Raw genomic sequence first — 57,671 nt, forward strand, 5'->3', positions numbered from 1 at the left:
GCCGACTGCTTGAAAATCAGGTTGAATGGCCATTGGGTAGTGCATGTCGTCACAATGACAGCCTTCTTTCCCTTTAACAGTGGAATCGGGTAATCGCGTTCGCTGTGGTCCATCATGCCGTAAACCCAGCGGTCGAATAGCATTTTGAGTTGCCCGGTCATGTTGCCCCAGTAGCAAGGCGAACCGACTACAAGAGCGTCGCATTCTTGAACCATGCGCAGAATCCGTTTCGCGTCGTCTTCCGGCATCACGCAATCGTGAGTGCTACGGCATTTCATGCAACCGATACACGGGCGAAATTCCAACTTGCAGACATCAATGACTGTTACCTCGGTGCCTTTTTCAAACAGGGTATCACCTATGACATTTAACATCTGGCTGATGTTTCCGTCTTTGCGCGGGCTTGCATTCAAAATGACCACTTTTCTCATTGTGTCTCCATCCAAAAGAAACGTTCTTCTATAAAACTTTCCCCTGTTAAACACCCCAGAATCTAGAAAATGTCACTTAAAAGAACGAAACATCCTTTTTTTATCCCAAATTCGCACCTTTTGTAAATTTTTGGTGCGCTTGGCTTGAATTTAAATTATATTTAAATTGGAAATATAGAGAGTTTTTGCTCTTGTTCTCTAGATGAAATCGGGAAAATTTCAACTTACACGAGGACAAGGCGAACGCTCACGTAGATACGTTTATCGAGCCGCCTATAGCGGTTCTTTTGGGCGTATTTCGACAAGCCGCTTTTGCGGTTCTGTCGCCCTTTTGGGGCGTGGGTCGTTTGCATTTATCGTGTAAGGGCCCTTCCCGAGCCTCGTCTGGGTAAATGCAACGAACCCGCACCCCTTTTTCGTACCCATACAAAATCGGTGTTGCGTTTTCCAAGCCGAACAAGGCGAAACTCCACAGGTTTTAACCGATGGAGGCCGTCATGGCTATGAAGCAATCATTTGCGGTATTTACCCGCCTGTCACCCTGGAGCATAGCGATAGGGTCCGTGTTCACTCTATTCTTTGCCGCTTGTGGAGACAGCGGGAGCAGCAGTGACACCCCCGAAAAGGTCGTGTTAGTTTCGTCTATCGATGACCTCGATGACTGTTCGGACGACCTAGAAGGCGATACGGTCTTTGTCAGGAGCGAAAAGGCCGACTTTGTCTGTGTAGGCGGTAAATGGACAAACTACGATTCATTAGATTCCAGCAATCGCGACACCCCCATCATCGAGTCTGACTTGGTTGTAGCAACCTTCGACGATCTTCCTGTTTGCACAGTCAAGCGCGAAGGTGTAACCACCTATATAAAAGACGAAAAAAAGGCATATGTCTGTACCGACGGCAACTGGAAAGAAGATGTCAAAAAAACAGACGATTCTTCGTTGAGTCTTTCTTGTTCTTCAATTACGCAATCAAGCAGTTCTCTTGACACCCCCAGTAGCAGTTCTGCGAAATCCAGTAGCAGTCAGAAGCCTAGATCTTCGTCGAGCCATATCCCAGAAACAGCCAATGCAACTACGGGAACCATGACAGACTCCCGCGATGGACAAGTATACAAGATTGTGACAATTGGCGAGCAAGTATGGATGGCGCAGAACCTCAATTACGAAACGGACGCTAGCTATTGTTACAAAAATCAGAGTGACAACTGCAACAAGTACGGGCGGCTTTACACATGGGCAGATGCGATGGATAGCGCAGGCACATGGAGTTCGAATGGAGCAGAATGTGGTTATGCAAAAACATGTTCGCCAATATACCCCGTACGTGGAGTTTGCCCCAAAGACTGGCATTTACCGACATATTACGAATGGGAATCGTTGTTTTCTGCTGTCGGAGGAAGTTCTGGTGCAGGCTTGATGCTAAAATCTGTTTCTGGCTGGGTAAATGGAGGCAATGGCACAGATGAATTTTCTTTTACGGTATTGCCTGCGGGCATTGGACAAACATACGGGAGTGGCATCCTTGAGGGCAATAAAGCGCCTTTTTGGATTCCTACAGAGAAAAAAGGGGATGAAAGGCTCAATGCGGATTATGTCTATTTCTCCTCTGGCTCCGACAATGCAATCAGAGCTTCACATCCTAAGAGTAATGCTTTTTCAATCCGCTGTGTCAAAGACTAATACCAAAGCCTAATAGTCAGCCCACAAAGTGCATCTTTAAAAAGCGAATTTAAATAGGAAATCTGTCATGAAAGCCTACAAAAGAACCCCCAAAAGCGTCATTGCTACCCTGAAGTCGTTTCAGGGGCTGGTAACCCTCTTCGCTATTCTCCTTGCCGCCTGCGGGGGAGACAGCGGTTCGGGAGCCAAGGCCCCTGAGCCAGCCGAAGGGGCCAATGATGGCCGCGAAGTGGCGACACTTGTCGACATGGGCCGTTGCACCAGCGAGCGCGAGGGCGATACTGTCTATGTCGCCGAAAAGTTGACGGACTACCTTTGCCAAAACAAAACGTGGGTGGATCTAAGCGAAGTCTCATCGGATATGTCCTCTGGCAACACGGATTCCGACACTAAGTCCAGCAGCAGTAAGGGGACGGGATCCTCCGATGAAACAGACCCGAGTTCCTCCGACAGCGATACGAATGTACCCGAAGGCTTTGTCCGGGAGAACATTTCCGTAACGGGTGTAGCGCAGAAAGGGCCTTTCAAGTTCGGCTCACCGCTGAACCTGTATGAATTAAAGAAGAACCTGACCCCTTCTGGAACCGTTTACAAGGACGAAATCTCCAGCAACAAGGGCGACTTCGTGATTCCAAAGGTGAGCCTCGCTTACCCCTACGCAAAGCTAGAAGTCCGCGGCCTTTACAGGAACGAGGTAACGGGCGAATGGTCCACCGATTCCATGACGCTCCGTGCCTTGACCGACTTTTCTGAAGAACGGACAGACGTAAACATCAACCTGTTGACCCACCTGGAATACGACCGTGCTCTTTATCTGGTGCAGGAGAAGGGCTACAGCGTTTATGCCGCGAAAAAGCAGGCAGCGCAAGAAATCATGACGGCTTTTGAATTTGCGACCGCCGTGACCTATTCCGAGGACTTTGCCATTTTCCAGAACGAGGGCGTGAGCGTGACCACTAGCGCGGGCAATGCAACCCTCCTTGCGATTTCGGCGCTGGTCATGGGCAACCGTAGCGATGCCGAAATTCAAAATACCATAGACAAGTTCATTGCTGACATCAAGACCGACGGCGAATGGAATGACTTGCAGACAAAGGCTTCCATGGCGGACTGGGCTTATGACTTTAACTACAGCACCATTAAGGCTTCCGTGAAAAGCTGGAATATCCTGGATATCCCCGCTTACGAGACCTACCTGGACATCTATTGGAACAACGTATATGGGCTGGGTGGATGCTCTGTCAACCGTAAGGATGTTGTTGCCCCGAACAGCAACAAGTTGAGCAAGAATTACAACAAGTATTTTATCTGTAACGGCAGCCAGTGGGATTCCGCGACCACCTTCCAGAAGGACACTTACGAATGGGCTACTGGTAAAACAGGCGAGTTCAAGAAAGGCAACGTAACAGACACCATATATATTTACAACGGCACTAAGTGGGAAGTTTCTGAAAGGGAAACCGCCATCGGCCTTTGCGGAACAAGTAATGCGGGCGTGGTAAGTAAATTTAACGGCACATATTACATCTGCAAAAACAACGCCTGGGGAACGGCGACCGTACTGGAATATGACACCTACGGATTGACGGGCGTAGAAGGCGATGTGAAGGCTGGCGTTGTTAATAAGGACAAGTATTACGTTTACGAGAATGGAGTATGGAGAGTCGCCGCCAATGACCAAGAGATCGCCTTAGGCGTGTGCACCACAGCCCGTGAAGGCGTGGTTGCTGAAAATGGCGGCACATATTACATCTGCAAGTCAAAAACTTGGACAACGGCGACTCCTTTGGAATACGATACGTATGGCTGGAAGGCTGGTACAGAGGGTGAAGTTAAAGCGGGCAGCGTGAATACTGATAACTACTATGTGTATGAGAATGGAATGTGGCGCATTTCTGCCAATACGATAGAAAACAGCTTGGGCGCGTGTGTGACAAACAGAGAAGGAGAAAAGCAAATATTGAACAGCAAGTATTATATCTGTGAAAATAAAAACTGGAAACAGATTTCTGCTGAAGAATATGGACTCGGATATTGTTCTACAGCGAATGAGGGCGTTGTTGATAAAATGAATGGCGTGTATTATATCTGCAAGTCAAAAAATTGGACTAAGGCAACTGTCCTAGAATATGATACTTATGGTAAAACTTGCTTAATGGACGGCTCGATTATTGATGGTGAAGTTGTTGCTTCAAATAAATATGTTTGCGATGCCAGTGCATTTAGAATCGCCAATAGACTTGAAAAAAATCTTGATAAAGGCTGCGTTAGTTATACAGAAGGGGATGAAATAAGAAAAACGCTATCCGCAACACATGATTCTGTATATCATTGCAAGAATCTAGAATGGAAGGGAACAATAGAATTTAAAGAATACGGGTTTATGGTTGATTCAAGAGATAATAGGACATACAAAACTGTCATCATCGGAAACCAAACATGGATGGCGGAAAACTTAAATTACTATTACAAGTACGCTAGTTATTGTTATGACAATGATGCAAATAATTGCAGTATATATGGAAGACTTTATAGTGCACATATTTCGAACTTTGATTCCATTTGCCCTAATGGTTGGCACATACCCGATACCACAGAATGGAGGGTCTTGTTTGATGCTGTTGGGGGGCAATCTATCGCAGCCAAGGTTCTCAAATCACTGAATTGGAATAGCGGAAATGGTACGGATATCTATGGTTTCGCCGCGTTACCAGCGGGTTATACGAGTAATTATGGATATGATATTTACGAAGGTGAAGCAGCCTTTTTTTGGAGTGCTCCGGGCAACACGTCCTACAGAAGAGGCGTAAACATGTACAACAACAGAGATGATGCTGTTTCGGCCTCTGGAAGTGCCATTGAACACAGATCTGTACGCTGTATCAAAAATTAATCTAATCTAAGGCTTTTGTCTAAGGAGTTGAATCAAGCCATACACAATAAGAGACGCAAACATGTGTACCGATACTGAACTTGCTGCGGCTTTTTCATTGCTGAGCCATAAACACTTGCCAGTTCTTTGCAAATTGAGAGATTGGCTCAATAATGTATTCTGTGATTCTGAAATAGGATTTTTTACTTCAGAAAATAAAGACAATCGCAGGCTATATTTGGCATACTATTTTAAATGTAGCGGAACGGAATACAAATTTGTTATTTGTCTCAATCAAGAAGATTTGAAGGGGACGTTCTTTCATTTGGGATTTAGGCGAAAAGATAATCACAAAATTGATAATCCGACAGATGTTGCTAATTGTCAGCAAATTCTTAATGCGGTCAATGCTAGCCTCAAAACAAATTATGGATTAAATTGTTGTGGCAAAACACTCTATTTGAATCCGTTGTCTGAATATCAATTAAAGTTTTTTCTTAACGCAGCCCGTTCGTGCATGTCAAAAATACCGAATTTCAAAGGCGATTGTAAAAACGGATTCTTCACCCTAACAAAAGCCAAGGAAATCGTCAAAAATTTGTAATATAGCCTAGGTTAAGCCTAGAGAGAATCTCTAGCACTCCGTTCTATATTTTTTTGACAATTTTTCATCCTTAATTTAAACATGAACAAACTTGCATTTTTAGCCCTACTCCTATTCGCAACGGCTTTTTCATTCGCCGAAGAGACTTTTGCGGAAGTAACCTATGCAGAAACAACCTATGCTGAGGAAACTTTCGCAGAAATAACCTACGCAGAAATGACTTTCGCCGAAGAAGTCATTTCTTCTAGCGGCCTGAATTTGCGTGACAAGCATATCGAAAAAATGTCAGTCCAAGAATTGAGAGACCGTTACGAAGGAAAATATGACATCGATTGGGGTAAAGTCGCCGCAAAATTTGGCGTAGGCGCCGCTATCATTGTCATCACGGGAACGGTAAGCGTTGTAGCCGGTGCCACGGGTGCAGAGCCAGTCGCAGCTATTGCATTTGCATCTTGTAAAGGAGCCGCAATTGGCGCAATTTCAGGAGCTGTTGTTGGCGGTGGGCTTGGCGGCTTAATAGAGGCTTTAAAGAGCGGAAATCTTTCCGCCGCACAAAAAGGCGCAATTGAAAGCGCTGCCGACGGTTTTATGTGGGGTGCTGCAATAGGTGCCGTAACGGGTGGTGTAGGTAAGGCTAAGTCTGTAAAAAAGAATCCTTCAAAAGCTAAGGCAGAACCGGTGATGGAACCCAAAAAGATTGCACAGGATATTCAGAGTCCCAACGGTATTCCTAAAAATACAACTTATACTGTAGATGGGTTTGTTGAAAATGGAGCGAAATACACGACAGACCAATATGGTCGTATCAATGAATTTTCAGCCATCTTGAGAAAAACAAATTACAACCCAAGGGGCAGCAAAGGCGTAGAACAAAAAATAGGTCATCAAATGAAATGTGGTGTAGGCGGACATTTAATTGGCAATCAATTTGGTGGTACAGGGGGTTATGAGAACCTTGTTCCTATGAGTTCTTCTGTTAATTCCGGTACTTATAAGTCTCTTGAAAATGTATGGGCAAAAGCCCTAAAAGAAGGAAAGAAAGTTTTGGTTTCTGGGAAACTCCTCTACAGTGGAACATCCTTTGTTCCCACAGAATTTATCATCAATTACATTGTTGATGGTGTTGCTCAGCTCGAAAAGCGTATACCGAATACCTGTCCTTAAACTCAACAAAATTTCACAAACAAAAGGAAGTTGACTCTATGAAAAAAACATGTCTTTCTATAGCGATATTTGCATGCGTTGCCTTTGCTGGCAATATTTTCAATGCAGATGGTTCCATCAACAAGGAATCTGCCGAATATAAAAAAGCGAATGAGAAATGCAATAATGGATGCGATTATGAAGATTGGAGCGTTTCAGACTCGTTGTCATATTCATTAGATGGCAAGACTTTTAGTCGTGGACATATAATAACGGGAAATCAACCATCTGAAAGTCTTCCACTATACATAAAATTTAGCTCAACCATAAAAACAGACCATTGGTTTGAGACTACCCAAACCCTCATTCCTATTGCTATAAAAGTGAATGCAGAAAACGGATTTAAATATTATATGGTATCACAGGGAAATGGAGATTTTTCATGGATTAAGAATGAACGCGAAGGGGTCTATAAATTTCATGCCCTAGGTAATAAAAACGGAATAGAAAGCGAATCTGTTCTAAAACTTTCCTCTATAAAATCTGGTACAGTAAGCATACAGGTCATTTATCTAAACGAATCGCTAAATCGCAGATACGGAAACAAGTACAGCATCTACGTCCACCCCAAGAAATAAAATTTCCAAGATTGTTGAACATTCATTCCCACAATTGTGAAAAATCGGGCCCGACATGCCAATTTGGCCAGCCCAAAAGATATCGGCCTGTTTATATTGAGCAATCCTATTTAATATTTTTGCTACTTTCAACAAAAATATTAAATAAGTGACATTTTTACGCAAAAACACCCAGGTCGATGATTTTCTGCAGGGAGGCTATGGTGTCCTTGTATCTGGTGTTGTCAAAAATAAAGAATCGCGTCACCCCTTCGTAATCCTGCTTGAAAAAGTTCTTTTCGCAGATTTCTTTCAAAAGCCGATTGATATTTATCTCTGGTTTTGCCGAAGGGCAGATGTCTAATGAACGGCGAATTTCGCGAACTTTCTCAAGAAGTTCTTTGAATTGCTCGTCGAATTTAACTAGCGGAAGTATCTTGTGAATATCGTAAATGTGTCGCGATAGACGGCGGGACTTTTGGGTTAGATAATAGTCGCAGATAGCGAATATCTTGTCAATTAAAGTTCGCTCCAAAGCCTGAACGTTCATCATGAACGGTTCCAGTCCGTAATCGCGCAATGAAATATCTTTTGCGTAATCTGCGATGTAGTTCCCTATTGGCATCGCTTTGAACGGAAACACTGCCGTGACAAGGCTTGTTTCAACCTTGACAGCGGGGACGATATGTGCATTGGATTTGCAGAGCGGCTTGTATTCGAATATGTAGTTGTTTATGTCGCGGTCGCTTTGCGTTTTGTCAAAATTAGTAATGACAAGGCCCAATTTGTCGGCGATGGGGGCGATTATGTTGTATTTAAGTTTCTTTCGCCGCGCCGCCCCGATATGCTCCGAAAAGGAAATGTCGATATCTTCCGAGAAACGGTTAATGACCTTCAATGCCTTGGAAAGCGAAGTGCCGCCCTTGAAAACGGCTTTGTCCGACGAGGCCGCAATCTCTTTTAGAATAAGGGAAACGTAGTAGTCCTTTTCGACAACTGCATCCAAGATATTTAAGGAATCACTAACATCTTGAATTATTTTTTTGAAAAGGGGTTTGTCTTCATGCAAGTACATCGTAAAGCCTCAAGTCGTAGATATACTTGTATGTTTTTAGTGGGAAGTTCTCGATGTATTTATCTACGTCGGCGCGGAGAATCTTGTTGCGCAAGATATGCCTGCGGATGATGTCGGGCGCTTCTTCCTCGCAGCAGTAGTCCGTATATTCTTCAACATCTTTAAGCAAGTCTAAAAGTTGGAGTACGTTGCGGTTTTCCTTGGTGACGGCAATCTTGGCGCGACGAATGTAGTATGGAGTGTGTCCAACTTTAACCTCACGGGCGATAGCTGTTGAATTATTAGTTACGATTTCTGCCTTATACGGCACCTGCAGACACAATCCCAACTGGTTAGCGAAGGTGTAACCCGAATAATAACCGTAAATTTCATCGCCATCGGTGATGTACTTGTACTCGGCCACCATGTTCGACGATATGGGGTAGTATTCGTGGTTGGGGTCCGGCAAAAAATAGACCCCCGGTTCAAACCGCGAAAGTTCGCCCGCATCGACCAGTTTCTTGAATTGCTGTCGCAGATTACCAGCCGAAAGCCCGAGTGGTTCGGCGTCTTCGGTGAAAATCGGTTTCCCCGGCCCAAATTTTGATTTCAAGAATTCCAAAAGCATTTTGCACCCTCATTAACACTTTTTAATATATATAATAAAAAAGTGTTTGTCAATGGGTAAAAAAACACCCCCGACACTTCAATGCCGGGGGCGATATTCTCAAAGTGAGCGCAACGCGCGAACGACCTCATACCTCAGAGGCACCGTGCGCCGACCTCACACCTATTTGAACAGATTCTTCATCTTCTCGAGGAAGGATTCTTCCTGTGCGGTTTCCTTGTCGTGCCTGAGTTCCGCGAGTTTCTGGTAGAGTTCCTTCTCTTCGCGGGAGATGTCCTTCGGGATTTCCACGCCGATGTTCACGTAGAGGCTTCCACGGTCGCCGCGCTTGTTCAGCGGGTACAGGCCCTGTTCGCGCAGGCGCAAGATGCTCCCGGCCTGAGTTCCGGCCGCAATCTTGATCTGCACTTCGCCACCGTCCAGCGTCGGGATTCGCTGCGTTCCGCCAAGGACCAGCTTGTGGACCGGAACTTTGATTTCGCAGTGCAAATCGTCGCCTTCGCGGGTGTAGAAGTCGTCGGGCTTTTCGGCAATGACCGCCAGCAAGTCGCCGCAGGCACCGCCGCGAGGCCCGCAGTTGCCTTCGCCTCGCAGGTTCAGGTACTGCCCTTCGGCAACGCCCGCCGGAATCTTGATGGAAATTTCTTCGGTTTCCTGGACGCGGCCCTCGCCGTGGCAATGCGGGCACGGTTTCGCGATGACTTCGCCCATGCCGTTACAGGTGGGGCAGGCGCTCTCGGAAACCATCTGGAAGAACCCGCCAGACACGCGGCGCACGCGCCCCGTACCCTTACAGGTATCGCAAGTCTTGATGTCGGTGCCGCCCTTGCCGTTACATTCCGTACACGGCGTGTAGCGTTTCAGGCGAACCTTCTTGGTGCAGCCCTCGAAGATTTCCTTGTAGCTGAGCGCCACCTTGATCTGCAAATCGTTTCCGCGGGGAGGCCCGGCCTTGCGACCGCCACGACGGCTGCCGCCAAAACCACCGAATCCGCCACCGAAAATATCGCCAAAGTTCGCGAAGATATCCTCGAAACTGAATCCTTGGCCGCCGAATCCGCCGCCACCAAAACCGCCACCGGGGGCGTTGAAGCCGAACTGGTCATACTGCTTACGCTTCTCGGGGTTGCTGAGCACATCGTAGGCCTCGGCAGCCTCCTTGAACTTCTCTTCGGCTTCCTTGTCGCCCGGGTTCTTGTCCGGGTGGTACTTGATGGCAAGCTTCTTGTAGGCGTGCTTGATCTCGTCAGCACTCGCGTCCTTGCCGACGCCTAGAACTTCGTAATAATCTCTTTTTTCAGCCATAATATGCCTTCGGCTTCACTTCGATTAACAAACTCTATTTACGCAAAAAGGATTGCCCCTTTTTGAGAGGCGAATCCTGTTTGATTTTTTAAGGTTGAAATTAGTCAACCACTTCCGCGTCGACGACTTCCGGACCGTCGCCCTTCTTGTCGTTCTTCGGCTGTTCAGAAGCACCCGGCTGCGGACCCGGCTGAGCCTGGTTTGCACCGGCGGCCTGGGCCATGGAGCTGATCATGCCCTGGAGCTTGTCCATAGCGGCCTTGATCTCTTCCTTGGTGCCGTTGTCCTTCTTGGCCTTGATGTCGTCGATGGCAGCCTGCAGCTGGCTCTTGGTGTCGGCCGGCAGCTTGTCGCCGAATTCCTTGAGCTGACCTTCGGCCTGGTAAGCCATCTGTTCGGCCTGGTTCCTGATGTCCACCAGTTCACGCTGTTCCTTGTCCTTGGCAGCGTTGGCTTCGGCATCCTTAACCATCTTGTTGATTTCGTCTTCAGACAAGCCGCTGGAAGAAGTAATCTTGATGGACTGTTCCTTACCGGTTTCCTTGTCCTTGGCAGACACGTGCACAATGCCGTTCGCGTCGATATCGAAGGTCACTTCGATCTGCGGCACGCCACGGGGCTTCTTCGGGAGGTCAGTCAAGTCGAACTTGCCGAGCGTACGGTTGTCGCGGGCAAATTCGCGTTCGCCCTGCAGCACGTGAATCGTCACGGCCGGCTGGTTGTCTTCGGCGGTAGAGAACACCTGGCTCTTCTTGGTCGGAATCGTGGTATTACGGTCGATGAGCTTGGTCATCACGCCACCGAGAGTTTCGATACCCAAGGAAAGCGGGGTCACGTCGAGGAGCAACACGTCCTTCACGGAGGAGTCGCCGCTAAGCACGGCACCCTGGACAGCGGCACCGATAGCCACCACTTCGTCCGGGTTCACAGTCTTGTTCGGTTCCTTGCCGAAGAACTTCTTCACGGCTTCCTGCACGGCCGGGATACGGGTCGAACCACCGACCAGGATCACCTCGTCGATTTCGCTCAGGGAGAGGCCGGAGTCGGCGATAGCCTTGCGGCAGGGTTCCATGGAGCGTTCCACCAGGTGGGCGGTCAGCTGGTCAAACTTTGCACGGCTGAGCGTGAGGTCCAAATGTTTCGGGCCCGAAGCGTCGGCAGTGATGAAGGGGAGGTTGATGTTCGTGGAAGTCGTTGCAGAAAGGTCGATCTTCGCCTTTTCCGCGGCGTCCTTCAAACGCTGCAGGGCCATCTTGTCCTTCTTCAGGTCGATGCCCGGATTGTCCTTCTTGAACTCGTCGTTGATCCAGTCGATAATCACTTCGTCGAAGTTGTCACCGCCGAGCATCGTATCGCCGTTGGTGGCCTTCACGCTGAACATGCCGTCGTCGATTTCAAGGATAGAGATATCGAACGTACCGCCACCGAGGTCATACACGGCGACCTTTTCGCTCTTCTTGGAGTCAAGACCGTAGGCAAGTGCTGCAGCCGTCGGTTCGTTCACGATACGCAGCACTTCGAGGCCAGCAATCTTACCGGCATCCTTCGTAGCCTGACGCTGGGAGTCGTTAAAGTAGGCGGGGACCGTAATCACGGCCTGCGTCACCGGCTGGCCCAGGTAGTCTTCGGCAATCTTCTTCATGGTCTGGAGAACCATGGCCGAAATCTCGGGAGGAGCGAACTGCTTGTCGTCCACCTGCACGCGCACCGGGTCGGAACCCGAGCCCACCAGCTTGTAAGGCATGTTCTTTTCGGCAGCGGAGCATTCGCCCGCGGTGCGGCCCATGAAACGCTTGATGGAGTAAATCGTCTTTTCGGGGTTGGTGATGGCCTGACGCTTTGCCACGTGGCCCACCAGACGTTCGCCGTTCTTGCCGAAAGCGACAATGGACGGGGTGGTGCGGAAACCTTCCGCGTTAGCGATCACGACCGGCTTGCCGCCTTCCATCACGGACACGCAGCTGTTGGTCGTACCAAGGTCAATACCGATAATCTTGCTCATAATGAGTCTCCTATTTTAAATTCTTGCCGCCCGCGAATCAATCTGAACGGGGCGATTTTTACGCCCATACATAAGCAAAACCCGTGCCAAATGCTAATAACTGGCAAAAAACGGCCATTTTGTTTCGTTCTGAAACAAGAAAATCCCCTAATTCGGGGCAAAAAAGGCGTGTTTCATTATGAAATAGTAGTTAGGAGGGCAGCGGGATGTGTCATCCTGAGCGAAGGCGCAACGCACCGAAGTCGAAGGATCCAGACCCGTATATGAGGGGAGGGGGAGGCTTCCCCCTGGTTCGCACTCCGTTGCTCACCACCTCCTCTCCTAAGGGGCCCCGCCCCCTAAAACCCCCGGCATCTCATAATATTTTTCCTACTGAAAGATTATGTCACATGTTTGAGTATATATTTTACGAGTAATCTAATATTTTAATTATATGGCAACATCTACCCAAGATGTTGCAACCTGTAGAAAAAACTTTAATCTAGTGCTGATATATGGATAACAAAAAGCATAGAATCCTTAGTTATGATTTTTGCAAAGATGTAGCATCCAAGTGTAAAAATGCAACGGCACTAATGAATTTTGATCAACCTGTTTACAATAAAAGTCGTAAAACAGGTTGGTTATATGATTTTTACCCAAAAACAACTAACTTAAAGAAAGGTAGAACTCTTTCTTACGAATATTGCAGAAATTATGCCTCCCGGTTTAATACAGCGGCCGAACTGAAAAAAAATGACTCTGCCGTATACTGCAAATGCTGGAAAAAAGGCTGGTTGCATAAATTTTATCCAAATATGCGAAAAGAAAGAGTACTTGATTATAAAACGTGCCGCAAAAGTGCCAAGCGATTCAAAACTCGAATGGAATTTCGTGAAGGAGACAATTCGGCGTATCTGAAATCCATTGCTATGGGATGGATTGATTCTTTTGGTTTATATAGCCCCGGTACATTAGTGTATACCGATGAGGAAATATTAGCAACAGCCAAAAGATACTCTTCTCATAGAGATTTTAGGACACATCATAAAAAGATGTATAATGCGGCTGCAAAACGTGGCCTTTTAGAAAAATGCGCATGGCTTGAAAAAGCCGGAACGGGAAAAGCAGGAGTGCCCACTAATTGCGTTTACGCATATGAATTTAAAAAGACCCGAACAGTCTATGTAGGTATTACTACAACAAAAAATCTTAGGCACAAAGACCATCTTAAGAAACATGATAGTGTGTACCAATATGCCGAAAGAATTGGTGTTTCCGTTCCAAAACCGAAATACATTTATTCGGAAATTACTACTGAAGAAGCCAGCAAGCTTGAACAAGTTATCATCGAAAAGTACAAAGAGGATGGATGGAATCTGATTAATAAGAAAAAAGGTGGTAGTATAGGCAGCCTTGGTGCCGATAAATGGACAAAAGAAAAGTGCATTGCTCTTACAAAGTCGTATAAATTTGTAGTTGACTTTGACCGAGATAATCATGGTGTTTGGGAAAAAATGAGAAAGAATGGATGGGACAAGGAATGCCCTTGGCTTGAACGAAAAGCGGTTCCCAAAAACTATTGGGTAAATATGAGTAAGGAAGATGTACATATACTCGCAATGCAGTTCAAAACTCGCAGTAAGTTTGAGCACTCCTATAGACGACTTTATGTAATTGCTCAAGAAAAAGGATGGATAGACGAATGGTTCGCACCTACGAATCGAGGGAAAAACGCTAGGCCAATCGTAGCATTTGAACTTGACGGAGTGACGGTCTTTGGACGATACAAGAGCATGATTGAAGCAACCCGAGCTTTTGGTGGTAAACGTGGTAATATAAACAACGCTTGTAACGGGGTAACCAAGACCGCATACGGGAAGATCTTTAAGTATGCTGATGAAATTGATTGATGGGCATGAATTATTGGTAATTTTTAAATGTATTGCATTTGTGCGAACAAATATGTATGTTGAATAATATGAACAAGCCCGAAAACGCTGCCACATGGTCTAAAGAACGCTTCGATGCAGAACTCGAGAAAGACTACAACGACATGTTGAACGGTCGCGTCACGCCCCTGGACGATGTTTACGCCGAACTCTCCAAAGCCATCTCCGAAATCAAAAACGGAGCACCCGTAGCCGATGCCGAAAAATACATCAAAGGATTGATGAATTCCTAGCAAAAATCCATCATAGGGGAGGATTCCCCTTTACTTGCTAAAATCAAAGAAGGCAGCGGGATCCGTTCCGAAGATTTCGCCGAGTTTTATCGCCATCTTGCGGGATACCGCCCTGCGTCCATTTTCCATGGCGCAGAGGTTCTGGACCTGAATTCCGAGTTTTTCGGCAAGGGTGACCTGCGACCAGTTGCGCAAATCGCGGTTCGCGACAATCATTTCGCCGGGGGTGGAATCCAGGTTCTTGAACCAGTCGGACTCCTCGAAGGGAATGGAATCCTCGTTCTTGCAGACCGCCACATTTTCGGGCTTGTAGGTATCCTTCAAGAACCTGACAAGCGGAGCAGGGATGTGCTTCGCACGAATTTCAATACGGGGCTTTTTCACGACTGCCAACATAGATTTGAAAATAATCAATTTTTGATTATCGGTCAATAGTGTTAAACATTAACAAACAAAAAAAGCCGGCTTTTGATATATAAAACTCCCAATATTCATTGGGGATATAATCAATAAGCCGACTTAATCGTCAAACGTCTTCGTAATGTCCTTTGCACGAAAGGATATCGATGAACTCGCCGTTGATACGATAAATTAGCCGATTTGCGTCGTCGATTCTGCGGCTCCAGAATCCGCTGAGGTTGCCCTTCAATGCTTCGGGTTTTCCGATGCCTTCAAAATTGTTGCGTTCAATGTCTTTAACAAGCTGGTTAACTCTTTTTAGAGTCTTTTTGTCTTGTGTTTGCCAGTAGAGGTAGTCGTCCCAAGCTTTGTCTGACCAAATTTTCTTCATCAGTCATCTACCTCAATAAGTTCGTGTTCAACACCTTTCCCGGCGTTAAGTTGCTCGATGCCTTTCTTGAGGGCTTCGATGTCGCTTGCGTTGTAGCGGAGGGAGGGCTCGCGGACTTCAAAGGGGATGCGGCGCTCGTTGATGACATTTTTTACGAACATGTAAATGGCGGCAGAAGTGGACAGCCCCACATTGCTGCAGAACTTGTCAAAGCTTTCTTTGTCCTTGCTGTCGATGCGTGCGGATATCGTTGCCTGTGCCATATAATGCTCCTTTGTTACCTTACAAATATACATTTATTGACTGCAAAAAGCAATAATTTTAATAAAAATACTGCAATTTTATTCAATATTCTGCAAATTGCATAAAATTGCATTAAACATTGACGCTAAAAACCCCGGCCTTCTTTACGAGAGGTCGGGGATTTTTTTATGAGGGGGAGGCTGCGCGCGGTTTAAGATGCGCGAGAACTCATTCCCCGACTTGCAATTTCAGGGTCTTTCCGGCAGGGTTGCGGACGACGTAGACTCCGCTCCCGAAGCCGGCGGTCTTGAGTCCGACCTTGAGGTCCGTGAGCGTTGCGCCGGCATCCAGGCGGATGTTCCCGAGCTCGGAGCCCATCAGGTCGAATACCCTGTAGCTGCCCGCGGCCCTTGCGAAAGCGTTTGCCATGCCAGCGGCTCCGGCGCCGTTTAGGGCGATTTTCGGCACGATGCCCGTGGTCCCGTTGCGGATGTCTTCAGCGCTGCCTTCGCTTTCACCGAAGGCAATCCAGTCGAGGTTCACGTAGTCGCTTGTCACCATCACCTTGAGCACGTGCTCGCCCGTGGTGAGTTCCTTGGTGGTCGTTCCCTTGAAAGTGCCGTAGGTGTCGAAATCCCCGGTGCCCGTGAGCGCGAGCGTGTCGGTAATCGGCTCGTCGTCCATGAACAGGCGCACGCCCGTGTTGTCCATGCCGCTTGCATAGCTCAGTTCGAAGGGGAGTTTCCCGCCGGCCTGCACGTTCACGGTGTATTCGAGCCATTCGCCCTTCTGCGTGTAGCCCACGGCAAATGCGTCGCCGTTCTTCACGATGTCCACGCGGTCTTCGCGGTATTCGCCTCCCTGGTTCTTGGTATCCATGTCGTAGTAGGCCTTGCCCGCACCGCCCACGTCGTAGTTCTCGAAGTCGATGAAGTTGGCCGTGCCCTCGACCTTCGCGCCCACGACCGGCACGTCGCATTTTGCCTCGGGGTCGCCGTGTTTCGCCTTGCAGAACGGCCCCTGCGGAATGGAGGTCTTGCTGTCCTCGAATTCCCAGTAGTCCGCCTCGAAATCGCCCGCGAACACGAAGAACACGTCGTGCTTGCCGACCGCACCGGTCAGCGGCACCGTCACGAGGCCGTCGGCGCTAAATTCCGCCTTGCCGACGATTTCGCCATCCACCTTGTCCAGGCGGACGGTGATGCTCGACGCCTTCTTGACGCTCAGCACCGACGCCGAGAAGCTTTCCGCGCCCGCGTCGCCGAATTCCACGCCGCTAATCTTGGTGTATTTCCCTTCGGAAAGGTTGGTGATGACCGTATTGCCGGCGGTACCGCTCTTGCGGACCCTCACGTCTTCGCCCCAGGACATGGTTTCCGCTTCCACGCGCTTGTACGGGTCGAAATCTTCCAGCTGGGCCACGCCATTGTCCGGCCAATAATCAATTTTTTGAATAGTGCCGTCGGCGTTGTACTTCATTTCGGAAAGGCCGACAGAACGACGCTCCTTGTGTTGGTATTTCTGGCCCATCTTCTCGGACTTGTAACGCCAAAGTTCGTAATTCAGGCCGAAAACGTAGGATTTCCCCTTGAAATCGATGATACCCGGGTGGTTTCCGTTACTGCGCGAAGAATGCGGCATAATGTCGCCCTTGTAGGTCCAGGGGCCAGTAATCTTATCGCTCATGGCATACCCGATACCTTCGGCACAGCAGGTGGATGCGAAAGTCATGTAGTAATTGTTGCCGTGCTTATAGACCCAGGGGCCTTCCTGGTAATCCTTGATCTTGGGGTAGGTGACGATGGACCCCTGAGTACTGGTCATGTCCTTATTCAACTTGATCATGTACAAATCGGGGTTGCCCCAGTACATGTAGGCCTGCCCGTCGTCGTCAATCCAGACGGTAGGGTCGATATCGTTCCAGTGCTCGCGCTGCCAGACAAGCGCCTTGTTCAAAGGTTCCTTGAAAGGGCCGTAAGGGTTGTCCGCCACCAAGACGGAAATGCCGTTGCCGTGAATGGGGACGTACATGAACCACTTGCCGTCCCGCTCGATGACCTGTTCCGCCCAGGCCCCGTTGGTTTTAGAGGACCACTTGATGTCGCCCAGGCTTGCTACGGCACCGTGACTGGTCCAGTTGACCATGTCCGTGGAAGTGTGCAACAGCCAGTCGTACATCATGAACCCGTCGGCATTGTCCTCGTCGTGGGTCGTGTACAGGTAAACCGTATCCCCATGGACATAGGGCGCCGGGTCCGCCGTATAGTTCGTCGTGATTACAATTTTCTGAGCGAAACCCGTACAAGCCAAGGCCAATACGGAAGAAACGAATAAGATATTTTTCATCTTAATCTCCAAACATGTTATACACCAGAGATAAAGATATATCACGAAAAGCCCCGCGGAACGCCCCGGGATTAACTTATCATTGACAATTTTACAATAGGCGTGAATGTCTTGCGGAGTTGTTTACACACTTCCTAAACGAAAAATTTAAGCATGCAGGCGCAAAAACGTGCATTTTTTGCCATTTTTATCTAATTATGCAGGTGCGGGGTTGGCGTTCCGTGAGGTTTATGTATGGATTGTTTGGTCCGGAGGCTTGCTCCGGTTATTTTTGCGGGCGTGCTTGTTGCGTGTAGTGAAGATCCCGTTGGCGTTGATGCTGGCGTTAGTGTCGAAAGTGCCGGATCGAGTGACGCGACCGCCTTTGAACCCGTTTATTTCGCTTCTTCTACAAGCATGGGAGAAGTGCCTGCAGAAGAACCCGAGTATTCTTTTGCGGAAATGCCGGCGGTTGGCGTTTCGAGTAGCAGTTCTTCTGTGAATCCCGTGCCAAACAACGGCGTGCCATACATCCGCATTCTTGTGGACGATGCTTCGGTGCTTTCGCGGACGGACAGCCTGGAGAAACCGGCGTACATCGGGTGTACCATTGAGGTCGCGGGGAACGGGATATATGCCGACGTTCCGGTGAGCGCCGCAAAAATAAAGCAACGCGGGAATTCTACGCGACTCTGGTACGACAAGAAACCTTACCGCATCAAGTTTCAGGAAAAAACCGAAATGCTCGGGCTTGCCGCGAATAAGGACTGGGTGTTGTTGGCGAATTTTCGCGACCCGACGAACCTGATGAACGCGCTTGCTTTCGATATCGCGCGGGAGATGGGCAGTTTCAACTTTGTGAATGCAAACCGATTTGTGGAAGTGGAAATCAACGGCGACTACAAGGGACTGTACCAGTTGACGGAACAGGTTGAACAGGCGGAAAGCCGCGTGAATGTTGGTGCGGACGGTGTACTCCTGAGTCTTGACCAAGATGACGGACCGGAACTTTCTCCCGATGCGAACGACAACTTCTGGAGCGCTACATACAAATTGCCTGTTGCCGTAAAATACCCGAAGACGCTTGCGGAAGGTAGCCTGGAACAGATACGGTCCGATTTCAAGAGACTCGAAGATGCGATTGCCTCTGCCGATTACGATGCGGTGAAGGCTTTGCTTGACGTGCGCTCGTTCATGGACTTCTTGATTCTGCAAGAAATCACGCGTAATGTGGAACTCGAAGCCCCGCGTAGCATGTACCTGCACAGGGCTTCTGCGGAAGGCAAGTATGTGTTTGGACCCGTGTGGGATTTTGATGGCGGTTTCGGTTACAGCTGGAACGAAGAGACGAAGGAATACTTTGGCAGTCAATCGTGGATTCTCGGGAGTACGAACCCGAGCGGAAGCCCGTTCAACTGCACGGCCGACAAGAAGAATGACTGGGGAATGTGCGCTACGGGAACATCCGGAGGCCGAGGCGGGTTTGGCGGCTTTGGTGCCAATGCCTGGGACGGTTCGGGAGCATCTGGATTTTTCACGAACCTTTTCTCTAACGCGCAATTCCTTACGGAATACAAGGCGCGCTGGGCGGAACTTGCACCGAAAATTTCTGCGCTAGTTTCGGAGCGCCTGAACGTGTACCTTGCAGAAAATGCAGTGGCTATGGCGAACGATGCCGAACGATGGCCCTGGCCCGAAAGCAGGAACAATACGGGGAAAAATTCCGCTGCGGCAGCAAGAGATTTGGAAGCGTGGATGCAGAAGCGTATTTCGGACTACAGTGCCGTGGTGAATGGATATTGAAGGAAAAATCCTTTGTGGACAGCGTTGTCAACGCAAAAAAGTTTACATAAGAACTAAACCGCTTCTTGAAAAGTATTTTCTGGAATAGAAAATCAAAAAAGGAGTGCTTTTTATGAATCATACTCTATGGACAGGTGTGTCCGTTGGCGTTCTTATGGCGTTGTCTGCAATGTCGGCAAATGCATTTACCCTGACAGGCAAGGTGAGCGACGATGGCGGCAAGGCTATCCGTGGCGCAGATGTTTTGCTTGTTCAAAAAGGCCTCAATGCGAAAACGGAGGCCTCGGGCGCGTTCACGATTCACCAGGACGAGGAATCGCAGGCATTGGCGAGCAGGATTGCTGTCGGATATCTCTCCGTGAACAACGGCGTTTTATCGTTTTCGCAGGGGCAAAATTCTCCGGTACAGGTGCAGATTTTCGACGTGTTCGGAAACCGCCTGCTGAATGAAACTCTCTGCGGCTCGGGGACAGTTGACATGAAGTCTTCCGTGAAAGCGCAGGGCAAGTACTTCGCGCGCGTCCGCGTAGGTAGCGCTTCGCAAACGTTCCAGTTTGTCGCCGATGGAAGTTTCAATACGGCATTCGGCGCGAAGTCCGGAGCAAAGGCGCTTCTCAAGGTGGGCGATTCGGACAATCTGCGCGTTGTTGCCGATGGCTTCGACACGCTCAATGTAAAGCTCAACAATCTTGACACGAATCTTGCGCTTACGCTCAAGAAAACTGCTCCGCCGCAACCGCAGTACGAATACGGATGGGGCCTGAAGAACGACCCTGTTCCCACTCGTGGCTGCGGCAAGGACACTAAGCTTGATTACAAGTATCGTGGCGACAAGCCCTACATTGATTTCAGGTGGAGCAAGGGCGTGCGTACCGTGCGCATCGACATGCCGAAAAGTTACGACAAGAACAAACCGTACAAACTCATTTTCGGAATGCAGTGCATGGGCGGTTCGGGAAGCGCCGTGCAGGACGAAGGCTATCACGGCCTCAAGTGGATTGACAAGAACGAAACCGCGATATTCGTTGCGCCCGAAGGCAATGGAAACCAGCTGCCCTGGGGGCAGGATGATTACCTCCTGTTTGACGAACTCCTCGCATATCTCGAAGGCAACTTCTGCATCGATTCGAGCCGCGTTTTTTCCACGGGATTCAGCTACGGCGCCATGTTCAGCAATGGCCTTTCGTGGAACCACCAGGACGTGCTCCGCGCAGTGGCCGTTTACGAAACCGCGGAACGCAACATCTGGCTCCCGCAGCGCAAGAAAATGGGAATCGGCTGGATGGGCGTGCTTGGCCTCGATGACGGCATGTGCACCCCTGAAATGGGCCGGAACGCGCGTGACATCATCTTGACGCTCAACTCCGAAGGCGGCAAGGCGAAGAATGAACGCGCCGAAGAAGCCCAGCGCAATGCTCCGCACAAATGCTACGACTACACGACCGTCGAGGAACGGTTCCCCGTTCGCTGGTGCACGCAGAGCGGCGGACACATCTGGGACCACAAGGACCCCGGCCAGCAGCAATCTTGGGTGCCGCAAGCCACATGGGAGTTTTTCGAGAAGTTCTAGCGGATAAATACATCTTTCTGTTGTCAATTTATCAAAACGAATTCGAATAAAGCCCTATATTAAGCGAATTTTTCAACTTATTTTATAGTAAGTAAAGTTCGTATGGGAGGCTTTATGTCGTTTTCAATTAAGGGATTTCCCTCTTTTGCAGGTTTTGTCGCGTTTTTGGGCACCCTCGCCAGTGCGGCAACGATTAACGTAGATATCGGCAAGGAATACCAGCGCATCAGCGGCTTTGGGGCGGCCTCGGCATGGGCCGGTTCCATCACCGACAAGAATGCCGCCTTTCTTTGGGACTCCACCAGTGGCGCCGGGCTTACGCTGCACCGCATCCGTATCGCCCCGGACGGCACCACATCTGAAACGAGTATCGCAAAAAAGGCGAGTGAATACGGCGTCAAAGTCTGGGCAGCCCCGTGGACATCTAGATACACCATAAATTACGACGGTGGCAAAAAGCACCTGGATTTCAATCACGCTCAGGACTGGGCCAACACCATCTTGAAGTTTACGCAAGACATGCGGAAGGCTGGCGTTAATCTATATGCAATTTCGTCGCAAAACGAGCCCGACGGCACCGGCGACAACCACTACGAACCCGATGAATTGGCGCGTTGGGTCGGCGACTACCTTGGCCCCACCCTCGATACCACGGGCATCAAAATCATTGGCACCGAAGCTATTAACTGGTACGGATTCCCCAATTACAAAAAAGCCTTCTTCAACAATCCCGCCGCCCTGAAATACACCGATATTTTTGGGACGCACGAATACGGCGGAGACCCGGCTGCTTACCCCGAAATCCACGAAGCCGGCAAGGAATTCTGGGAAACCGAAGTCTATGATCTTGGAAGTAACAAGGAAGATGTGGGCATGGGAAGTGCTCTCCGCGTTGCAGGCGTAATCCATGACGCCTTGACTATTGCGAACATGAACGCCTGGCATTTCTGGTGGATTTATTCCTGCAGCGAAGCCAGTTGCGGCAACGGAGCCCTCTGGCCGCAAGGACAAGGCAACCCCGACAATGTGGAGCCTACCAAGCGACTCTGGGTCATGGGGAACTTCAGCCGTTTCGCGCGACCCGGCTCTTGGAGAATCGACGCTACCAAGAATCCCGAAAGAGATGTAAAGGTCACCGCCTACCGCGACTCCCTCAAGACGAAAATCGCAGTCGTCATTCTCAATTCCAAGAACGAGGAGTTCAAGGCGGACTTTGACTTCGGAAACACGAAAATTGGAAGCTTCAAGCCCTACGTCACCGATGACAATAACAACCTCAAAGAAGGAAGCGAAGTCAAAGTCGATGGTACAAAGTGCAGTTTCAGTGTTCCGGCCCGCAGTGCAACGACCATCGAATTCGTTCTGTGGCAAGAGCCAAAGGTTGAACCGCCTTCAGACTCTACCGATGCAATTGCCTTCGGGACGCATGTTGCGCCCCAAAGCCTTCAAAGTACATATAAAGTATTTAGCCCGCTCGGCGCGTTCATCGGCGAATTCCAAGCCGGACATATCGGCGATCTCCGCAATGCCATGACAAACGCAGGCTTAAGCCGCGGTGTGTACATGGTCAAATGCGGCAATGCGAAAACGCAACGTGTGGTTTTGAGATAAGTAAAAGGTCGCCCTGCAAGGGACGACTTTTTTATTTCGCTGAGGTGTATGAAAAAGTGGTGAGTCGGTGGACGCTATTTGAGTATCGTCATCGCCCATTGAGGAATGTTGTCTGTGTAGCTTTTAACCAGTTTTCCATCCGACAATCTGAACAAAAGCGAAGCGTCCTGGTCTTCTACCGAATTGTCATAGACATAAAGACGATCCACCGAAGGAATTATCTTCTTGCAGTTGAAAATGGATTTCTGGTATCTGGAAATAATCTTGGAAATCGGGACGTCATGACCGCCCTGTATCACTCGCTTTGCAATTCTAGCGGCATTGATGGACGGGTGTGAGGTCGCGACAAAAAACAAACGGATGAAATAACCTTGCTGTTTCGCACGGCAAACAAAGTCGACTTTTTCATCAGAAGAAAAAACTGACTCAAAAATAAGACTTTTATGGTTCTTCAAAGATTCTTCACGCCAGGACTTGCAATTAACGGTTGGTCGCGGCTGCTTTTTCAATTTCGTCGAAAAAACGCTTGGTGGCGTCTGCATTGGCCTTGCGGGCATCTTCGGCAGCTTCCCTCATAATTTGGGCAAGCATTTCATCGGTCGGCTCTTCCAAGTCCGTCAATCTGTAAGAATCAATGCTTTTTGTCGTTGTCATAGGGGCTCCTTGATGCCGTAATACTCCTAATATAGTTTTTTAGGGGCAAAAACGCAAGTTTTGAGCCTTTTCTGCTTAGAAAAGGCTATTATAACAGCTTCCAGGAGGGATTATATGGGCGTTCCCGCACATATATGTGCGGTCGGGCTATATTGCAAGGCGCCCCGTGCGCACCTGCGGCACGCCCGCGCCGCTCTTGCAACGGCGCCACAGCGCTGCCCCAAGGGGTCACTATCCCTAACGCAAAATTATTTGTCCGAAAAATAAGAAGCTTACAACCCTATAGCATCAGGGGGCATATACCTTTCGTCAAGATAACGAACCTCATATTCTTTTCCTAATTTTTTTAAATAGTTCTTAAGTCTAATGGATCTATCGTGTTCGGGTTCATAAGGCACCTCTTTTCCTAACAGTTCTTCGCTTTTCAGCTGATCTTCTATCCTTTTTCTGAATTGGGCCATGGTGTTATTAGATTTTTCAAGGGCCTTTTGAAAATCGTATTCGCTTTTATACTGAGATTTGAATTGTTTAATCAACAATTCTACGCGTTCTGAGGATACGGTTATTCCCTGTCTTTCGCATTCTTGCTTCACAAGTTCTTGTCCAACCAAATTGTCAACAACGGCATGACGCAGTTGCGTTTTTGTTGCCTTAGTTTGTGGATGTTGAGATTGTTGTGCTTCTAAAAGTTCTGCTAATTCTTCAATGTTGTCTGCGTAAATTTTGGTTTGACCGATTGTAATTACAGGTTCTTTTTTGTTTTCAAGATTATATCTCTTATTTTGAAATTTTCTATTATAGTGACTTTTCTTTAAGTAAAAAGCCCTATAAATATATCTGTCAGCTGTTGTCATATAAGGATGTGCTTCAAGATGACCTTCTGAGCGCATTTTTGTTTGGGTATTGTCTGTTCCGTAAAAATTTCCATTATATGAACCTACCTGATTATAACGTCCATAGATGTTGCCTGTGTACCCACCTGATATTTGAGTTGATGTGTTTATCGTATATGACTGTCCCGGCTGATAGGTATAATAAGTTCGCATGACATTTTCTGATCTTTGGTACTCAGGTCTAACAATGACAGCCGCATCAGCGCCTACTGCCTTACATGCAGAAATCATTTTGTCTACACTATATTCGTTTCCCGTAGAGGTAAAACTACTTTCCCCCATAACACTATAGCCTTCATCTGTTAACTTTTGCAATTCGTTAGATGATGAAATAGAACCTAGATACTCGCAAGATTTTTTTCGTTCGTATTTATTTCCCTGATAAAATTTGTAGTAGGGATTGCTACAAGCCGCAGATAATAAAGCGACTAGGAATAGGCATAGGCTTTTTTTCATAACAACTCCAACGTTAAAGTCTAAGTCTGTCCTTGCTTTACAAAAACACACCTGTTTGGAGAATGCAAAAAGGCGTGAGTCGAAACGTCTATCTACCTGAGGCTCAGCATGCCTGTTTCCGATAAACGCACGACCCACGCCCCATAAAGGGCACAATGCAACAATCCTAGAATTGCGTCTAGGAATGCACAAAGCGATGCAATAACTAACGCCATTGCATGCGTGAGCGTTCGCCTTGTTCTCGGAAACATGAAGTTTGCTGAATTTCAGGTAGAGAACAAGAGACAAAACTCTTTTCCATAAAAAATAACTTATAAACCTAAGGAGTATTAGTGTTTTAGAGGGAAAACATCAAGAAAACGATTGGAAATCGCTTTTTAACGGTTGTTTCTAGAATCGTATTTGGCTTTTTAGGGATAAAATGTATTTTATTTGATGAAACTCATTATGAATGATTTTTCCTAACGGGCAAAGCCAACCTCGGATCTAAGTGTGAAAATGTTATGGAGACAAAATGACTCAGGTTTGCAATAAAACATTCAATTCAAGTAATCCTACATATAATGCATGTGTAGGAGAAAATGGCGGTGCATCAATTAGGACATATGCTTCTGGTTATAAAGAATCCACAGCAATTTTATTAAAAAAAGCTCTTAGAAATAGCGCATATTTGGATATTTTGGTTTATCCGATCGTTTACAACGCCCGCCATTATATTGAGTTATCATTGAAATCGACGATTGAATATCTAGATTTTTTTAACAAAGTTTTGAATCCAAAATTTTGTGCTGAAAAAAATTTGAAAACACATTCACTCAAAGAGTTGATGAATAAAATTAAGGTACTAAGTGCTGTTGAACCACGATATAAAGAAGTTGTTGAGTGTGTTGAAGATTTTGTTTCTGATTATTATGAAATAGATGATTCTGCCGAAACTTTTAGATTCCCTTTATTTCATAATGGAATGAAGAAACATTTAGAAGACCAAGGGTGTATAAATTTGGGGGATTTTGCGGATCAATTTTCAAAAATGTCAGAACAATTAGATCTGTTAGATACGGTTAATGATTGCTTAAACGAAGAATATCGTGTTGAAACTGTTGCTTGCGGTTTGTCAAGAGATGTTCTACAACAAATTGCCCAAAAATTGCCGACACTACCTTGGAATCGTGAGTCACTTTTTGATAAAATAGCAGAAGAAATTAAAACGCAATACAGTCTATCGGCTAATCAATTTTCAAAAGTAATAGATAAAATAAAGACCCACCGGGAATTTTCCTCATATTTTGGAAAAGAGATTGCTCTTGAGGATCTATCTGTAAAAAGACTTCGCTACTTTAGAAAGGTGTATGAGAATTTTCGAAATAATAAATTCCCCTTTACTTCTGAAGAATATACTACAGAAATAAGCAAATTATCTAAGAAATTTACATTGAAAGAACTTTCTGCTATTGCTGCGTTGCGTGAAATAGGAAGTTATTGTGGCTATTTAAGCGAAGATTATGATTATGTTAGAAGTAAACGGCTGAATGAAAGTAAAGATTTGATATTAAGATTTGAACTTTTACAAAACAAAAGAACGTTAGTCTATATTAAAGAAGGCTTGAAAAAGACAGGGCAACCTACATTGATGCAGGTTTTGGTAGATTGTTAATGCAAAAGCACCTAAGAATTTTCCTTAGGTGCATTGCTAAAAAAGGTGATGCCGGAATGGGGTCCGGCATGACAATCCGTCTTACTTCTTCACGTGCCTGTGATACTCTTGCAAACTACAGACTTCGAATCTTCCGAAGTCGTGCTTGTCCATGAGGCCTTCCACGGTAGAGGTGAGGGCGGCGATGGTCGTGGTGATAGGAATGCCGGACACCACAGCCTTCGAGCGCATCTGGATTTCGTCCACCATGGCTTCGGCGCCGGTTTCGGTGGTGTTCACGATCCACTGGACTTCCTTGTCGTGGATGAGGTCCAGGAGGTTTGGGCGGCCACGGGAGATACGGAACACGGCGCGAGTCTTGATGCCTTCGTTGTAGAGGAGGGTCGAGGTTCCGCGGGTGGCGTAAATCTGGTAGCCCATGTCAACGAGGCGCTTGATGAGCGGGACAGCCTTCTGCTTGTCTTCGTCCTTGAGCGAGACGAAGATGTTGCCCTGGCTCGGGACCTTGTTGCCCGATGCAAGCTGGCTCTTGAGGTAGGCAAGGCCGCGGTCGCGATCGATGCTCATGACTTCGCCGGTGGACTTCATTTCCGGAGAAAGCGTGATATCGACACCTGGGAATTTGACAAAGGGGAACACGGCTTCCTTGACGCTCACATAGGGCACATGGACTTCTTCGGTGAAGCCGATTTGTTCGAGAGTTTCGCCCAGCATGCAACGGCTTGCGTAGCTGGCAAGCGGCACGCCGATGGACTTGGAGACGAACGGCACCGTACGGGAGGCGCGCGGGTTCACTTCGATCATGTAGAGTTCACCGTCCTTTACGGCGAGCTGCATGTTCATGAGGCCGCAAACGTGGAGTTCCTTCGCGAATTCCTTGGCGTAGGCGCGGACCTTGTCCTGGATTTCCTGCGAAAGCGTCATGGGCGGAATCACGCTTGCGGAGTCGCCGGAGTGGATGCCTGCGGGCTCCACGTGTTCCATGATGGCGCCTACCACGGTGTGCTTGCCGTCGCTAATGCAGTCCACGTCGAGTTCGGTGGCGTCTTCCAAGAAGCGATCGATGAGGATGGGCTTGCCTTCGCCAATAGCGGCGGCTTCTTCCACGAACTTGCGGAGGTACTTTTCCTTATAGACAATCACCATGCCGCGGCCGCCGAGAACGAAGCTCGGGCGCACCAAAACGGGGTAGCCGATTTTCTCGACGATGGCGAGGGCTTCTTCTACGTTGTGGGCAATGCCGCTTTCTGCCTGCTTGATGCCGACCTTGTCAACCAGCTGCTTGAAGAAGTCGCGGTCTTCGGCGAGGTCGATGTCTTCGGGGCTCGTGCCGACGACGTTTGCACCGGCTTTCTTGAGACGCATGGCGAGGTTCAGCGGAGTCTGGCCGCCGAATTGCACGATGACGCCCGCGCACTTTTCGCGTTCGTAAATGCCCATCACATCTTCGAGCGTGAGCGGTTCAAAGTATAGTTTGTCCGAAGTGTCATAGTCGGTGGAAACCGTTTCGGGGTTCGAGTTCACCATGATGACTTCGTAGCCTTCGCGACGCAGCGTAAAGGCGGCGTGGCAGCAGCAGTAGTCGAATTCGATACCCTGACCGATTCTGTTCGGGCCGCCGCCCAGCACCATGATTCTCTTCTTGTGGCCGTGACCCGGGATTTCGCGGACGGGCTCGGAATTTTCGGCGTAGCAGCTGTAGTAATACGGCGTGATGGCTTCGAATTCGCCGGCGCATGTATCTACGGAGTAGTAGCTCGGAACAAGACCGATTTGCTTGCGCACCGCCATGACTTCTTCGGGAGTCTTGTGGAACAGGTAACCAATCTGGATATCGCTGTAGCCGAGTTCCTTGGCCTGGCGGAAGAGCGGCAAGTCCTTTGCGAGGTTTTCAAGTGAGCCTGCGGAAAGGATTTCGTCTTCGTAGAGGGCTAGTTCTTCTAGGTGGCGGAGGAAATAGCGGTCAATTTTTGTGAGCTCGTACAACTTCTCAACGCCCCACTTGCGGCGCAATGCTTCGTGCAGCACGAAGATGCGCTCGGCGCTCGGACGGGCGACTTCCTTGGCGAGGGTTTCGTCGTCGTATTCCTTGAACTTTTCACACTTGGCGCAGGCGCCGAATCCGCCGAAACCCGTTTCGAGGGAACGCAACGCCTTCTGCATGGCCTGCTTGAAGTTCGTACCGATGGCCATCGCTTCGCCCACAGACTTCATCTGGGTGCCGAGCGTAGAATCAGCCTTCGGGAATTTTTCGAACGTGAAACGCGGGACCTTCACGACAACGTAGTCGAGGGCAGGTTCAAAGCAGCTCGGGGTTGTCTGCGTAATGTCGTTGCGGAGTTCGTCGAGCGTGTAGCCCACGGCGAGCAGCGCTGCAATCTTTGCGATGGGGAAGCCCGTAGCCTTGGAGGCGAGAGCAGAAGAACGGCTTACACGCGGGTTCATTTCGATGATGATGCGGCGGCCGGTCTTGGGTTCGATTGCCCACTGCACGTTGGATCCGCCAGTTTCGACACCGATGGCTTCCATGACCTTCAGGGAGTCGTCACGCATGGCTTGGTAGGCGCGGTCATCAAGGCTCTGGATCGGGGCGACCGTGATGGAGTCGCCGGTGTGTACGCCCATGGGGTCCAGGTTTTCGATGGAGCAGACGATAACGGCGTTGCCCTTCTTGTCGCGCATGACTTCCATTTCGAATTCTTTCCAGCCAAGCAGCGATTCTTCGATAAGGACTTCGTTGTTGAGCGATGCGTCAAGACCGCGGTTCACGATGGTCTCGAATTCTTCGGGATTGTGGGCGATACCGCCGCCCGTGCCGCCGAGGGTAAAGCCCGGACGAATAATCAGCGGCCAGCTTCCGATGGTGTGGGCAATAGCGGTCGCTTCGCTCATGGAGTGCGCCGAACCGGAGCGGGGGAGGTCAAGCCCGATCTTGAGCATGGCATCCTTGAACAGGTGGCGGTCTTCGGCGCGCTGGATGGACTGCGCCTTTGCGCCGATGAGTTCCACCTGGTAGCGGTCGAGAATGCCGCGTTCGTTGAGTTCCATGGCGAGGTTCAAAGCGGTCTGTCCACCGAGTGTGGGGAGCAGAGCATCCGGGCGTTCGCGACGGATGATTTCGTGCAGAATATCAACGCTTAGCGGCTCGATGTAGGTGCGGTCGGCCATTTCGGGGTCGGTCATGATGGTGGCCGGGTTGGAGTTCACGAGCACCACTTCGTAGCCTTCACGGCGCAGCACCTTGCAGGCCTGCACGCCGGAGTAGTCGAATTCGCAGCCCTGGCCAATCACAATCGGGCCAGAACCAATGAGCATAATCTTCTTGATGTCGGTACGCTTAGGCATTCTTGCCTCCATTCAAATTCTTCTTTTGTGCCGGTTTTGCCTGCGCAGACTTGGCCTGCGCGGAACCTTTTTTCTTTTGTTCGAGAGCTGCCTTCACGAGTCCGCTGAACAGCGGGTGGGGTGCCGTGGGCCTGCTCTTGAATTCCGGGTGGAACTGGCAGGCTTCAAAGTAGGGGTGGTTCTTGATTTCTACCATCTCGACGAGCTTTCCATCGGGCGATGTACCGGCAATCTTGAGACCCGCCTTTTCCAAGGCGACGCGGAATTCGCTGTTGTAGTTGAATTCGTAGCGGTGACGATGGCGTTCGCTGATTTTTTCGCTCTTGTAGAGCTTTGCCGCGTTGGAATCCTTCATGAGCTTGCACGGGTAAGCGCCGAGGCGCATGGTGCCGCCCTTTTCGGTGACGTTCTTCTGTTCGTCCATCAGGTCAATAACCGGGTGGGCCGTCTTTTCGTCGAATTCCGTGGAGTTGGCGTCTTTCCAGCCGAGAACGTTGCGTGCAAATTCAATCACGCAGCATTGCATGCCGAGACAAATTCCCAGCAGCGGAATCTTGTGCTCGCGGGCATAGCGAATGGCTACGCATTTGCCGTTCACGCCGCGGCTTCCGAAACCTCCCGGGATCAGGATACCGTCAGCATTCTTGATGAGGTTCGGATTCTTTTCGAGTTCTTCGGCCTCGATACATTCCACCTTCACCTTGGCATTGTGTTCCATGCCGGCGTGTTGCAGGGCTTCGTGTACGGACTTGTAGGCATCACGGATGGCGATATACTTGCCCACCAGCGCGATGGTGCATTCGTACTTGGGCTGGGTGGCCTTCTTGACGAGTTTGTCCCATTCGGAGTGGATGATGGGGTGCACGCTCAGGCGGAGCTGTTCCAGAACGCGGAGGTCAAGTTCCTGCTTGGAAAGTTCGCGGGGCACGGCGTAGACGGAATCCGTCACGTCCTTTTCTTCGATGACGCATTCGGGCTTCACGTTGCAGAAAAGCGCGAGCTTGTCGAGGTGATCCTGCGGGATTGTCATTTCGGTACGGCACACGAGAATGTCCGGGAAAATACCGATGTTGCGGAGTTCGGCAACCGAGTGCTGCGAGGGCTTCGTCTTGAGTTCGCCGGCAGCCTTGAGGTAGGGCACGAGAACCAGGTGGACAAAGCAGGTGTTTTCGACGCCGACTTCAAAACGGAATTGCCTTGCGGCTTCCAGGAAGGGGAGGGATTCAATGTCGCCAGCGACACCGCCGATTTCACAGAGCACGATGTCTGCGCCGCTTTCGGCAGCGGAACGGAAGGCGTCCTTGATTTCATTCGTGATGTGCGGAATCACCTGCACGGTGCCGCCCAGGTAGTGACCTGCGCGTTCCTTCGCGAGCACGGAAGAGTAGATGCGGCCCGAAGTGTAGCTTGATGCCTTGGAGCACTGCACGCCTGCAAAGCGTTCGTAGTGGCCGAGGTCCAGGTCGGTTTCGTATCCGTCGTCGGTCACGAATACTTCGCCGTGCTGGTAAGGGCTCATGGTACCCGGGTCCACGTTCAGGTACGGGTCGAGCTTTTGCATGAACACCTTGTAGCCGCGGCTCTTGAGCAGCAGCGCGAGCGATGCGGAGGTGATGCCTTTACCGAGGGAACTGACCACGCCGCCGGTAATAAAGATGTACTTGGTCTGTTTTTTGGGAGCGGCCTTCGTCATTATTTTGCTCCCTTGAAGTCAAGAATCATTTGTCTGAATTCACCGAACAGGTAGTAGGAATCGTTCGGGCCCGGAGCTGATTCCGGGTGGTACTGCACGCTGAACGCGGGGAGTTCCTTGTGACGGATGCCCTCGACGGTGTTGTCGTTTAGGTTGATGTGCGTGATTTCCACGTTCGCGGGGAGGCTGGATTCTTCGATGGCGTAGTTGTGGTTCTGGCTCGTGATTTCCACGGCGCCGGTCTTCAAGTTTTTCACCGGGTGATTGCAACCGTGATGGCCGAACTTGAGTTTGGAAACCTTCGCGCCGAGAGCGAGACCGAGCAACTGGTTACCGAGGCAGATGCCCATCAGCGGGACCTTGCCTAGGAGTTGCTTGACGACGGCTGCGACTTGCGGGAGACTGTTCGGGTCGGCAGGGCCGTTCGAGAGGAATACACCATCCGGATTCTTCGCCATAATTTGTTCGTAGGTGGCGTTGATCGGAAGGACCGTCACCTTCATGTTCTGTGCGGCGAGGTTCCTCAAAATATTCGTCTTGATACCGAAATCGAGCGCGACAACGTTCAGGTCGCCTTCGGTGCTGAACTCGTAACCGTTCGGGTCGCTCACCTTGCTTGCGTAGTCCTGACCGTCGAGGCCTTCCCATTCTTGCGCCTTCTTGATGGCGTCGGCTTCGCTCATCTCGGTGCCGTCTACGTGCAGGTAGGCCTTCTGTGCGCCATGGTCACGCAGGTGGATGGTGAGTGCACGCGTGTCCACGCCCGCAATGCCCGGCTTCTTGTGGGAGAGCATGTAGTCGTGCAGGCTCTCTTCGCCAATCTCCTTGCTCACGTCGTCCAGCGAGTTCACGACGATGCCGTTCAGGAACACGTCGCGAGATTCGGACTTCTCGAGGTTTGCGGCGTATGCGCCGACTTCTGCCGTAGTGAACACTACGAACTGGCCCGCGTAGGAGGGATCAGTCAAAATCTGCTTGTAGCCCGCCATGCCGGTGTTGAATACCGCTTCGCCGACGGTATCGGTAGCACTACCAAAGGCATACCCGTGGAACACGGCGCCATCCGCCAATGCCAAGAACGCTTTCTTCTCGCGTTTCGCTTTCCAGTTGAATTTATTGTTCATAGTTTACTCGCATAAGCAGTGTTAAACTTGTGTATTAAACCAGCCCTTTTTATTGTCATCCCCGCGTAGGCGGGCGGACAGCACTTAACAACTTGTTGTTTAGTGCGCATGGCCACCAAGGTGGGGATCTCCTTTGTATGAATAAAAATAAAGGCAAAAGCCAGAAGCTTTTGCCAAACGATAAAGACGATTAAAAACGGGGGTAAGAAAAATCCGATATTCAATATTCCTTTTCATCGGAACCAAAAATTAGCATAATCAAAATACGCTGGTAAGGTATAAAAAGAGAAAATTTTTCGCGAAATTTGCCCGAAAACGCCAAATCTTTTACATTTTCTTTCCAAAACGCAAAAGTGCATTACAAAAAATGTAAAACACAATAAGGCGGAAGTCGCGCTTTTTAATTGGCTTTTTGTGTGAGCTTCTTTTGCCTATAAATCAAGACAATCAACCACACAAGCCCAGTAATAATCATCAGGCTGCAGAGAGTTTGCCCACGACTCATGCCGAACAGGTCGACGCGTCCGAGGTGCGCATCGGGCCTGCGGAAAAACTCGATGAAGAACCGGAACAAGCCGTAGCCCATCAGGTAGAGGCAGGGCATCTTGTCCTTGAGCAGCGGAATGCGTCTCAGGTTGTAGAGAACCGCAAACAGGATGACTCCTTCGAAAAGCATCTCGTAGAGCTGGCTCGGGTGGTGCAGAATCGGGTTCGTGACAGGACTGTCGTGTGCAAGCGGGAAATACATGCCGATGCCGCTGGTGGTAACTTCACCGAAAAGTTCACCATTGATGAAGTTGCCGTAACGGCCCCAGGTGTAGGCGAGGGGGGCCGCCAAAAAGCAAAGGTTCAGGGTTTTCCACACGTCCATCTTGTTACGTTTCATACCAATGACAACAAAGATCAAGCCGACAATGAGTCCCCCGTGGTAGCTCATGCCTGCAATTCCCGTAAAATGCCAACCGAGGGCGTCGTGAGTCATCGGGATGAGTATTTCGGTCGGGTTGGCGAGGTAGTAGCCTGGCTTGTAGAAGAAAACGTAGCCGAGGCGCGCCCCGATGAGGATTCCCGCGATTGCCCACATGAACAGGTTGTCGAACTGTTCCTTGGTGTATCCGAGGTTTTCCTTCGAGTTGATTTTCCACATGGTTAAGTAGGCGGTGAAGAATGCGAAAATATACATCACGCCGTACCAGTGAACCTGAAAATTGAGGAGCGGTATTGTAAATGCGATTCCGTCAAAGTAGGTCGGTATCAAATTCCACCAGGTAGGTTCCATAAAATCCTCATCTTTTATTTAAAATCTAGTATAGTAAGCAGGTTATTTTTGGGGCCAAAGGTTCTGATGCGCCCAATAATTCATAATCATCGCGGCAACCTGCGTTGCCGGCTGCGAACGGTAGCCCTGCAGGTCGTGCACCTGCATCACGACCACGACGACGGCCTTGTCCGGGTTTTCCTTCGACTGAGCGAACCCCATGAACCATTCGTAGCGACCGTGGGGATCTTGGCCATCGAGCGAGCCGGTCTTTCCGCCGATATCGAGAGCCGCAAAATTCTTGCGGGCCATGTTGCGCGTCGAAATCTGTTTCCTGGCGGTCCCGTTCGTGATGGAGCGAATCATCGCCATGCGCAGCCCGTAGTAGGTTTTTTCGTTAAATTTTTTCACGTCGAGCGCGATACGGCTCTTGGGCGCGTAGGGGGCGATGTTTTCTGCCCATGGAATTTCGAGCGGTTTCTTGGTAAGGATGGAACGGACCTGTGCGGCCGCAAGGAGTGGGGTGAGGGTTGTCGCTTCCGTAAAGCCGCAGCTAGCCTCGGCAAGCCCGTATCCCGTGTCGGGCGGTGCGTACGAAGACTTTCCGGGAATCCCGCCGGGGAAGTTCATGTTGTAGCCGAGGTTCCTGGCCGCTTCGCGGAGGCGCTTTGCACCGATGTCCATGCCAATGAGCGCCAGGGGTGGGTTCGCGGATTTCGCGTAGGCGTCGGCGAGGCTGATGGTTGTGCCATGATAGTTTTCGGGGACGCGCAGTTGCCGCTTGTAGAGCGTGTGACTGGCCCCGAGCATCGGGACGGGCGTGTTGAGCGAGTAACGGTTTGCGTCCATGGCGGCGGCAATGGTAATCGTCTTTGCAAGCGATGCGGCAGGGAAGGTGTTCTTCACGAAAAAATCCGGCTCGTTCTGGACCTTGTAATCCTTCGTTTCACCCCAGGCGATAATCTCGTTGCTCTTGGGATCTACGACAAGGACGACTCCGTACATGGGCTTGAAACGCCGGAGCATGTTGTCGATTTTCTGGGCGAGGAACAGGTCCTTCTGCTTCTTGATATGCACTGAATCTACAAGATCGTTTTCGGGTATCGACGTCCCCGCTGTATCGATGGCAGTAGAATTGCTTGCTTCCGGAGCGGCCTCCGTCGTAGCCCTTGCGTCGCCTATTATCAAAGATTTGGCAGCGGATTCGGTTAATGGATCCTTCACCTTGATTGCTCGGTGCGCTTCCTTGAGCGAATCGATGATGGAAGAATCCACACGGAGTGTGTCCTTGATCCATTCTTTGGATGTCGCCGTAAGATCATTGCCGTTTACGACGAATCCTCTCGGTTGCGTCGCCTTTTCGTCGTTCTTGAATATGCACGAGCCAATCAGGGCGCAGGCTGCAACAAAAATGGCGATAGCGATGCAACGGTTTCGTAATCTTTTCTTGTAGGGAAGTCGATTCTGGGGGTCGTAGTAATATTTCATCGATTTACTTGAAAATGGTCTTACGGTAGTAGGCGAGTTCGGCGATGCTTTCGCGGATGTCGTTCAGGGCCTCGTGGCGTTTTTCCTTCTGGAATTCGGCAAGCTGAGGGTACCAGCGGAACGAGAGTTCCTTGATGGAACTGACATCTATATTCCTGTAGCATAGCCAGTTCGATATTTCGGGCATGTACTTATACAGGAAACGCCTGTCCTGCGTGATGGAATTGCCGCACAGCACGTTCTTTGTCTTTTCGGTAAAGGGCTTGATAAAGTCGAGAGTCACTTTCTCGGCATCGGAGACGGAATACCTGGAATGGCGGCAACGGTCCACGAGTCCGCTTGCAGTGTGGTGCGAGGAGTTCCATTCATCCATCGATTCAAACACATTTTCGCTCTGGTGTATGGCGACGACGGGCCCTTCGGCTAGGATGTTGAGTTCCGCATCGGTGACGATGGTGGCTATTTCGAGGATAACGTCCTTTTCAGGGTCAAGACCGGACATTTCCAGGTCCATCCAGACCAGGTTTCTAGAACTTTTCTTTTTTGTCATACCGCGTTAAATTTAGTTTTTTGTGTGAACAAGGCGTCTCACATACTTTTTTTTATGCCATTTGTCCACCTATTTTTGTAATTCGTCAAGCAACGCCCCCAATGAGAAATAAAACACTTTATTGTAAGAAAATTATTTGCTATATTCGGCTTCGTTAATTTGTTATACAGGAACACACTATGGAAGAAGTAGTTATCACTGGTATGGGCTGTGTTTCGGCCCTTGGCAATTCTCCCGACATCCTCTGGGACAGCCTTCTGCAGGGCAAGTCCGGCGTCGCAAAAATCGACAGGTTCGATGTTTCCGCTTTGCCGGTCCAAATTGCGGCTGCGGTCAAGGAATTCGACGGTTCCGAATTCTTCAGCGCTCGCGACCAGTCCAGGTTCTCGAAGTGCATCCAATATGCAGTCTATTCCGCTTTCCAGGCCTTGAAGAATGCCGGAATTGACCCGAAAGCCGAAGATCCGTCCCGCTCTGGCGTGATTATCGGTGCCGGTATCGGCGGTATGAACACTTACACCGACAACGCGGTTACCTGGGGCACCCGTGGCCCGAACCGTGTTTCTCCGTTCTTCATCCCGATGTCGATTACCAACATGCCCGCCGGCGAAGTTTCCAACCGCACCGGCTGGATGGGCCCCTGCTTCGCCGTGGTTTCTGCTTGCGCAACCTCCAACCATTCTATCGCAGCCGCCTTTGACGCCATTCGTCTTGGCCGTGCCGACATCATGCTGGCCGGCGGTACCGACGAGACGGTGAACCCGCTCGCCCTGGCCGGCTTTACCAACATGCATGCCTTGAGCAAGCGCAATGACGATCCGGCAACGGCTTCCCGTCCGTTCGACAAGGACCGCGACGGCTTCGTGATGGGCGAGGGCTCCGGCATTCTCGTGCTCGAAAGCCTCTCTCACGCCAAGAAGCGCGGCGCGAACATCCTTGCCCGCATCGCTGCAGTCGGCATGAGCGCCGATGCCCACCACATGTCCGCTCCGCGTGAAGACGGCGAGGGCGTGCGTCTCGCAATCGAGATGGCGCTCCGCGATGCCGGCATTTCCCCGAAGGAAGTGGGCTACGTGAACACCCACGGTACATCCACCCCGCTCGGCGACGTGGCTGAATGCTCCGCTCTCGAGAAGGTGTTCGGTGCTTCCGATTCCCTGAAGATCAACTCCTCCAAGTGCATGATCGGCCACGCCCTCGGCGCTGCCGGTGCCCTTGAGGCCATCATCACGGTGAAGTCTCTGCAGAACCAGATGATTCATGCTACGACGAACGTGTTCAACAAGGACGAACGCATCCACCTCGATGTTTGCGCGAACAAGAACACGAGCCACAACTTCAAGTACGCCCTGTCCGATGGCTTCGGCTTCGGTGGCCAGAACAGCGTGCTTCTCTTGGCCCGCGACTAATTGTTGGCTATATGCAACTTTGCGAGAAAACCCTGCCTTCAGGCGGGGTTTTCCTTTTCTATCTTTAATAAAGTGAAGTTTTCCTTTCCAAAATCCCTCGCAATTGTGGCTATTTTGCTGGTTTGCCTTGTGCAGTCCACGCAGGCGGCCCCTTATGATCCGCCTACTTGGCGCGATTCCACATGGGATTACCGTAGCGAGGATTCCGTCGATATCAAGTCGGAAATTTCGTGGTGGAAGGTGGGAACTGTCGGCGGACTTGCTCTTTCTTCGTATGCGGCGGCCTACGTGTTCGTGTTTGCGAAGGGTTGGTGGGACAATGATTCTAGCCATTTTCACTTTGAAAACGATTTCAAGTATGCGCTGAATCTGGATAAATTTGGCCATTTTGCGGCTGGCGTGGTTCTCGGTGAAACTTTCTATGAAGGATACCGTTGGTCAGGCCTTTCGGAATTCCAGTCCTATTTGTATGCAGGCCTTTCCGCGATGGCGACGCATATCGCAATCGATGTGAAGGATGGCTATTCGCCTGCATGGGGGTTCAGCATTTTTGACGTGCTGTCGGGAACCCTCGGCGGTTTCTTGCCAATGGCGGAACGCTATGTACCTATATTCAAGTACGTAGATCTTAAGTGGAGTTACTGGATAAATTCTACGTATTTTTACGACAAGACAACTCACCGTGGCGATGCCGTCTTTACCGATGACTATGTGAACCAGACATTCTGGGCATCGTTCAAGCCCTACCGCCTGCTGCCTGCTGGTGCACGGAAGTATTATCCGAGCTGGCTAGCCTTTGCTGCGGGCCTGAGCATCAACGAAACGGCGATGGACTACCATGCTCCAGACAAGGACAGGCACCGCGAAGTCTACTTGGCGCTTGATTATGACCTGGAAGCGTTCCGCCCGCAGAGCCGTTGGGCCCGCACACTCATCAAGTACCTGAACTACTTCAAGCTGCCGGCCCCGGCAATCCAAGTTTATCCGGAATTTAACTGGTATTTACTCTATCCGATAAAGTTCTAGGAGGTTCGCGTGAATTGCATCCCTAAAGTTGCCTGCATTTCGCTTTTACTTGGTGCGACATTCGCGATTGCCCTGCCTCAGACGGGCTCGTTCCGTGACAGCCGTGACGGCAAGACCTACAGGACGGTTGTTATCGGGAGCCGCATATGGATGGCGGAAAACCTCGCGTACAACGTGAAGGGGAGCGCCTGCTACGACAACAAGAACGAGAACTGCGCGAAGTACGGGCGTTTATACAATTTCGAGATGGCAAATAAAGCATGCCCTTCGGGATGGCATCTGCCCGAGAACGACGAATGGAAACGCTTCCGCACGTTTATCGAGGATAGCGACGGCAAGGAAGCTGCCTGGATGAGTTTAAAATCCCGCGACAAGTGGGATGGCAGCGACCGTTACGGGTTCGACGTGGTACCTGCGGGCAAGGCGACCGACGAATTTGTGGAACTGGGTGTCTCCGCACATTTCTGGAGTTCTACGACCGAAGACGGAGATGCTTACGGCTGGCATCTTGAGCCTCCCGGAGATTTCAGGATGGAATTCGACGTGAGCAGCAACATGTATTCCGTTCGCTGCCTCAAGGATTACTAGAAACTTAAGAGAAAGGCAATCATTGTTCCGAGCCAGAGCAGGATAGCTGCATAGAGGCCCCCCAACAGGTCATCCGCCATCACGCCCCAGGCTCCAGGAAATTTTTCGAACTTGTGAATTCCGAGCGGTTTGAGGATATCGAAGAAACGGAACAGCCCGAAAGCAATGGCCAGGAAGAAGGGGTATTCGACAATCAAGTTGCTGGGTAAAAAGGCGAGCGCCATAAAGATGCCGCAGACTTCGTCGATGACAATCCAGCCGGGATCTTCGGTGCCGGTATCCTTCATCGCCTTGTTCACGAAGGGGATTGCAGCAAAGAACACGACAAGGGCGGCGGCCAGGAAAAACAGGTTTATAAACAGGCCGAATATTTCGCCACCGATAAAAACGTCGGATTTAAATTCAAACAGTCTGCATGCCAGAACTGCCATGGGGTAGGCGACAATCGCCGCGGCGAGGCTTCCCATGGTGCCGGGAGCCTTCGGGCTCATTCCCGAACCGAAGAATGTCACGATGAGCGTGGTAAACCAGTCCGTCTTGCGCCATTCGTGCGGTACGCGCTTCTTCCCGTATTTTTCTTTCAGTTCTTCCTTGTTCATACTTCGTAAATCCCGGGTTCTCGCCAGTTCTCGTCGCGCTTGCTGTTTAGGCTCCTGTCCGTAACGCTTTCGGCAGGGTGGAGCGGCCAGGGGGAATCGACGTTCTCCTTGATTATGGAGGCTTGGGCCTCGCGTTTCTTTTTCCAGGCGGCAAGCTGCGTCTTGAAAGCGTCGCGCAGGCGCTCCATGCCGATGTTCTCGCGCGCACTCACCTGGATGGCTTCGGGATAGTTCTGCAAGAGCTCGGTACGGCGGGCCTCGTCGCAGATTTCCGCCTTGTTGAACACGCGGATGCGCGGAGTTACCTTGCTGATGATGCCTTCAAGCGTCTTGTGGGTCACTTCCAGGTGTTCACGGTAATCCGGCGCGCTCCCGTCGACGACTTCCAGAATGCAGTCGGCATGCGCTGCCACCCCGAGGGTGCTCTTGAAAGTCTCGATGAGGTTGTGGGGGAGCTTGCGGATAAACCCGACTGTATCGGAGAGGATGATGTTTTCGCCATCGAGGTAAAGCTTGCGGGTGGTGCTGTCGAGGGTGGCGAACAGCTTGTCTTCTACATACACGTCCGCGCCGGTCAGACGGTTTGTGAGGGTCGACTTGCCCGCGTTCGTATAGCCGACGATACCCACGTGGAAAATGTCGTTCCTGTTTTCGGCCTGGCTTTCGCGCGCCTCCTCGATTTTTTCGAGCTTCTTCTTGAGTTCCTGGATGCGCTTGCGGATCATGCGGCGGTCGGTTTCGAGCTGCGTTTCACCCGGCCCCTTGGTGCCGATGCCGCCGTTGTGCTGGCGGCATAGGTGCGTCCACGCACCGGTGAGCCGCGGCATCATGTATTGCAGCTGTGCGACTTCCACCATCAGGCGGCTTTCCGCTGTCACGGCATGCTTCGCAAAGATGTCGAGGATAAGTCCTGTGCGGTCGAGTACCTTGATTCCCGGAAGCCGCTGTTCCAGGTTGCGCACTTGCGACCCCGAAAGATCGTCGTCAAAAACGACCATCTTTGCGTTATCTTCTTCGAGGGCGCGCTTGACCTCGTTTACCTTGCCTTCGCCGATGAGGGTCGCCGGGCTAAAGTTCTGAACGCGCTGTAAGAAGCTGCGCGTGACAATCGCCCCTGCAGTCTCGGCAAGGCGGCCCAGTTCGGCAATCTGTTCGGAGACAAGCCACGGGCGCACCTTGGGTGTCGAAATCCCCACGAGGATGCAGCGTTCTTTTTCCTGTTTATGTTCTGCGGGTTCTCTCATTGCGCCTTTAGCAGTTCCCGTTCAGTTTCAGGAACCAGTAGTCCTCGCTGTTGATGCTGCTCCCTTCGGGCGAGGCGGCATCGGCGAGTTTCGCGAAATCCGGCGCATTGTTGCCCGGCGCATTGCTATCCTGCGGACATGCGCTGGCTGCGTCTAGCGCATTCTTGTCCTGAATATTTTTGTCGTTCATATCGGCCATGCGCAGAATATAATAAATCTCGATGCTCGCGCGCATCTCCGGTGCGTTTCCGTTGCGGGCAAAAAACTATATTCGTGTCATGCGGCTTTGGCTTTCGACATGCCTCGACGATTTTTCCTCGGAGTTCGATGACATCGAGGAGATGTTCAAGCGCGGGCTCACGAGGCTCATTCTCCAGAAGCGCGTGCCGGGGTCCGCACAGGACCTGGCTGGCGGTGCAATACGGTATGCGACCGAAGCGCAGTATGAACGCTGGCTCATGGCTCTCCCGATGGAATATCGCGACCGCATCTGGGTGCGCGGCACTCCCGATATGGCGGAGCGCCTGGAAGTGCGCGGATGCGTGTGCGATGCCGCCCTCCTTGCGCAAGATGTCCCGGAACGATGGAAGCGCGTGAACTGCATTGCAGTCTGTCGCAACCTTGAGCAGCTCAAAAAAATGCCGGAGTGGGTGGCTGGTGCGCTTGTCGGGCCCGTTTTCCAGCCGCAATCCGTCTATGAGCCGATTGAAACACTCGGCATCGCGTGCATTACTGATAAACTCGCCGCGCACGACACGGCCAGCGAAATGCCTGAACTAAACATACCCCCGCAGGTCATTGCCTTCGGGGGCATCGATCACGAGAACCTGGACGATATCAAGAAACTTCCCCTACAGGGAATCTCCGTGCTGGGTGGTATCTGGAACTACGCCGACCCCGTCAACGCCTTTATCAAGCTCGGGCGTGCTTGCGGCGGGCTCTGATTCCTTGGGCACGTTGCTCAGGGATTCCTTGAGGCTCACGAGTTGGTGCGCAAATTCGTTGCACCGGCTGTTTTCGGGGAGATTGATTTCCCAATCGAGCGTGCCGTTGTGGATGACTGGGAGAATTTGCCATATAGTGTTGTACGGGCAGTGGTAATTCGACATGTACGTGACTTCAAGACCTTTCCCGTCCATTCTGTATAGGAATTGTCCGTTCCATTTGACGAATCCGCTCATGTAGCGGATCGCCTTTACGTCGCCGATTTTGCCGGTCTGCTCAAAATAATTCTTTTGGGCAAGCATGTAGTCTTCGACTGCCAGTTTCATCTTGGCGGAAACTCGTTCACCGTTGTTCCATACAATCTCGTAGGTGGTATATCCGTTATAATTCAACATCACGACGTGGGAAATTGTGAAAATGAGAGCCAATGCGGGCATCCATGATTTGGACTCGTATTTTTTGCCGGTCTTTCGGTTCCTGTACTTGCCGAGTGAGATTTTCCACAAGTCCTTCAGGAAAAGGAATACAATGACAGCGCTGCAGGCAAAGGCGACAGCGCATACCGCGGCAGGAATCGTGATCCCGTTATGTTGAAAGATGAGGTAGACCATTTTGTAAAACAGTCCACCGAAAACCAGGTAAAGTGCACCGCGAAGGGTTCTGCCGCTGTTAGTACAGTGTAAACCGGTAAAACCGAGAAGGAGTGCTAGCCAGAATATTTTAAGGCCGGGCTCCTTTGAGTTGTGATGGAGGTGTCCTTTTGCGGGTTCTGTTTCGGGCTTGGGCGTTTCAGCCTTAATTTCGGGCTTGATTTCAGGTTCGGATTCGTTTTCCGGTGAATCTTCCGCTCCGTAGTTCGGGTTCGGTGCATCGCACCAGAGGCACTTGGGCATGTCGTCTTCGTATTTTCGCTTGCATTTGGGGCAAATCATCTTTTACCTTACGCTAATCTTTGAAATTTTCGATGTCCCGTTTTCAAACAATTCTTTTCGAATATATAGACCTTGCACTTGCGGTTTTCCTTCAAGAACCTGTCCATGGATAGTGAAGAAAATTGTCTGCACGGGCAATCCCGAGAGTTCGAGACCACGGGTATTCAGGCTGCGCTCGGCGATGCGAGTTGTGGTATCGGGTTCCTTATAGGGCTTGTCCGGATCGTCCACTACAATCTTGATTTTGGCTTGGCTCTTGCATCCGGTCTCGTTCGTGTAAACGACAGAGTAGTAACCACTAAAGTCGCCGTCCACGTTCTTGAGCGAGTTTTCGCGAGTCGTCGACTTGAATCCGTTAGGGCCTTCCCAGCTCCAGATCTTGCCGTCCCAGGGGTGCGGGCCGAACTGCACTGTAGCGCCCTTCGCGACCTTCAGGTCAAGCGTTTCGTTCCATCCACCGTCATCTACCTTCACGTAGGGGACAATCTTCGTGCCGCTGCAGGGACCAACAACCTTCTTCCCGTCGCACACGCCTATGGAATCGGGAATATCGATTACCCGCGGTTCAAAGTCCGGCGTGGGGAAGGCCTTCATGAGGGCTGCCGTCTCTTCGGCGGTGACCGGCAGGATGGTGCCGTGGCGGGGCGTGAACGCTCCGCTCGTCTTGGTATCCTGTACGAACTTGAAATTTTCGAGGTCGGGGCTGCTTGTGAACTGGTAATGCCCGTTCATGTAGCAGTCATACATGAGTACCCAGGAATTCTGGTTGATGAGCTTGAAGACTCCTGCACCTTCTACGGCCTCGGTCGTCTGTTGCAGGGCCTTGCTCGGCTTGCTCCACTGCGAACCGCTGGCGGCTCCACTCTTGGGCATGAGCGAACTTGCGGTCACCTTGCAGATGCCGCCGTCGCCTTCGTTCTTGTAGAAGGCGTGGTAAAACTTGTCGACCGGGTTGTAGACGATGTCCATGTCAATGGTCGATTTTCCGCGGTCAAAGAAATGCTGCGGGTCGCCCTCCAAATCGGTAAAGTCCTTGTTCGAGTAGGCGTAGAACACCTTGTCGTAGCTGATGGTGCCATCGTTGGTCAACAGCGAAAAGTACACGAGCGGACGGCCCTTGGTGCCGTCGCCGTTGTCGAAGGTGTCGTCCCAGAAGGTTTCGGGGGCCCAGACGCGAGTCACGTTCGCGAAGTTCTTGCCCTTGTACTTGTCGGGGAAATGTACGGTGGCGTGCTTCCAGTTGATGAGGTCGCGGGAGCGCATGAGCACCATGCCGCGGTTGCTTGCCCAGCCCTCGGCGCTCTTCATGTCGGTATTCACCATGTAGAACCAGCCGTCGGGAGCACGCAGCACATGCGGGTCGCGGAGCCCCTTCTTGATGCTTACCGTGTCGGCGGCCACCACGCGCTTTCCGTTGTTCATGGCGGTAAAGCTGTAGCCGTCGTTACTCAGCGCGTAGTAGATATTCTCGTTGTCGTTGGCCGGGAAATACGCGAAAAGGTAGTTGGAGTAGGGTTCGTACCCGTGGATAGAGACCTTTAAAGGCACGTCCTGCGTCTTTGCGCTCAGGCCGTCGTGAATAGTCGCCGTGAGGGTCACTTGCTTGTTTTCGCCCACAAACCTGCCGTTGATATGGCCGTCGTGGGTGAGGAACAGCGTGTCGCTGCTTTTCCAGGTGATGGGGAAGGTTTCCCCGGCAAGCTTTATGGTGTCGAGGAGGGTGAGGTCGGTATACAGGTCGTTGGCCGAGTTGCCCAGGCTCCGGCTAACGCTGTCGACAGAGCGCCAGAAGGGGGTAACATCGACTTGTGCAGAAACAGCGCCCGCACAAAAAAGTAGCGCTAAAATTTCCTTTTTTACCCAAACCATGGCCATTTTGGACTCCTTTTTTCGCTCTTTAATATAATTTAATTCAATTTGGCGTAATCCCCGTCGTAGTTTTTTGTATTTACAAATTATCAACGTAAAACGCAATAATAAAGTAAGTTTTTGGTAATAAAACAAAGCCTGTCAAGGCATTACGTTTTTTCCCTTATTCCACTTTGGAATAAAACAGGCTGTCTTATTTCGTTTTTTGAACATATATTTGGGCTTATGGAACAACCCCGTGCCAAAATTTTAATTGTCGACGATACAAAGACGAATATCGAGATCCTGGAAGGCGTTTTATCATCCCAGTATGATGTCTATGTGGCCAAGGACGGCAAGAAAGGTATATCGATTGCCGAAAAAGTACACCCCGATATTGTCCTTCTCGACGTAATGATGCCCGAAATGGACGGTTACGAAACGCTAAGCGTCATGCGAACCAAGGAAGACCTTAAGGATATCCCTGTTTTTTTCTTGACAGCCAAGTCCGACAGCGACAGCGAACAGACCGGCCTCGATCTCGGAGCGGTGGACTACATCGCCAAGCCCTGCAATCCGCAACTTGTGCTCCTTCGTGTTAAAAACCAGCTCGAATACAAACGCCAGCGAGACCACCTGCACGAACTTGTCGACGAAAAAACGGCCGATTTACGCAAGACCCTCAAGGTGATGCTTACAAGCCTCGGTTCGCTTGCCGAATTCCGCGACCCCGAAACGGGCGGGCATATCAAACGCACGCAGGTCATTGTCCAGCGGCTTGCAGAAGTTCTCCAGAAGAACCCCAAATTTGCCGAATCGATTCCTTCCATGGAATACGTCGACTACTATGCGACCGCAGCTCCGCTACACGACATAGGGAAGGTCGGCATCGAGGACGAAATCCTGCGCAAGCCGGGAAAACTCAACGACAGCGAACGCCAAATCATGAGTCAGCATCCCAAGATGGGCTATGACGTTCTCATGAACGCCACGCATGAACTCCATGACAATCCTATGGTAAAGATTGCTGCCGATATCGCATGGGCTCACCACGAACGATGGGACGGGGAAGGTTACCCGCGCAAGCTCAAGGGAGACGAAATCCCGGTAGGGGCCAGGCTCATGGCGGTCGCCGATGTTTACGATGCGCTCGTATCCAAACGCCCCTACAAGGATCCCTATCCGCACCAGTATGCGGTCAAGGAAATTCAAAACGGGAAGGGCACTCAATTCGACCCCGATGTCGTGGATGCATTTATCAGCATCGCAGACGAGCTCCCCCAAACCTACGAACAGTTCAAGGATAATTCATTTTGACGAGAAGTGCCGCAAACGCAAAGCGCCGTAAGCTGAGCTGGCGCATTTCCTTTGTCTATACGATTCCGATTATCATCGCAACCGTATTGCTAGTCTTTGCATTCCTCTACTATCTCGAAAATTCCCTGATTTCTACAGCCTACAGCAGTTCCGAAATCGCCCTAAAACGGACCGTCGAAACATGCGAGGCGCTCATTTCCAAGCGACAGGAACTTTTTTCGAAATTTGTATCAAACGCGTCCGGAATCAACAAGCAGAATGCAAAGTCCATTCTTCAAAAGCACCTGCAAGGAAACGAAAAACATGTAGATGTCTATTTCGGTTCTGCCGACGGCGAATACATCAGCGCACGGGGCAACACGCTTGACAAAGGTGTTTCTGAATTCAGAACCAAAGACTGGTACCTGGAAGCGTCGCGAAACAACGGGCTTGTGGCCATCACGGGGCCCAATTTCCGCAAACCGAACAACAAGAAAGTCCTGACACTTTCCAAAGCCATCCGAGACAAAAGCAAACATGTGAAGGGCGTCGTGGCCGAAGATGTGGAAACGCAGGAACTGGAGCAGACGCTCAGTAGCGGCGTCGACAAGAACGAAGGCGGAATCATCCTCCTGCTCGACAACAACAGCAACATCATCGAGCATTATCCCGAGCAGACGAACCTTGGCAAAATTGACCTGGACAGCATTCGCACGCTTCTCGACATGGTTTCGAGCGATTTCGACGTAGACTCCCTCATGATGTATGGGAAAGGCGTAGTCCTCCGCCTGGAACGCACCAACAACCATAGGCAGAGCTTCGTCTTCATGATGTCGCCCATGAGCAAGTCGCCTTATTATGTCGTGCGCATTCTACACCAGAACTCCGTCGTCGCAAAGTTCAACGAACGGTTCCAGGGAATCAAGCTGACGCTCATTCTCGCAGTCATCATCCTGATGCTCCTTGCGGGGCTTATCGCCCGAGTCCTGTTCAAACATTTCATCGAAAAAGACTTGAACGACAGCGTGAGTTCCAGTTCGCTTTTCGATACGCTCCTGTCGAGCCCTAATCTAAGGCTAATCCTCACAAACGAATCCTTCGACATTCTGCAGGCTAGCAGTACGATTATCGATTTCTTGAACGACGGTGAAGATATCAAGGGAGAAACCCTTTGGAAATACATTCCGTCCGAGCAGTTCAAGAAATTTGCACACCGCGTGGCGATGGGAGGCGAACTGCACCCCAGCGAACGCCAGACGATGGTGATGATCAAGAATTCGAAGGGTGAAGAATTCTGGTGGAAGATATTCTTCCAGTTCCTTTCCGAAGCCGACGGCAGCATCCGCTACCTCTTCATGTTGAACGATGAAACGAGCGGCATCCAGAAAGACACCATCCTTGACACCATCATGCTTTCGGCCGACCGCTCCCTGCTCATGATTTTTGACCGGAGCCGACATATCAAGTACATGTCAAAGCAACTTGGCGACATCTTCGGCATGGACTGGCAGAACCTGTTGGGATTCTCCCTCAACGACCTTACTTCGTGCGGTTTCCCCGACAACGTGATGGAAAAATTGAACGAGGCGTTCGACAAGCGCGAAATCTGGAAGGATTCGTTCATGCTGCCGTCCAAGAACGGCCAGAGCGAAATCTGGTTCCGCGGCGAAGCCGTAACGCTCAAGGCCCAGGAATCTATCGTGGGCTACATGTTCTCGATGACGGACATTTCCGAAATCATGGCCGCTCGGGAAATTGCAGAACAGGCCACCCAGGCAAAGAGCGAATTCCTCGCCAACATGAGCCACGAAATCCGCACCCCGATGAATGCGATTATCGGCATGGCACACCTTATTTCGGAAACGGAATTGAACGAGCGCCAGCGCGGTTTTGTCGACCGCATCAGCCATGCGGCAAAGTCCCTGCTCGGCATCATCAACAATATCCTCGACTTCTCGAAAATCGAAGCCAAAAAACAGGAACTCGAAGTCACGCAGTTTGTTTTGCAGGATGTCATCAGCGAAGTGGCATCGCTTGCCGAAGTGCGAATCGCCGGCCGACCCATCGAACTGATTGTCGATGTGGACCCGGACATCCCCGAAACACTCATGGGCGACCCGTTACGCCTTTCGCAGATTTTCACGAACCTCGTGAACAATGCGACAAAGTTCACCGAGAAAGGCGACATCACGTTGAAAGTCCAGATCGAAAGCATGACCGACAAGAACGTGCGCCTGGCCTTCAGCGTGAAGGATACGGGCATCGGCATGACGCCCGAACAGCAGGGGAGGCTATTCAAGGCCTTCACCCAGGCGGACGGTTCCACGACCCGCAAGTACGGCGGCACGGGACTTGGGCTTGTCATTTCCAAATCGCTCGTGGAACTCATGGGCGGACAGATGCAGGTCGAAAGCGAACAGAACGTCGGTTCTCGATTCTTCTTCACGATTACCATTCCGATAGCGCCCCAGGCGAGCACGCCGAAATGGAAGAGCGTCAATTCGTTTGCCGGCAAGAACGTGTTGCTGGTGGATGATTGCGCAAACGCTCGCGCCGTGTTGCGCCATATCCTTTCCAAGTTGAACTGCGTGGTCGAGGAAGCCTGTTCGGCAGCCGAGGCGTTCGACCTTATCCAAGCCCACGAAGAAGCCAAGGAAGCCCCCTACGACATCTTCCTCGTCGACTACAAGATGGGCCTCGAAACCGGGTTCGACTTTGCAAAGGGAATCCCGCAATCCATGCGTTCCATCCCGAAAATTCTCATGCACCCGCTCCACTTCGAGGAACAGGAGCATGACACGGCTGTCAAACTCGGCTATAACAGTTGCGTTGCGAAACCGCTACAGATCAGTTCGCTGCTCAGCGCCCTGCAAGAAGCCACAGGTCTGACGCTTACCTACCGAAAGGCCGTCAAGAAGGAAAAACGCAAAATTTATTTCAAGCCGGCGAAGGTCCTGCTCGTGGAGGACAACCAGATGAACCAGGAACTGGCGACATCCCTCCTGAATTCTGTCGGGCTAACCACGATGATTGCGAACAACGGCAAGGAAGCGCTCGACCTCCTGAAACCGAATTCCTTCGATCTGGTGCTTATGGACCTGCAGATGCCTGTGATGGACGGCATTACGGCGACAAAGGAAATCCGAGGCAGGGGAGAGGAGTATTTCAAGAAAGTCCCGATTCTTGCCATGAGCGCCCGCGCATTCCAGAAAGACAAGGAAGAATGCTTCGAGGTCGGTATGAACTCCTATATCGTGAAGCCGATCGACCCGACCTTGCTATACGAGGACTTGGCCAAGTTCCTTCCCGTTGCGGCCGAAGAAGCAGAATCACAGCGGACAGTCGTTTCGACCGGCAAGAACCAGATGGCCGAAGACGATTCGATATTTGTGTCGCAGTTCTCCAAGGTCAGAAATTTCGATGCATCTTCCGGTCTCTACCATGCGAACAACAACAAGACCATTTACTTGAGAATCCTGCAAGGCTTTGTTCGCGATTATGCAGGACTGGACCTGCGCAAGAAAATTGAGACATCCAAATTCGAAGAGGCGACGCGCATTACCCATACCATCAAGGGCCTTTGCGGAACCATCGGCTCCACGCATGTCCAATCGCTCGGTGCAGCCGTAGAAAACACCCTATCGCAAAAGCAGCGTAATTTTGACGAATACAACGCATTTGAATCAGCGCTCCACGAATTGATCGAAGACCTCTCGGTTGTGCTTAAGGATATCGCCACAGAACAGGCGACCCCGGCGCAAAAAGTTGCAGATCCGAATGCGGTTGAAAAACTGAAAAAAGCCCTCGAAGAACTGAAACCGGCCGTTGATTCCTGTTCATCGACACAATGCAAGCGCATTCTGGATTCCGTCGAAAATCTCGCATTCAGCGACCAGGTCAATGACCTGATCACAAAGCTCGTTAACCAGATTGACGACTACGAGTTTAGCGAAGCCGAAGACACCATCAAGGAAATAGAGAAAACCTTCGCGTAAGGCTATCGGGCTAGAACCATTGCAGCGACAAACGCGAGCGCCACAATTACCGCAGCCGCGATGGCGAACGGGTTCGCCTTTTTCTTCTTGTTGCCGTATTCGTCCGTCCCGAATTCATTCTCCAAAATTTCATCGTAATCCGGCGTTTCGAGGTCGGTGAATTCTGAGCCTTCTTTCCAGCCGGTATTGGCGTCGCTCCCGCAATGCGGGCAGAACGTGGCGTCATCTTTCAGTTCGGAATGGCAGTGAGGGCAGTACATAATTGATGATTGATAATGGATGATTGATAATTGATGATGGATAATGGAGGATAGCATTGTCATGCCCGCGGCTTGTAGTGAGCATGTCGAACTAAGGCGGGCATCTTCGTTTATTTCGTGAATTTATAACGGCCGAGCAGATCAAAATAGCGTGCCTTGGGAGAGATTTTGACGGGCTTAACAGTCTTGCGGATAGAGGTGGTTCCTTCGGTTTTTGAATAATAATGTATCGTTATGAATCCATCGGAATAAAATGACAACGAATAGCCGTCGTTCATGGGTTCGTAAGTAATCGTATTGGCGATTATTCCATTTTTGTTCAGTTCAAGACATTTGTCGCTTTCCGTGCTGCTTACATACAATTTTGTATTGGACAGCGATGCCGAATTGTCCTTCCCGGAGTATCTGTTGATGACCACGGTATCGCCCTTGTTGATGATTTCCTCGAAAATTTCTTGACCGAAATCCAGATCTTTTGTCAGAACGCTTGCGGACTGACTTGTCACCTTTATGGTCTTTTGGTTCCCCAAGACTCCCTGGACATAATAATTCTCGAAAATAAATGTGGTATCTCCTGAGATGGAATCCTTCATGAAATACTCGATGCCCTGTTTTGTCAAGGTGCTTTCATCCTTGTTCCAATAGTAATTCATTGTGGAGGTCGAGCCGCTTTCTTTCTCGAAAAATTGGCTTCTGCTCACTTTGCCATTGGAGTATGTGTATGTTTGATTGTAAAGATTTGGCGAGATGACGGAATCTAATTGGAGTCCGCTATCTTCAATCATGTAGTAACCAGCAATCTCTTTGAAAACGGCGTCTGTGCAAGTGTTAGCAGAAACGGTGGTGCTTATCGCGAATGCACTAGCAAAAAACAAGGCGATAAAATTGCTTTTTTTGAGTTGTTCCATTTTTCCTCCTATTTAATTTGCTTTAAATATAACAAAAAACCGCCAGGCATGTGCCTAACGGTTCCATCGCTTTTTGTTTGAATCCTATTGACATCGCACCCGCAGTGGGGGCAGAACGTGGGATTATCTCGTGTACTTATAACGGCCCAGCAGGTCGAAGTAGCGGGCCTTGGGAGAGATTTTGACGGGCTTGACTGTTTTGTGGAGGGAGGTTGTTCCTTCGGTTTTTATAAAGAAGAATTCTCTAAAGTAGTCTTCGCTTTCAACACTTACAGAATAACCTTTTTCATTGGGCTTGTATAACAGGGTGTAATTAATTTGGCCATCGGCATCGTATTCATAGCATTTGTTGTCATTATTTGGATCTGCTGCATAGACTTTTTGACTTGTTCTAACGGAATCCGTATTGTAATCGAAGTATCTTTTTTGTATCACGGAGTCTTGTGTCAAAATATATTCAGTTAACCAATGAATTTTGTCTTCAACCTGTTCTACAGTAATATAGTTCGGCGTAATTTTAGTTGTCTTTATCCCGCCGTATTCACCATTGGAGTAAACTTTTTCTTGGTAACATAACGTATCTTTCGCTTGGCATTTAGAAACGATGTATTCGATACCTTTGTTTTTTAGTGCGGTCTCATTCGTGTCGTTGTAGAAAGGGGAAATACGAATTTCTTCGCCTTCTTCCTTGGTATCATACTGTGTTTCGGCGATTTTCCCATCTTTGTAGATGTATTTATGCGTCCACTCGTTTCCATTTTCGTTAAAGTAGGATGAATCAATGTGAAACTCGCTTTCCGGATTGAGGTATGGATTCGCGAGATGCGTAAACCAGACATCCGTGCATTTATTTGCCAAGGATGCAGTATTCAATGACAATACGGCAATAGAAACAAGAAAAAAAGATTTGCGAATCACGAAAGACCTCCTTAATTTGCTTTAAATATAAAAAACCGCCAGGCGATTGCCTAGCGGTCTTTAAGCTTTTGGCTTGAATCCTATCGGTCGCTGCGCGACCTCCAGGATGACAAATCAAACATTACAGCTTGTTGTTGGAACCAAGAACGTCGACGATCTTGTGTTCGTACATCTTCTGCATGTTTTCGCGAGCCGGCTTGAGGTACTGGCGCGGGTCGAAGTGTTCCGGATGTTCGTCGAAATACTTACGGATAGCGGCAGTCATGGCGAGACGGCTGTCAGAGTCGATGTTGATCTTGCAAACAGCGGACTTGGCAGCTTCGCGGAGCTGTTCTTCCGGAATACCGACGGCATCCGGGAGCTTGCCACCGTGGGCGTTGATGGTGTCCACTTCGTCCTGCGGCACGGAAGAAGAACCGTGGAGCACGATCGGGAAGCCCGGGAGCTTTTTTTCGATGGCGTGGAGCACGTCGAATGCCAGGGGAGGCGGAACGAGCCTGCCAGTCTTCGGGTCGCGAGTGCACTGTTCCGGCTTGAACTTGTAAGCACCGTGGCTGGTACCGATGGAGATAGCGAGGGAGTCGCAGCCCGTACGGGTAGCGAAGTCGATCACTTCTTCCGGCTTGGTGTAGTGGGATTCTTCAGCCTGGACTTCGTCTTCCACACCGGCGAGCACGCCGAGTTCAGCTTCGACGGTCACGTCGTGCTGGTGAGCGTATTCAACAACCTTCTTGGTGAGGGCGATGTTGTCTTCGTACGGAAGAGCGGAACCGTCGATCATCACGGAAGAGAAACCGTTGTCGATGCAGTCCTTGCAGAGTTCGAAAGAGTCACCGTGGTCGAGGTGGAGCACGATTTGCGGATTGGCGCAGCCGAGTTCCTTGGCGTATTCAACAGCACCCTGGGCCATGTAGCGGAGGATGGTGCCGTTGGCGTAGTTGCGGGCACCCTTAGAGACCTGCATGATCACCGGAGACTTCTGCTTCACAGCAGCCTGCACGATGGCCTGCATCTGTTCCATGGTGTTGAAGTTGAAAGCCGGGATAGCGTAGCCACCCTTAACAGCCTTTGCAAACATTTCCCTGGTGTTCACCAGGCCGAGTTCCTTGTAAGAAACTGCCATTTGTTTTACCTCTTGATTCTTTGGCGACTTGCATCGCCGGTTAAAAGTTACGGGGCTAAAGATAGCATTTTCACACTGTTTTGTCCACCAATTTCGTCGCCGTTCCGCGCGTGCCTGTCCGGTTTTCTTGTTTTTACTTGCGCACCTTGCGCCATGAATGTATATTAGTGTAGGTGTCTGGTTTTAAGGAGTATCTATGCTTTTCAAGAGAAGCTTGCTAGCGGTGTCGGCCATTGCCCTTATGGCGGTATTTTCGCATGCCGAGGTCACCTACACGCTCCACAAGTCCGCGAACCCGACTGCCGACGAGCAGGACGCCTACAAGCGCATTACGGCCGTGATGGATTCGGCGGTCAAGCTCTACAACACCTACTCTAACCTTTCCAAGTTCATTAACGTCTACTACGCGCCGGGAGTGCCCACGGCCGAGGCCAGCAGCAACGGCGACCTCCGGTTTGGCGAGAACCGCAGTTATATGGTGGTGCCCACGGCCATGCACGAGATGGCGCACACGCTTGGCGTCGGGACCACGTCGGAATATGCGGCAACTTGCGTGGACGGTGTGTTCAGGAACGACAAGGTCCAGGCGAAACTCCGTGAAATGGACGGCCCGAATGCGGAACTCCATTGCGACCGTCAGCATATATGGCCGTATGGCCTGAACCAGGCGAGCGAGGCCAAGTCCGAAAAAGACCTGATAAACCACGTGATTCTCGTAGAGACCATTTACCAGCAGCTGTTCAAGGTGGCGTTCTACAAGGAGGGGAGGATCAAGTCCCTCGGCGAAACAAAGAAATGCATGGGAATTACATCTAGCAATGCGCTCGAACTCATGGATTGTAGCGATACGGCGACCTTCGTGAAAATTTTCTCGGTGGGCGATAACCCCGTTACCTACTACATTCAGCTCGGGAGCCGCGTCGTGGATATCCCGAACGAATCCACTGCAGCTGGCATTGTCGCCTCGACCTACGGTTACAACGGCGGTGCTCACCAGCGTTATACCTTCGATGATGCCGGAGTCAATATGCCGAATGCCTTCTTGCTCAAGAACTACAAGAGCGGGCTCTACCTGCAGGCGGTGGGCAAGCAGGTGCAGCAGAACCGGAAGGTGGACCGCGACGAATCCTTCATCTGGAAACTCGAGGAAGCGGGCACGAAGCCCGATACGTCTTCTGCTGGCGATACGAGCGTCGTCGCTCCCGATACTTCTGACACGAGCAAAACTGACACGTCAATAACGAGGATTGTCCGTATCCGCGACATTCAGCTGCAGGCTGCCCCGACAAGGATATTTGACCTGAAGGGCCGGAACATCGGCCGGCAACCGCTCGGCCGCAACCGTAATACGCATAAAGTTCTTTTCCAGAAGTAAAAACGGCTCATTGCCTGAAAATGCAAAAAGCCCGGCTAGAGAGCCGGGCGAAATTTTTTTGCTTGATTTAGCGATTACACACCGAAAGCGGCATCGGCAGCGGCGGCGTTCTCGGCCACGTTTTCCGGTGCGGCAGCATCGGCAGCTTCGGCAGCGGCGATGGCTTCATCCGTAACATCGTTGTTCGCCTTTTCGATCATGGAAAGCTTGCCTTCCTTGAACTTGTACATGGCGATGGTAGTGGGCTTCTTGTTGAGCTGGATGTAACCCTGGCCAGCCTGGTTGTTGAGGAAGCGGGCTTCATGCGCCATCATGACAACGGCACGGAATACAGAGCCTTGACATTCTTTGCTAGCATAGATATCGTCAAGATAGACTCTCTGATCGGACATCGGGGTACCTCCGAAAAATTTTAGAAGAGGGAGAGGGATTCGAACCCTCGTTACCGTAAAGTAAACACGCTTTCCAAGCGTGCGCCTTCAACCACTCGGCCATCCCTCCAGGATGTGAGGCCAAATATAGATATTTTATTCATGCTTGTCAAGCGTTTTTGGCCTTTTTTCGCAAAAATTTGCAAAAAATTACTTGCCCAGTTCATCCCACACGACCTGCATGAGCGGTTCGAGCGTCCTGGGGGAGAAGTCGAACTTGATATTTGCGGCCTCGAAGAGCTCCTTCACGGGGCGGCTGCTCCCGAGACTTTCGGCACGGAAGAGGTCGTCGATGGCCTTTTTCGGGTCCTTTTTGAAGTTCGCCCACACCTGCAGGGCCCCGATCTGGGCAATCCCGTACTCGATGTAGTAGAACGGGCACTCGAAAATATGGAGCTGCTTCTGCCAGAGGTTGCGGCGCACGGCCTCGAGCCCGGTGTAGTCCACGCCGGCATCGTAGCGGGACATGATTTCGTCCCAGATATCGCTGCGGTCTTCCGCCGTATGGGTGGGGAAGTTATAAAGCCTGTGCTGGAAACTGTCTACGCTCGCGACCCACGGGAAAAGCCAGACGACATCTTCGAGTTCACCGATGGTGCTGCGTTCGATCGCTTCGCGGTCATCACCGTAGAAAGGCTTCAGGTTCGACATGCCGATGAGTTCCATGCTCATGCTTGCCACTTCGGCGAATTCGGCGGGAACGTCGCGGTACGGGAAAATGGGCTGGTCCGCAAGTGCGAACTGGTGGAACGAGTGCCCCGATTCGTGCAGGAGCGTGTAGATATCGCGGTCCGTGCAGGCCGAATTCATGAAGATAAAGGGGAGGCGGCTCTCGTCAAAACCGATCTGGTAGCCGCCCGGAGCCTTGCCGAGCCTGGAATCCGGGTCGATGAGCTTTTTCACCTGCATCTCGCGGGCCCACTTGCCTGCCTGCGGATGGATGCTCTCGAAAATCTGGTCGACTTTCTCGATAAGTTCGTCGCCGGTGCTATAGGGCTTGAGCGGGGCACGGTTCATCGGGTCTACGCTCAAATCCCACGGGCGCAGGCGTTCGAGGCCCATCTTCTGCGCTCGCTTCTTGTACATTTCCTTCTGGAGGGGGAGGACCAGTTTCTCGATGCTCTCGTGGAAGGCTTCGCAGTCGGCAGGGGAGTAGTCAAAACGGTGCTTCGCGAGGAATATATAATCGATAAAGTCCTTGCAGTGGGCGTTCCTCGCAATCTGCTTGCGGATTGAGAATAAATTATCAAACGAGTTGTCGAGCGCTTCCTTGTCCTTGAGGCGACGATCCCACATGGTGCGCCAGGCGCGTTCGCGCAGTTCACGGTCCGTGCGTTCCATGTAGGCGGCCATCTGTTGCATGGTCTTCGTTTCGCCATCAAATTCGACGCTCATGCCACCGGTAATCTTCTGGTACGCCTGGATTTCCTTGTTCTCTTCGGTCTCGAGCGCGATATTGTCGGGGGAGAACAGGTCCAAGGAAACCTGGACGCCCTTGAACCATTCGCCGAATTCATCCTGGAGCGCATTCTTCGCCGGGTGGGCGACGAGCTTCTTGTTCAGCTTGTCGTCGTATTCGTTCATGATGGGCTGGATGTTCTCCACAAAGCTCTCGTAGGCCTTGGCAGCTTCTTCGTCGGCAGTGTTGCAGGTCATCGCCACATAACGGCGGCAGCTCACTTCGCCCAAAACGGATTCGAGTTCGCTCCAGTCCAGAATCCACTGGCGGAGTTTCGCGGAATTTACAGGAATCTCGCGCTGCAGCAAGGACTGGTAAAGTTTTGAAACCTCGTGGGAATCATCGACATTCAGGTTTTCGGGAACATACTTGCGGTTCATTTTTCCTCCGGTTACAGCCCGCCGACCCAGTCTTTCAATATACTGTTCAGGATGGTCTGCCTTACGTTGTCTTCAATGGCAACCATTTCCTCGTGCGAAATCGTGCGGGAATCGTTGAAGTCGAAGGACACGGACTCGCCTTCCGGGCCGAGCGCCACAACAAGCTTGCCTGCGGCCTTGACTTCTGCGATTTCTTTGAATTTGAAAATTCTCTTGTCCAGCGGGAGGCGCGTAGATAGCCGAACCTTGTTCTCGCCGGGAATAAGCGTGACGGAATCCTTGAGTTCGAGCGGCAGGTCCATGAGCGTGTCGAGCGACACGTGCGCAGCGAAATCCCGCAGCCAGAGCGTATCGACGTCGGAATTTTTCACGTCGAGAACGATACCCAGGTACGCATACCCGAGATCGATGTTGACGATGCCCTTCGCGAGGTTCTGCACGAACGCGACGACATTCGGGTTCGGCAGGATTCCTCCGATAACGGCTCCGCCGAGCTGATCGACAATGTCGGGACGGATTTGTACCGAGTCGAGCGTAAACTGCCGAAAATCCACCTTCATGTTCCGCATGATGCTCGCCGCGTCGATTTTTCGCGTCACGGCGCAGCCGTCCATTAGGGCCGCGGCAAGAAACAAAATGCAGGTTATAAAAAGGATTTTCTTCATTTTTTCACAATATAACAAAAACACGTTGATTCAATGTCCCAAAAGGACTGTCGTTCAACAAGCATGGCCGATCAATCCCTATTTCTCCGAATATTTAATTGCCGATAATGCGGATTATGTAAACTAAATATATAGAAAACAGGGAGGAGGATCATAACCATGATTGCTCTGATTTTCATACTTGATTTAAACCTAGAAATACATTTGATAACAATGTTTCAAAATAATACTCTCGGGGACCTGATAACGCCCTTATTCCATGGTCTTGGCATTGGCATGTTTTTTGCTAAATTTGGGCTGAAAAATAAAAT

At 50.5% G+C, this 57,671-nt stretch carries 48 protein-coding genes, 1 tRNA gene and 1 pseudogene (1 of these 50 only partly in view); 18 read left to right on the top strand and 32 right to left on the bottom strand.

What is annotated here, in order from left to right; genetic code table 11:
* Window positions 1-431, bottom strand: the 5' portion of a protein-coding gene (locus B2952_RS07105) for a flavodoxin family protein (protein ID WP_290734658.1). The gene continues 154 nt to the left of window position 1, outside the view; the window shows 431 of its 585 coding nt (coding positions 1-431); it begins with the start codon at window positions 429-431; its stop codon lies beyond the left edge, outside the window.
* A 497-nt stretch (window positions 432-928) separates the two neighbouring features.
* Between B2952_RS07105 and B2952_RS07110 the strand changes: the two genes are divergently transcribed.
* The 5 genes from B2952_RS07110 to B2952_RS07130 all read left to right on the top strand — a co-directional run bounded on the left by B2952_RS07110 (window position 929) and on the right by B2952_RS07130 (window position 7,370).
* Window positions 929-2,113 carry a fibrobacter succinogenes major paralogous domain-containing protein gene (locus tag B2952_RS07110; protein WP_290734656.1) on the top strand — a complete coding sequence of 395 codons (1,185 nt, stop codon included), beginning with the start codon at window positions 929-931 and terminating at the stop codon, window positions 2,111-2,113.
* A gap of 67 nt (window positions 2,114-2,180) precedes the next feature.
* The gene (locus B2952_RS07115; protein WP_290734654.1) at window positions 2,181-5,006 is read left to right on the top strand and encodes a fibrobacter succinogenes major paralogous domain-containing protein; all 2,826 of its coding nucleotides are present in this window, start codon (window positions 2,181-2,183) and stop codon (window positions 5,004-5,006) included.
* Between the two features lie 61 nt (window positions 5,007-5,067).
* The gene (locus B2952_RS07120) at window positions 5,068-5,589 is read left to right on the top strand and encodes a hypothetical protein (RefSeq protein ID WP_290731738.1); all 522 of its coding nucleotides are present in this window, start codon (window positions 5,068-5,070) and stop codon (window positions 5,587-5,589) included.
* An 81-nt stretch (window positions 5,590-5,670) separates the two neighbouring features.
* Window positions 5,671-6,753: a DNA/RNA non-specific endonuclease gene (locus tag B2952_RS07125; RefSeq protein ID WP_290731740.1), complete on the top strand. Its 1,083-nt coding sequence runs from the start codon at window positions 5,671-5,673 to the stop codon at window positions 6,751-6,753.
* Between the two features lie 38 nt (window positions 6,754-6,791).
* A complete protein-coding gene (locus B2952_RS07130; protein ID WP_290731743.1) occupies window positions 6,792-7,370 on the top strand; it encodes a hypothetical protein in 579 nt (192 codons plus the stop codon).
* A 157-nt stretch (window positions 7,371-7,527) separates the two neighbouring features.
* Here the strand turns inward: B2952_RS07130 and B2952_RS07135 are convergent, their stop codons facing one another.
* The 4 genes from B2952_RS07135 to dnaK all read right to left on the bottom strand — a co-directional run bounded on the left by B2952_RS07135 (window position 7,528) and on the right by dnaK (window position 12,338).
* On the bottom strand, window positions 7,528-8,424 hold the full coding sequence (locus B2952_RS07135; RefSeq protein ID WP_290731746.1) for a nucleotidyl transferase AbiEii/AbiGii toxin family protein: 897 nt from the start codon (window positions 8,422-8,424) through the stop codon (window positions 7,528-7,530).
* Complete coding sequence (locus B2952_RS07140) at window positions 8,411-9,016, bottom strand: hypothetical protein (RefSeq protein WP_290734652.1); 606 nt, start codon at window positions 9,014-9,016, stop codon at window positions 8,411-8,413. Before B2952_RS07140 ends, B2952_RS07135 begins: the two co-directional genes overlap by 14 nt.
* A gap of 177 nt (window positions 9,017-9,193) precedes the next feature.
* The gene (gene dnaJ, locus B2952_RS07145) at window positions 9,194-10,336 is read right to left on the bottom strand and encodes a molecular chaperone DnaJ (protein ID WP_290734650.1); all 1,143 of its coding nucleotides are present in this window, start codon (window positions 10,334-10,336) and stop codon (window positions 9,194-9,196) included.
* A gap of 100 nt (window positions 10,337-10,436) precedes the next feature.
* Complete coding sequence (gene dnaK, locus B2952_RS07150) at window positions 10,437-12,338, bottom strand: molecular chaperone DnaK (protein ID WP_072978362.1); 1,902 nt, start codon at window positions 12,336-12,338, stop codon at window positions 10,437-10,439.
* A gap of 494 nt (window positions 12,339-12,832) precedes the next feature.
* On the opposite strand from dnaK, the gene B2952_RS07155 reads away from it, so the two are divergent.
* Window positions 12,833-14,230 carry a GIY-YIG nuclease family protein gene (locus B2952_RS07155; RefSeq protein WP_290734647.1) on the top strand — a complete coding sequence of 466 codons (1,398 nt, stop codon included), beginning with the start codon at window positions 12,833-12,835 and terminating at the stop codon, window positions 14,228-14,230.
* A 68-nt stretch (window positions 14,231-14,298) separates the two neighbouring features.
* Window positions 14,299-14,502 carry a hypothetical protein gene (locus B2952_RS07160; protein WP_290734645.1) on the top strand — a complete coding sequence of 68 codons (204 nt, stop codon included), beginning with the start codon at window positions 14,299-14,301 and terminating at the stop codon, window positions 14,500-14,502.
* Between the two features lie 30 nt (window positions 14,503-14,532).
* Here B2952_RS07160 and B2952_RS07165 read toward each other — a convergent pair whose 3' ends face one another.
* The 5 genes and pseudogenes from B2952_RS07165 to B2952_RS14205 form a co-directional block, all read right to left on the bottom strand.
* Complete coding sequence (locus tag B2952_RS07165; RefSeq protein WP_173654150.1) at window positions 14,533-14,898, bottom strand: helix-turn-helix domain-containing protein; 366 nt, start codon at window positions 14,896-14,898, stop codon at window positions 14,533-14,535.
* Window positions 14,899-15,028: 130 nt separating this feature from the next.
* Window positions 15,029-15,292, bottom strand: coding sequence for a Txe/YoeB family addiction module toxin (locus B2952_RS07170; protein WP_072810479.1), 264 nt, complete (start codon window positions 15,290-15,292; stop codon window positions 15,029-15,031).
* Entirely contained in the window at window positions 15,292-15,555 is a 264-nt protein-coding gene (locus B2952_RS07175) for a type II toxin-antitoxin system RelB/DinJ family antitoxin (protein WP_290734639.1), read from the bottom strand. The genes B2952_RS07170 and B2952_RS07175 overlap by 1 nt, the downstream gene beginning before the upstream one ends.
* A gap of 208 nt (window positions 15,556-15,763) precedes the next feature.
* Complete coding sequence (locus tag B2952_RS14200; RefSeq protein WP_414655333.1) at window positions 15,764-16,414, bottom strand: carbohydrate-binding protein; 651 nt, start codon at window positions 16,412-16,414, stop codon at window positions 15,764-15,766.
* Between the two features lie 165 nt (window positions 16,415-16,579).
* Window positions 16,580-17,881, bottom strand: a pseudogene (locus B2952_RS14205) (family 43 glycosylhydrolase); the annotation flags it as partial.
* A gap of 234 nt (window positions 17,882-18,115) precedes the next feature.
* On the opposite strand from B2952_RS14205, the gene B2952_RS07185 reads away from it, so the two are divergent.
* The 3 genes from B2952_RS07185 (at window position 18,116) to B2952_RS07195 (ending at window position 22,844) form a co-directional block, all read left to right on the top strand.
* On the top strand, window positions 18,116-19,663 hold the full coding sequence (locus tag B2952_RS07185) for a CotH kinase family protein (RefSeq protein ID WP_290734635.1): 1,548 nt from the start codon (window positions 18,116-18,118) through the stop codon (window positions 19,661-19,663).
* 112 nt (window positions 19,664-19,775) lie between these two features.
* On the top strand, window positions 19,776-21,233 hold the full coding sequence (locus B2952_RS07190; RefSeq protein ID WP_290734633.1) for an esterase: 1,458 nt from the start codon (window positions 19,776-19,778) through the stop codon (window positions 21,231-21,233).
* 114 nt (window positions 21,234-21,347) lie between these two features.
* Window positions 21,348-22,844 carry a glycoside hydrolase family 30 beta sandwich domain-containing protein gene (locus tag B2952_RS07195; RefSeq protein WP_290734631.1) on the top strand — a complete coding sequence of 499 codons (1,497 nt, stop codon included), beginning with the start codon at window positions 21,348-21,350 and terminating at the stop codon, window positions 22,842-22,844.
* Window positions 22,845-22,918: 74 nt separating this feature from the next.
* On the opposite strand, the gene B2952_RS07200 is transcribed toward B2952_RS07195, so the two are convergent.
* The 3 genes from B2952_RS07200 to B2952_RS07210 form a co-directional block, all read right to left on the bottom strand.
* On the bottom strand, window positions 22,919-23,299 hold the full coding sequence (locus B2952_RS07200; protein ID WP_290734629.1) for a zeta toxin family protein: 381 nt from the start codon (window positions 23,297-23,299) through the stop codon (window positions 22,919-22,921).
* Window positions 23,300-23,324: 25 nt separating this feature from the next.
* Window positions 23,325-23,498, bottom strand: a complete 174-nt coding sequence (locus B2952_RS07205) for a hypothetical protein (RefSeq protein WP_290734627.1) — start codon at window positions 23,496-23,498, stop codon at window positions 23,325-23,327.
* A gap of 272 nt (window positions 23,499-23,770) precedes the next feature.
* On the bottom strand, window positions 23,771-24,847 hold the full coding sequence (locus tag B2952_RS07210) for a SurA N-terminal domain-containing protein (RefSeq protein ID WP_290734625.1): 1,077 nt from the start codon (window positions 24,845-24,847) through the stop codon (window positions 23,771-23,773).
* A 514-nt stretch (window positions 24,848-25,361) separates the two neighbouring features.
* Between B2952_RS07210 and B2952_RS07215 the strand changes: the two genes are divergently transcribed.
* On the top strand, window positions 25,362-26,501 hold the full coding sequence (locus tag B2952_RS07215; protein ID WP_290734623.1) for a hypothetical protein: 1,140 nt from the start codon (window positions 25,362-25,364) through the stop codon (window positions 26,499-26,501).
* Between the two features lie 81 nt (window positions 26,502-26,582).
* Here the strand turns inward: B2952_RS07215 and carB are convergent, their stop codons facing one another.
* The 6 genes from carB to orn form a co-directional block, all read right to left on the bottom strand.
* Window positions 26,583-29,846, bottom strand: coding sequence for a carbamoyl-phosphate synthase large subunit (gene carB, locus B2952_RS07220; RefSeq protein WP_290734621.1), 3,264 nt, complete (start codon window positions 29,844-29,846; stop codon window positions 26,583-26,585).
* Window positions 29,839-31,539: a CTP synthase gene (locus B2952_RS07225; RefSeq protein ID WP_290734619.1), complete on the bottom strand. Its 1,701-nt coding sequence runs from the start codon at window positions 31,537-31,539 to the stop codon at window positions 29,839-29,841. Before B2952_RS07225 ends, carB begins: the two co-directional genes overlap by 8 nt.
* Window positions 31,539-32,663 carry a glutamine-hydrolyzing carbamoyl-phosphate synthase small subunit gene (carA, locus tag B2952_RS07230; RefSeq protein ID WP_290734617.1) on the bottom strand — a complete coding sequence of 375 codons (1,125 nt, stop codon included), beginning with the start codon at window positions 32,661-32,663 and terminating at the stop codon, window positions 31,539-31,541. The genes B2952_RS07225 and carA overlap by 1 nt, the downstream gene beginning before the upstream one ends.
* Before the next feature lie 400 nt (window positions 32,664-33,063).
* Window positions 33,064-33,942 carry a prolipoprotein diacylglyceryl transferase gene (gene lgt, locus B2952_RS07235; protein WP_290730316.1) on the bottom strand — a complete coding sequence of 293 codons (879 nt, stop codon included), beginning with the start codon at window positions 33,940-33,942 and terminating at the stop codon, window positions 33,064-33,066.
* Between the two features lie 42 nt (window positions 33,943-33,984).
* On the bottom strand, window positions 33,985-35,409 hold the full coding sequence (locus tag B2952_RS07240) for a penicillin-binding transpeptidase domain-containing protein (protein WP_290734615.1): 1,425 nt from the start codon (window positions 35,407-35,409) through the stop codon (window positions 33,985-33,987).
* Window positions 35,410-35,413: 4 nt separating this feature from the next.
* Window positions 35,414-35,959 (bottom strand): oligoribonuclease, encoded by a 546-nt coding sequence (orn, locus tag B2952_RS07245; RefSeq protein WP_173365658.1) that lies wholly within the window; start codon window positions 35,957-35,959, stop codon window positions 35,414-35,416.
* 179 nt (window positions 35,960-36,138) lie between these two features.
* On the opposite strand from orn, the gene fabF reads away from it, so the two are divergent.
* The 3 genes from fabF to B2952_RS07260 all read left to right on the top strand — a co-directional run bounded on the left by fabF (window position 36,139) and on the right by B2952_RS07260 (window position 38,982).
* Window positions 36,139-37,368, top strand: a complete 1,230-nt coding sequence (fabF, locus tag B2952_RS07250; protein WP_290734613.1) for a beta-ketoacyl-ACP synthase II — start codon at window positions 36,139-36,141, stop codon at window positions 37,366-37,368.
* A gap of 72 nt (window positions 37,369-37,440) precedes the next feature.
* Window positions 37,441-38,394 (top strand): DUF2279 domain-containing protein, encoded by a 954-nt coding sequence (locus tag B2952_RS07255; protein WP_290734611.1) that lies wholly within the window; start codon window positions 37,441-37,443, stop codon window positions 38,392-38,394.
* 9 nt (window positions 38,395-38,403) lie between these two features.
* A complete protein-coding gene (locus B2952_RS07260; RefSeq protein WP_173381814.1) occupies window positions 38,404-38,982 on the top strand; it encodes a fibrobacter succinogenes major paralogous domain-containing protein in 579 nt (192 codons plus the stop codon).
* Here B2952_RS07260 and B2952_RS07265 read toward each other — a convergent pair.
* The 3 genes from B2952_RS07265 to B2952_RS07275 are packed head-to-tail and all read right to left on the bottom strand — an operon-like array spanning window position 38,979 to window position 41,015.
* Window positions 38,979-39,581, bottom strand: coding sequence for a phosphatidylglycerophosphatase A family protein (locus B2952_RS07265; protein ID WP_290734608.1), 603 nt, complete (start codon window positions 39,579-39,581; stop codon window positions 38,979-38,981). The two genes, B2952_RS07260 and B2952_RS07265, sit on opposite strands and share 4 nt — an antisense overlap.
* Window positions 39,578-40,825, bottom strand: a complete 1,248-nt coding sequence (hflX, locus tag B2952_RS07270; RefSeq protein WP_290726595.1) for a GTPase HflX — start codon at window positions 40,823-40,825, stop codon at window positions 39,578-39,580. The genes B2952_RS07265 and hflX overlap by 4 nt, the downstream gene beginning before the upstream one ends.
* A gap of 7 nt (window positions 40,826-40,832) precedes the next feature.
* A complete protein-coding gene (locus B2952_RS07275) occupies window positions 40,833-41,015 on the bottom strand; it encodes a hypothetical protein (RefSeq protein WP_290781551.1) in 183 nt (60 codons plus the stop codon).
* Between the two features lie 88 nt (window positions 41,016-41,103).
* Between B2952_RS07275 and B2952_RS07280 the strand changes: the two genes are divergently transcribed.
* Window positions 41,104-41,769, top strand: a complete 666-nt coding sequence (locus B2952_RS07280) for a hypothetical protein (RefSeq protein WP_290734604.1) — start codon at window positions 41,104-41,106, stop codon at window positions 41,767-41,769.
* Here B2952_RS07280 and B2952_RS07285 read toward each other — a convergent pair.
* Together B2952_RS07285 and B2952_RS07290 are read right to left on the bottom strand one after the other, a co-directional pair.
* Window positions 41,677-42,702, bottom strand: coding sequence for a hypothetical protein (locus tag B2952_RS07285; RefSeq protein ID WP_290734602.1), 1,026 nt, complete (start codon window positions 42,700-42,702; stop codon window positions 41,677-41,679). The genes B2952_RS07280 and B2952_RS07285 overlap by 93 nt on opposite strands.
* Before the next feature lie 3 nt (window positions 42,703-42,705).
* Complete coding sequence (locus tag B2952_RS07290; RefSeq protein ID WP_290734600.1) at window positions 42,706-44,577, bottom strand: glycoside hydrolase family 43 protein; 1,872 nt, start codon at window positions 44,575-44,577, stop codon at window positions 42,706-42,708.
* A 219-nt stretch (window positions 44,578-44,796) separates the two neighbouring features.
* On the opposite strand from B2952_RS07290, the gene B2952_RS07295 reads away from it, so the two are divergent.
* Window positions 44,797-45,867 carry an HD domain-containing phosphohydrolase gene (locus B2952_RS07295; RefSeq protein WP_173381808.1) on the top strand — a complete coding sequence of 357 codons (1,071 nt, stop codon included), beginning with the start codon at window positions 44,797-44,799 and terminating at the stop codon, window positions 45,865-45,867.
* Window positions 45,864-49,841, top strand: coding sequence for a response regulator (locus B2952_RS07300; protein WP_173381807.1), 3,978 nt, complete (start codon window positions 45,864-45,866; stop codon window positions 49,839-49,841). The genes B2952_RS07295 and B2952_RS07300 overlap by 4 nt, the downstream gene beginning before the upstream one ends.
* A 2-nt stretch (window positions 49,842-49,843) precedes the next feature.
* Here B2952_RS07300 and B2952_RS07305 read toward each other — a convergent pair whose 3' ends face one another.
* The 4 genes from B2952_RS07305 to B2952_RS07320 all read right to left on the bottom strand — a co-directional run bounded on the left by B2952_RS07305 (window position 49,844) and on the right by B2952_RS07320 (window position 53,050).
* The gene (locus tag B2952_RS07305) at window positions 49,844-50,101 is read right to left on the bottom strand and encodes a zinc ribbon domain-containing protein (RefSeq protein WP_290734598.1); all 258 of its coding nucleotides are present in this window, start codon (window positions 50,099-50,101) and stop codon (window positions 49,844-49,846) included.
* 110 nt (window positions 50,102-50,211) lie between these two features.
* Window positions 50,212-51,009: a hypothetical protein gene (locus tag B2952_RS07310; protein ID WP_290734596.1), complete on the bottom strand. Its 798-nt coding sequence runs from the start codon at window positions 51,007-51,009 to the stop codon at window positions 50,212-50,214.
* Between the two features lie 123 nt (window positions 51,010-51,132).
* Window positions 51,133-51,927, bottom strand: a complete 795-nt coding sequence (locus B2952_RS07315) for a hypothetical protein (protein WP_290734595.1) — start codon at window positions 51,925-51,927, stop codon at window positions 51,133-51,135.
* A gap of 121 nt (window positions 51,928-52,048) precedes the next feature.
* Window positions 52,049-53,050 (bottom strand): class II fructose-bisphosphate aldolase, encoded by a 1,002-nt coding sequence (locus tag B2952_RS07320; protein WP_173372107.1) that lies wholly within the window; start codon window positions 53,048-53,050, stop codon window positions 52,049-52,051.
* Window positions 53,051-53,246: 196 nt separating this feature from the next.
* On the opposite strand from B2952_RS07320, the gene B2952_RS07325 reads away from it, so the two are divergent.
* Window positions 53,247-54,425 carry an RICIN domain-containing protein gene (locus B2952_RS07325; protein WP_290734593.1) on the top strand — a complete coding sequence of 393 codons (1,179 nt, stop codon included), beginning with the start codon at window positions 53,247-53,249 and terminating at the stop codon, window positions 54,423-54,425.
* A gap of 74 nt (window positions 54,426-54,499) precedes the next feature.
* Here the strand turns inward: B2952_RS07325 and B2952_RS07330 are convergent, their stop codons facing one another.
* From B2952_RS07330 to B2952_RS07345, 4 genes are all read right to left on the bottom strand, one after another.
* Window positions 54,500-54,817, bottom strand: coding sequence for a hypothetical protein (locus B2952_RS07330; RefSeq protein ID WP_173366588.1), 318 nt, complete (start codon window positions 54,815-54,817; stop codon window positions 54,500-54,502).
* Window positions 54,818-54,841: 24 nt separating this feature from the next.
* Window positions 54,842-54,926 (bottom strand) — tRNA-Ser (locus B2952_RS07335).
* A gap of 80 nt (window positions 54,927-55,006) precedes the next feature.
* Complete coding sequence (locus B2952_RS07340; protein ID WP_290734590.1) at window positions 55,007-56,695, bottom strand: M3 family oligoendopeptidase; 1,689 nt, start codon at window positions 56,693-56,695, stop codon at window positions 55,007-55,009.
* Window positions 56,696-56,706: 11 nt separating this feature from the next.
* A complete protein-coding gene (locus B2952_RS07345) occupies window positions 56,707-57,360 on the bottom strand; it encodes a hypothetical protein (RefSeq protein WP_290726617.1) in 654 nt (217 codons plus the stop codon).
* Between the last annotated feature and the right edge of the window lie 311 nt (window positions 57,361-57,671).

Origin of the sequence: Fibrobacter sp. UBA7003 (assembly GCA_002449765.1) — a bacterium.
In the GTDB taxonomy this organism is placed as follows: Bacteria; Fibrobacterota; Fibrobacteria; order Fibrobacterales; family Fibrobacteraceae; genus Fibrobacter.

Coding starts and splice junctions, on each gene's coding strand:
- B2952_RS07110 (WP_290734656.1), top strand. CDS start 929: ATGGCTATGAAGCAATCATTTGCGGTATTTACCCGCCTGTCACCCTGG.
- B2952_RS07115 (WP_290734654.1), top strand. CDS start 2,181: ATGAAAGCCTACAAAAGAACCCCCAAAAGCGTCATTGCTACCCTGAAG.
- B2952_RS07120 (WP_290731738.1), top strand. CDS start 5,068: ATGTGTACCGATACTGAACTTGCTGCGGCTTTTTCATTGCTGAGCCAT.
- B2952_RS07125 (WP_290731740.1), top strand. CDS start 5,671: ATGAACAAACTTGCATTTTTAGCCCTACTCCTATTCGCAACGGCTTTT.
- B2952_RS07130 (WP_290731743.1), top strand. CDS start 6,792: ATGAAAAAAACATGTCTTTCTATAGCGATATTTGCATGCGTTGCCTTT.
- B2952_RS07135 (WP_290731746.1), bottom strand. CDS start 8,424: ATGTACTTGCATGAAGACAAACCCCTTTTCAAAAAAATAATTCAAGAT.
- dnaJ (WP_290734650.1), bottom strand. CDS start 10,336: ATGGCTGAAAAAAGAGATTATTACGAAGTTCTAGGCGTCGGCAAGGAC.
- dnaK (WP_072978362.1), bottom strand. CDS start 12,338: ATGAGCAAGATTATCGGTATTGACCTTGGTACGACCAACAGCTGCGTG.
- B2952_RS07155 (WP_290734647.1), top strand. CDS start 12,833: ATGGATAACAAAAAGCATAGAATCCTTAGTTATGATTTTTGCAAAGAT.
- B2952_RS07160 (WP_290734645.1), top strand. CDS start 14,299: ATGAACAAGCCCGAAAACGCTGCCACATGGTCTAAAGAACGCTTCGAT.
- B2952_RS07165 (WP_173654150.1), bottom strand. CDS start 14,898: ATGTTGGCAGTCGTGAAAAAGCCCCGTATTGAAATTCGTGCGAAGCAC.
- B2952_RS07170 (WP_072810479.1), bottom strand. CDS start 15,292: ATGAAGAAAATTTGGTCAGACAAAGCTTGGGACGACTACCTCTACTGG.
- B2952_RS07175 (WP_290734639.1), bottom strand. CDS start 15,555: ATGGCACAGGCAACGATATCCGCACGCATCGACAGCAAGGACAAAGAA.
- B2952_RS14200 (WP_414655333.1), bottom strand. CDS start 16,414: ATGGATACCAAGAACCAGGGAGGCGAATACCGCGAAGACCGCGTGGAC.
- B2952_RS07185 (WP_290734635.1), top strand. CDS start 18,116: ATGGATTGTTTGGTCCGGAGGCTTGCTCCGGTTATTTTTGCGGGCGTG.
- B2952_RS07190 (WP_290734633.1), top strand. CDS start 19,776: ATGAATCATACTCTATGGACAGGTGTGTCCGTTGGCGTTCTTATGGCG.
- B2952_RS07195 (WP_290734631.1), top strand. CDS start 21,348: ATGTCGTTTTCAATTAAGGGATTTCCCTCTTTTGCAGGTTTTGTCGCG.
- B2952_RS07205 (WP_290734627.1), bottom strand. CDS start 23,498: ATGACAACGACAAAAAGCATTGATTCTTACAGATTGACGGACTTGGAA.
- B2952_RS07210 (WP_290734625.1), bottom strand. CDS start 24,847: ATGAAAAAAAGCCTATGCCTATTCCTAGTCGCTTTATTATCTGCGGCT.
- B2952_RS07215 (WP_290734623.1), top strand. CDS start 25,362: ATGACTCAGGTTTGCAATAAAACATTCAATTCAAGTAATCCTACATAT.
- carB (WP_290734621.1), bottom strand. CDS start 29,846: ATGCCTAAGCGTACCGACATCAAGAAGATTATGCTCATTGGTTCTGGC.
- B2952_RS07225 (WP_290734619.1), bottom strand. CDS start 31,539: ATGACGAAGGCCGCTCCCAAAAAACAGACCAAGTACATCTTTATTACC.
- carA (WP_290734617.1), bottom strand. CDS start 32,663: ATGAACAATAAATTCAACTGGAAAGCGAAACGCGAGAAGAAAGCGTTC.
- lgt (WP_290730316.1), bottom strand. CDS start 33,942: ATGGAACCTACCTGGTGGAATTTGATACCGACCTACTTTGACGGAATC.
- B2952_RS07240 (WP_290734615.1), bottom strand. CDS start 35,409: ATGAAATATTACTACGACCCCCAGAATCGACTTCCCTACAAGAAAAGA.
- orn (WP_173365658.1), bottom strand. CDS start 35,959: ATGACAAAAAAGAAAAGTTCTAGAAACCTGGTCTGGATGGACCTGGAA.
- fabF (WP_290734613.1), top strand. CDS start 36,139: ATGGAAGAAGTAGTTATCACTGGTATGGGCTGTGTTTCGGCCCTTGGC.
- B2952_RS07265 (WP_290734608.1), bottom strand. CDS start 39,581: ATGAACAAGGAAGAACTGAAAGAAAAATACGGGAAGAAGCGCGTACCG.
- hflX (WP_290726595.1), bottom strand. CDS start 40,825: ATGAGAGAACCCGCAGAACATAAACAGGAAAAAGAACGCTGCATCCTC.
- B2952_RS07275 (WP_290781551.1), bottom strand. CDS start 41,015: ATGAACGACAAAAATATTCAGGACAAGAATGCGCTAGACGCAGCCAGC.
- B2952_RS07280 (WP_290734604.1), top strand. CDS start 41,104: ATGCGGCTTTGGCTTTCGACATGCCTCGACGATTTTTCCTCGGAGTTC.
- B2952_RS07285 (WP_290734602.1), bottom strand. CDS start 42,702: ATGATTTGCCCCAAATGCAAGCGAAAATACGAAGACGACATGCCCAAG.
- B2952_RS07290 (WP_290734600.1), bottom strand. CDS start 44,577: ATGGCCATGGTTTGGGTAAAAAAGGAAATTTTAGCGCTACTTTTTTGT.
- B2952_RS07295 (WP_173381808.1), top strand. CDS start 44,797: ATGGAACAACCCCGTGCCAAAATTTTAATTGTCGACGATACAAAGACG.
- B2952_RS07305 (WP_290734598.1), bottom strand. CDS start 50,101: ATGTACTGCCCTCACTGCCATTCCGAACTGAAAGATGACGCCACGTTC.
- B2952_RS07310 (WP_290734596.1), bottom strand. CDS start 51,009: ATGGAACAACTCAAAAAAAGCAATTTTATCGCCTTGTTTTTTGCTAGT.
- B2952_RS07320 (WP_173372107.1), bottom strand. CDS start 53,050: ATGGCAGTTTCTTACAAGGAACTCGGCCTGGTGAACACCAGGGAAATG.
- B2952_RS07325 (WP_290734593.1), top strand. CDS start 53,247: ATGCTTTTCAAGAGAAGCTTGCTAGCGGTGTCGGCCATTGCCCTTATG.
- B2952_RS07330 (WP_173366588.1), bottom strand. CDS start 54,817: ATGTCCGATCAGAGAGTCTATCTTGACGATATCTATGCTAGCAAAGAA.
- B2952_RS07340 (WP_290734590.1), bottom strand. CDS start 56,695: ATGAACCGCAAGTATGTTCCCGAAAACCTGAATGTCGATGATTCCCAC.
- B2952_RS07345 (WP_290726617.1), bottom strand. CDS start 57,360: ATGAAGAAAATCCTTTTTATAACCTGCATTTTGTTTCTTGCCGCGGCC.